55 protein-coding genes, 1 tRNA gene, 1 pseudogene and 3 riboswitches (1 of these 60 running past the window's edge) are annotated in these 56,871 nt (G+C 69.0%); of the genes and pseudogenes, 26 read left to right on the forward strand and 31 right to left on the reverse strand.

Going from position 1 to position 56,871, the window contains the following annotated elements:
• The 9 genes and pseudogenes from HNR40_RS53735 to HNR40_RS26175 all read right to left on the reverse strand — a co-directional run.
• Nucleotides 1–367 (reverse strand): annotated as a pseudogene (locus tag HNR40_RS53735) (hypothetical protein); the annotation flags it as partial.
• On the reverse strand, nt 364–1,119 hold the full coding sequence (locus HNR40_RS26140; protein WP_184965730.1) for a hypothetical protein: 756 nt from the start codon (nt 1,117–1,119) through the stop codon (nt 364–366). The gene HNR40_RS26140 and the pseudogene HNR40_RS53735, both read right to left, overlap by 4 nt.
• A 27-nt stretch (nt 1,120–1,146) precedes the next feature.
• Nucleotides 1,147–1,785, reverse strand: a complete 639-nt coding sequence (locus tag HNR40_RS26145; RefSeq protein WP_184965732.1) for a hypothetical protein — start codon at nt 1,783–1,785, stop codon at nt 1,147–1,149.
• A 298-nt stretch (nt 1,786–2,083) separates the two neighbouring features.
• Nucleotides 2,084–4,162 (reverse strand): right-handed parallel beta-helix repeat-containing protein, encoded by a 2,079-nt coding sequence (locus HNR40_RS26150; protein ID WP_184965734.1) that lies wholly within the window; start codon nt 4,160–4,162, stop codon nt 2,084–2,086.
• Between the two features lie 24 nt (nt 4,163–4,186).
• Nucleotides 4,187–5,170, reverse strand: coding sequence for a hydroxyacid dehydrogenase (locus HNR40_RS26155; protein ID WP_184965736.1), 984 nt, complete (start codon nt 5,168–5,170; stop codon nt 4,187–4,189).
• A gap of 20 nt (nt 5,171–5,190) precedes the next feature.
• Entirely contained in the window at nt 5,191–6,024 is an 834-nt protein-coding gene (locus HNR40_RS26160) for a carbohydrate ABC transporter permease (protein ID WP_184965738.1), read from the reverse strand.
• Nucleotides 6,021–6,893, reverse strand: a complete 873-nt coding sequence (locus HNR40_RS26165; RefSeq protein ID WP_184965739.1) for a carbohydrate ABC transporter permease — start codon at nt 6,891–6,893, stop codon at nt 6,021–6,023. The genes HNR40_RS26160 and HNR40_RS26165 overlap by 4 nt, the downstream gene beginning before the upstream one ends.
• 577 nt (nt 6,894–7,470) lie before the next feature.
• Nucleotides 7,471–8,784: an ABC transporter substrate-binding protein gene (locus HNR40_RS26170; RefSeq protein WP_184965741.1), complete on the reverse strand. Its 1,314-nt coding sequence runs from the start codon at nt 8,782–8,784 to the stop codon at nt 7,471–7,473.
• 886 nt (nt 8,785–9,670) lie between these two features.
• Nucleotides 9,671–10,741, reverse strand: coding sequence for a substrate-binding domain-containing protein (locus tag HNR40_RS26175; protein ID WP_221340832.1), 1,071 nt, complete (start codon nt 10,739–10,741; stop codon nt 9,671–9,673).
• Nucleotides 10,742–10,835: 94 nt separating this feature from the next.
• On the opposite strand from HNR40_RS26175, the gene HNR40_RS26180 reads away from it, so the two are divergent.
• On the forward strand, nt 10,836–12,659 hold the full coding sequence (locus HNR40_RS26180) for a DUF2264 domain-containing protein (protein WP_221340833.1): 1,824 nt from the start codon (nt 10,836–10,838) through the stop codon (nt 12,657–12,659).
• Nucleotides 12,660–12,894: 235 nt separating this feature from the next.
• Here the strand turns inward: HNR40_RS26180 and HNR40_RS26185 are convergent, their stop codons facing one another.
• Nucleotides 12,895–13,758 (reverse strand): bifunctional 5,10-methylenetetrahydrofolate dehydrogenase/5,10-methenyltetrahydrofolate cyclohydrolase, encoded by an 864-nt coding sequence (locus tag HNR40_RS26185; protein WP_184966349.1) that lies wholly within the window; start codon nt 13,756–13,758, stop codon nt 12,895–12,897.
• Nucleotides 13,759–13,772: 14 nt separating this feature from the next.
• A riboswitch (ZMP/ZTP riboswitch) is annotated at nt 13,773–13,856 on the reverse strand.
• Nucleotides 13,857–13,870: 14 nt separating this feature from the next.
• Nucleotides 13,871–14,575: a FadR/GntR family transcriptional regulator gene (locus HNR40_RS26190; protein ID WP_184966351.1), complete on the reverse strand. Its 705-nt coding sequence runs from the start codon at nt 14,573–14,575 to the stop codon at nt 13,871–13,873.
• 127 nt (nt 14,576–14,702) lie between these two features.
• Here HNR40_RS26190 and HNR40_RS26195 point away from each other — a divergent pair, with 127 nt between their 5' ends.
• The 12 genes from HNR40_RS26195 to HNR40_RS26250 all read left to right on the forward strand — a co-directional run bounded on the left by HNR40_RS26195 (nt 14,703) and on the right by HNR40_RS26250 (nt 30,580).
• A complete protein-coding gene (locus tag HNR40_RS26195) occupies nt 14,703–16,061 on the forward strand; it encodes a glutamine synthetase family protein (RefSeq protein ID WP_184965745.1) in 1,359 nt (452 codons plus the stop codon).
• Between the two features lie 9 nt (nt 16,062–16,070).
• On the forward strand, nt 16,071–17,414 hold the full coding sequence (locus HNR40_RS26200) for an aldehyde dehydrogenase family protein (protein ID WP_184965747.1): 1,344 nt from the start codon (nt 16,071–16,073) through the stop codon (nt 17,412–17,414).
• A 2-nt stretch (nt 17,415–17,416) separates the two neighbouring features.
• Nucleotides 17,417–18,181, forward strand: a complete 765-nt coding sequence (locus tag HNR40_RS26205) for a 3-oxoacyl-ACP reductase (RefSeq protein ID WP_184965749.1) — start codon at nt 17,417–17,419, stop codon at nt 18,179–18,181.
• A 510-nt stretch (nt 18,182–18,691) separates the two neighbouring features.
• The gene (locus tag HNR40_RS26210) at nt 18,692–19,393 is read left to right on the forward strand and encodes a gamma-glutamyl-gamma-aminobutyrate hydrolase family protein (protein ID WP_184965751.1); all 702 of its coding nucleotides are present in this window, start codon (nt 18,692–18,694) and stop codon (nt 19,391–19,393) included.
• Between the two features lie 793 nt (nt 19,394–20,186).
• Complete coding sequence (locus HNR40_RS26215) at nt 20,187–21,143, forward strand: LysR family transcriptional regulator (RefSeq protein ID WP_184965753.1); 957 nt, start codon at nt 20,187–20,189, stop codon at nt 21,141–21,143.
• 87 nt (nt 21,144–21,230) lie between these two features.
• On the forward strand, nt 21,231–23,504 hold the full coding sequence (locus tag HNR40_RS26220) for a M4 family metallopeptidase (RefSeq protein ID WP_184965756.1): 2,274 nt from the start codon (nt 21,231–21,233) through the stop codon (nt 23,502–23,504).
• Complete coding sequence (locus tag HNR40_RS26225) at nt 23,501–25,171, forward strand: M28 family peptidase (RefSeq protein ID WP_184966412.1); 1,671 nt, start codon at nt 23,501–23,503, stop codon at nt 25,169–25,171. The genes HNR40_RS26220 and HNR40_RS26225 overlap by 4 nt, the downstream gene beginning before the upstream one ends.
• A 324-nt stretch (nt 25,172–25,495) precedes the next feature.
• A complete protein-coding gene (locus HNR40_RS26230) occupies nt 25,496–26,929 on the forward strand; it encodes a cation:proton antiporter domain-containing protein (protein ID WP_184965758.1) in 1,434 nt (477 codons plus the stop codon).
• 27 nt (nt 26,930–26,956) lie between these two features.
• Nucleotides 26,957–27,055, forward strand: a riboswitch (glycine riboswitch).
• A riboswitch (glycine riboswitch) is annotated at nt 27,056–27,150 on the forward strand.
• A gap of 37 nt (nt 27,151–27,187) precedes the next feature.
• Nucleotides 27,188–28,279: a glycine cleavage system aminomethyltransferase GcvT gene (gene gcvT, locus HNR40_RS26235; RefSeq protein ID WP_184965761.1), complete on the forward strand. Its 1,092-nt coding sequence runs from the start codon at nt 27,188–27,190 to the stop codon at nt 28,277–28,279.
• A gap of 32 nt (nt 28,280–28,311) precedes the next feature.
• Nucleotides 28,312–28,701, forward strand: a complete 390-nt coding sequence (gene gcvH / locus HNR40_RS26240; protein ID WP_184965763.1) for a glycine cleavage system protein GcvH — start codon at nt 28,312–28,314, stop codon at nt 28,699–28,701.
• Nucleotides 28,702–28,766: 65 nt separating this feature from the next.
• Nucleotides 28,767–30,143 carry an L-serine ammonia-lyase gene (locus tag HNR40_RS26245; protein WP_184965765.1) on the forward strand — a complete coding sequence of 459 codons (1,377 nt, stop codon included), beginning with the start codon at nt 28,767–28,769 and terminating at the stop codon, nt 30,141–30,143.
• A gap of 236 nt (nt 30,144–30,379) precedes the next feature.
• Entirely contained in the window at nt 30,380–30,580 is a 201-nt protein-coding gene (locus HNR40_RS26250) for a hypothetical protein (RefSeq protein WP_184965767.1), read from the forward strand.
• 220 nt (nt 30,581–30,800) lie between these two features.
• Here the strand turns inward: HNR40_RS26250 and HNR40_RS26255 are convergent, their stop codons facing one another.
• The 9 genes from HNR40_RS26255 to HNR40_RS26295 form a co-directional block, all read right to left on the reverse strand.
• Nucleotides 30,801–31,010, reverse strand: a complete 210-nt coding sequence (locus HNR40_RS26255) for a hypothetical protein (RefSeq protein WP_184965769.1) — start codon at nt 31,008–31,010, stop codon at nt 30,801–30,803.
• Between the two features lie 120 nt (nt 31,011–31,130).
• On the reverse strand, nt 31,131–31,526 hold the full coding sequence (locus tag HNR40_RS26260) for a hypothetical protein (RefSeq protein WP_184965771.1): 396 nt from the start codon (nt 31,524–31,526) through the stop codon (nt 31,131–31,133).
• Nucleotides 31,527–31,602: 76 nt separating this feature from the next.
• Entirely contained in the window at nt 31,603–31,824 is a 222-nt protein-coding gene (locus HNR40_RS26265; RefSeq protein ID WP_184965773.1) for a DUF397 domain-containing protein, read from the reverse strand.
• Nucleotides 31,825–31,991: 167 nt separating this feature from the next.
• A complete protein-coding gene (locus HNR40_RS26270; protein WP_184965775.1) occupies nt 31,992–32,273 on the reverse strand; it encodes a hypothetical protein in 282 nt (93 codons plus the stop codon).
• Entirely contained in the window at nt 32,270–32,623 is a 354-nt protein-coding gene (locus HNR40_RS26275; protein WP_184965777.1) for a hypothetical protein, read from the reverse strand. Before HNR40_RS26275 ends, HNR40_RS26270 begins: the two co-directional genes overlap by 4 nt.
• A gap of 147 nt (nt 32,624–32,770) precedes the next feature.
• A complete protein-coding gene (locus HNR40_RS26280; protein ID WP_221340834.1) occupies nt 32,771–33,619 on the reverse strand; it encodes a helix-turn-helix domain-containing protein in 849 nt (282 codons plus the stop codon).
• A 10-nt stretch (nt 33,620–33,629) separates the two neighbouring features.
• Nucleotides 33,630–34,145: a DUF6879 family protein gene (locus tag HNR40_RS26285; RefSeq protein WP_184965781.1), complete on the reverse strand. Its 516-nt coding sequence runs from the start codon at nt 34,143–34,145 to the stop codon at nt 33,630–33,632.
• Complete coding sequence (locus HNR40_RS26290; RefSeq protein ID WP_184965783.1) at nt 34,145–34,522, reverse strand: hypothetical protein; 378 nt, start codon at nt 34,520–34,522, stop codon at nt 34,145–34,147. The genes HNR40_RS26285 and HNR40_RS26290 overlap by 1 nt, the downstream gene beginning before the upstream one ends.
• Before the next feature lie 345 nt (nt 34,523–34,867).
• The gene (locus HNR40_RS26295; protein WP_184965785.1) at nt 34,868–35,683 is read right to left on the reverse strand and encodes an SDR family NAD(P)-dependent oxidoreductase; all 816 of its coding nucleotides are present in this window, start codon (nt 35,681–35,683) and stop codon (nt 34,868–34,870) included.
• 189 nt (nt 35,684–35,872) lie between these two features.
• Here HNR40_RS26295 and HNR40_RS26300 point away from each other — a divergent pair, with 189 nt between their 5' ends.
• Nucleotides 35,873–36,169 carry a winged helix-turn-helix transcriptional regulator gene (locus tag HNR40_RS26300; protein ID WP_312896513.1) on the forward strand — a complete coding sequence of 99 codons (297 nt, stop codon included), beginning with the start codon at nt 35,873–35,875 and terminating at the stop codon, nt 36,167–36,169.
• Between the two features lie 60 nt (nt 36,170–36,229).
• A complete protein-coding gene (locus HNR40_RS54970) occupies nt 36,230–38,656 on the forward strand; it encodes a PKD domain-containing protein (protein ID WP_184965789.1) in 2,427 nt (808 codons plus the stop codon).
• Nucleotides 38,657–38,872: 216 nt separating this feature from the next.
• Here the strand turns inward: HNR40_RS54970 and HNR40_RS26310 are convergent, their stop codons facing one another.
• Nucleotides 38,873–39,280 carry a VOC family protein gene (locus HNR40_RS26310; RefSeq protein WP_184965791.1) on the reverse strand — a complete coding sequence of 136 codons (408 nt, stop codon included), beginning with the start codon at nt 39,278–39,280 and terminating at the stop codon, nt 38,873–38,875.
• Between the two features lie 66 nt (nt 39,281–39,346).
• Between HNR40_RS26310 and HNR40_RS26315 the strand changes: the two genes are divergently transcribed.
• The gene (locus HNR40_RS26315) at nt 39,347–39,940 is read left to right on the forward strand and encodes a TetR/AcrR family transcriptional regulator (RefSeq protein ID WP_184965793.1); all 594 of its coding nucleotides are present in this window, start codon (nt 39,347–39,349) and stop codon (nt 39,938–39,940) included.
• 192 nt (nt 39,941–40,132) lie between these two features.
• Here HNR40_RS26315 and HNR40_RS26320 read toward each other — a convergent pair whose 3' ends face one another.
• Together HNR40_RS26320 and HNR40_RS26325 are read right to left on the reverse strand one after the other, a co-directional pair.
• Entirely contained in the window at nt 40,133–40,633 is a 501-nt protein-coding gene (locus HNR40_RS26320; RefSeq protein ID WP_184965795.1) for a hypothetical protein, read from the reverse strand.
• Nucleotides 40,633–41,235, reverse strand: coding sequence for a DUF6286 domain-containing protein (locus tag HNR40_RS26325; protein WP_184965797.1), 603 nt, complete (start codon nt 41,233–41,235; stop codon nt 40,633–40,635). The genes HNR40_RS26320 and HNR40_RS26325 overlap by 1 nt, the downstream gene beginning before the upstream one ends.
• A 123-nt stretch (nt 41,236–41,358) precedes the next feature.
• On the opposite strand from HNR40_RS26325, the gene HNR40_RS26330 reads away from it, so the two are divergent.
• Nucleotides 41,359–42,552, forward strand: coding sequence for an amino acid deaminase/aldolase (locus HNR40_RS26330; RefSeq protein WP_184965799.1), 1,194 nt, complete (start codon nt 41,359–41,361; stop codon nt 42,550–42,552).
• An 83-nt stretch (nt 42,553–42,635) separates the two neighbouring features.
• On the opposite strand, the gene HNR40_RS26335 is transcribed toward HNR40_RS26330, so the two are convergent.
• Entirely contained in the window at nt 42,636–43,859 is a 1,224-nt protein-coding gene (locus HNR40_RS26335; protein ID WP_312896514.1) for a GNAT family N-acetyltransferase, read from the reverse strand.
• A 48-nt stretch (nt 43,860–43,907) separates the two neighbouring features.
• Nucleotides 43,908–44,135 carry a hypothetical protein gene (locus tag HNR40_RS53745; RefSeq protein ID WP_221340835.1) on the reverse strand — a complete coding sequence of 76 codons (228 nt, stop codon included), beginning with the start codon at nt 44,133–44,135 and terminating at the stop codon, nt 43,908–43,910.
• 96 nt (nt 44,136–44,231) lie between these two features.
• Here HNR40_RS53745 and HNR40_RS26340 point away from each other — a divergent pair, with 96 nt between their 5' ends.
• Together HNR40_RS26340 and HNR40_RS26345 are read left to right on the forward strand one after the other, a co-directional pair.
• Complete coding sequence (locus tag HNR40_RS26340; protein WP_184965801.1) at nt 44,232–45,404, forward strand: erythromycin esterase family protein; 1,173 nt, start codon at nt 44,232–44,234, stop codon at nt 45,402–45,404.
• 63 nt (nt 45,405–45,467) lie between these two features.
• Nucleotides 45,468–45,965 carry a pyridoxamine 5'-phosphate oxidase family protein gene (locus HNR40_RS26345; RefSeq protein ID WP_184965803.1) on the forward strand — a complete coding sequence of 166 codons (498 nt, stop codon included), beginning with the start codon at nt 45,468–45,470 and terminating at the stop codon, nt 45,963–45,965.
• Here the strand turns inward: HNR40_RS26345 and HNR40_RS26350 are convergent.
• Nucleotides 45,931–47,157, reverse strand: coding sequence for an MFS transporter (locus HNR40_RS26350; RefSeq protein WP_184965805.1), 1,227 nt, complete (start codon nt 47,155–47,157; stop codon nt 45,931–45,933). The two genes, HNR40_RS26345 and HNR40_RS26350, sit on opposite strands and share 35 nt — an antisense overlap.
• A gap of 132 nt (nt 47,158–47,289) precedes the next feature.
• On the opposite strand from HNR40_RS26350, the gene HNR40_RS26355 reads away from it, so the two are divergent.
• On the forward strand, nt 47,290–48,288 hold the full coding sequence (locus HNR40_RS26355; RefSeq protein ID WP_312896515.1) for a GlxA family transcriptional regulator: 999 nt from the start codon (nt 47,290–47,292) through the stop codon (nt 48,286–48,288).
• 331 nt (nt 48,289–48,619) lie between these two features.
• Here the strand turns inward: HNR40_RS26355 and HNR40_RS26360 are convergent, their stop codons facing one another.
• From HNR40_RS26360 to HNR40_RS26370, 3 genes are all read right to left on the reverse strand, one after another.
• A complete protein-coding gene (locus HNR40_RS26360) occupies nt 48,620–49,396 on the reverse strand; it encodes a MerR family transcriptional regulator (RefSeq protein WP_184965809.1) in 777 nt (258 codons plus the stop codon).
• Nucleotides 49,397–49,507: 111 nt separating this feature from the next.
• Nucleotides 49,508–50,008, reverse strand: coding sequence for a nuclear transport factor 2 family protein (locus HNR40_RS54975; protein WP_184965811.1), 501 nt, complete (start codon nt 50,006–50,008; stop codon nt 49,508–49,510).
• Nucleotides 50,009–50,112: 104 nt separating this feature from the next.
• Nucleotides 50,113–50,439, reverse strand: coding sequence for a DUF3618 domain-containing protein (locus HNR40_RS26370; protein ID WP_184965813.1), 327 nt, complete (start codon nt 50,437–50,439; stop codon nt 50,113–50,115).
• Between the two features lie 79 nt (nt 50,440–50,518).
• Here HNR40_RS26370 and bcp point away from each other — a divergent pair, with 79 nt between their 5' ends.
• From bcp to HNR40_RS26400, 6 genes are all read left to right on the forward strand, one after another.
• Nucleotides 50,519–50,992 carry a thioredoxin-dependent thiol peroxidase gene (gene bcp, locus HNR40_RS26375; RefSeq protein ID WP_184965815.1) on the forward strand — a complete coding sequence of 158 codons (474 nt, stop codon included), beginning with the start codon at nt 50,519–50,521 and terminating at the stop codon, nt 50,990–50,992.
• Between the two features lie 75 nt (nt 50,993–51,067).
• Nucleotides 51,068–51,151, forward strand: a tRNA-Leu gene (locus tag HNR40_RS26380).
• A gap of 244 nt (nt 51,152–51,395) precedes the next feature.
• Nucleotides 51,396–52,574 carry a sensor histidine kinase gene (locus tag HNR40_RS26385; RefSeq protein WP_184965817.1) on the forward strand — a complete coding sequence of 393 codons (1,179 nt, stop codon included), beginning with the start codon at nt 51,396–51,398 and terminating at the stop codon, nt 52,572–52,574.
• Nucleotides 52,575–52,577: 3 nt separating this feature from the next.
• A complete protein-coding gene (locus HNR40_RS26390) occupies nt 52,578–53,228 on the forward strand; it encodes a response regulator transcription factor (protein ID WP_184965819.1) in 651 nt (216 codons plus the stop codon).
• Nucleotides 53,229–53,337: 109 nt separating this feature from the next.
• Nucleotides 53,338–54,090 carry an ABC transporter ATP-binding protein gene (locus HNR40_RS26395; protein WP_312896516.1) on the forward strand — a complete coding sequence of 251 codons (753 nt, stop codon included), beginning with the start codon at nt 53,338–53,340 and terminating at the stop codon, nt 54,088–54,090.
• A 5-nt stretch (nt 54,091–54,095) separates the two neighbouring features.
• A complete protein-coding gene (locus tag HNR40_RS26400; protein WP_184965823.1) occupies nt 54,096–56,570 on the forward strand; it encodes an ABC transporter permease in 2,475 nt (824 codons plus the stop codon).
• Between the two features lies 1 nt (nt 56,571).
• Here the strand turns inward: HNR40_RS26400 and HNR40_RS26405 are convergent, their stop codons facing one another.
• Nucleotides 56,572–56,841 carry an SUKH-4 family immunity protein gene (locus HNR40_RS26405; protein ID WP_184965825.1) on the reverse strand — a complete coding sequence of 90 codons (270 nt, stop codon included), beginning with the start codon at nt 56,839–56,841 and terminating at the stop codon, nt 56,572–56,574.
• A protein-coding gene (locus HNR40_RS26410) for a toxin glutamine deamidase domain-containing protein (RefSeq protein WP_184965827.1) crosses the window boundary here: on the reverse strand, nt 56,838–56,871 show its final stretch. Its footprint extends 731 nt past the window's final position; the window shows 34 of its 765 coding nt (coding positions 732–765); its start codon lies off the right edge, out of view — the gene reads right to left on this strand; it ends in the stop codon at nt 56,838–56,840. The genes HNR40_RS26405 and HNR40_RS26410 overlap by 4 nt, the downstream gene beginning before the upstream one ends.

Genomic DNA, 56,871 nt, shown 5'->3' on the forward strand with positions numbered 1-56,871 from the left:
GCTCGGGCAGGTGCTCTGGCGAAGGCTCGGGCAGATGCCCTGCCGAAGGCTCGGGCAGGTGCTCTGGCGAGGGCTCGGGCAGGTGCTCTGGCGAGGGCTCGGGAAGGTGGCTCACCTCGTCGGTCACCAGCAGGCGGCCCACCCGGAGGCCTGCCTCGGTCACCCGCGCCTCCAGCCCGGCCTCCTCGAAGGCCCGGGCGACGGCGTCGGTCACGTCGTAGAGCGGGACGTCGGCCGCCGTCGCCAGCCGCAGATCTTCTACCGACTGATCGGTAAGTCCATGCGCGACCAACGCGTGCCCACCGACGAGCGCCAGCCCGTACCTCTGACAGACGGGCCGCGCGGCGGCCAGTAGCCGATCCTTCACACCTGTCCTCGCCGCTTCCTGGTGGAGGGAAGGTCATGCCGTCCCGAGACGAACTCCTGGAAGGCGATCTTCGCGCGGATCACCGGTCGGCGCCAGCGGTCCTCCCGGTGGATGGCCCTGGCGAGCTTGCGCGGGTTGCGTCCGGCGAAGAACCAGTGCGCCCAGGGGGAACCGGGACGGGCCAGCCGTACCGCGCTGACGACCAGGACGAGCGGCACGAACAGCCCGACGAGACCCGTCCAGATCTTGCCCTTGAGCAGGGTCACCACGGCGAGCACGAGGTTGCAGACGATCACCAGCGTGGTGTCGGCGAGGCCCCAGAGGTCCACGACCAGCGGCCGCAGTCCGATGAGCAGCAGCCCGGTCACGGCGACCGCGATGAAGACGGCGTCGACGGAGGTTCGTCCCTCTTCCTCCCAGTACACGTCGTGCAGGTGCAGGATCAGCGCGAACTCGTCCAGCACCAGCGCCGAACCCACCCCGAAGATCGAGGCCGCCACCGCGAACCACAGCTGCGACGCCGTCGCCACGACCAGCCCGGTGACGCCGCCGATCAGCATCAGCACGACCCCGAACACCACGTGGTGGATGTGCATCTCACCCACGCTGACGTTGCGGAACCATCCGATCTTGGCTCGGATCAAGCGGACGTTGATGCGCACGAAAACGAAGGCGCCGATGAGCGCGACGAAGAAACAGAACAGCGGTAGCCGCCCCGTCGCAACGATGCTGTGCTCGAACCAATACCCCATAGCCCTGAAACCGATGGTACGAGCAGTTCAGTGCACCTTGCGCGACGGCTGGGTCACCTGGGCGGATTGGAGGCGTTTGACCAGTTCTCTGGTGACCTCGCGGTCGGCGAGCGAGAGCCGTACCCGCTGCTCGGACTCCGCGAACGTCGGCGGCTCGCCCGTGAGGTCCTTCACCAGCTCGTCGTAGTGGGCGCGGACCCGCTCGCGCGGCAGGTCCAGCCGGTCGGCCAGCGCCTTCCTGAGCTCGGCGGCACGCAGCCCGGCGAACGTGTACTCGTCGTAGGACGGCACCCCCGGCAGCGGGCGGCCGGACGCGCGGGCCTGCTCGCGGCGGCGGTTCTCCGCCGCCAGCGCCGCCGCGAACCCCGCCTCGCTGACGTCCGCGAGCAGCCCTTCCTCCCGCGCCCACAACCGCAGCACCTTGTCCTGTACGGCCAGCGCCAGCCCCTCCTTCCTGAGCCGGTCAGGCGGGATGGCTCCTCCGTTGGCCGCGGCGACGCCGGCCCGAGCGGTGTTCATGCCCCGCTCCAGCTCCGCCCGCACCACCGGCTCCCCATCAACCAGCACCACCACCTCGTCCCGCTCCTCCGGGGAAACGCTCCCCGGAGGAGCGGCGTGCGGGGCGAGGGAGCAGGCGGCGACGAGCATCCCGCCGACGACCAGCACCAGAACCCGCCACCAGCCCCGCCCACCACGCGATCCGGGGCCCCCGCCACACCACCCGGACCGCCCGCCACGCGACCTGCGGCGCCCAACACGCCACCCAGCGCGCCCGCCACGCCACCCGGGGCGCTCAACACGCCACCCGGCGCGCCCGCCACGCGATCCGGGGCGCCCGTCACGCCACCCGACCGAATCAGCCCGCCCAGCCTCGACCCGGGCAGGGCGCGGGACCCCGTCAAGACGCGCGGATCTCTCGTTCTGCCCTGGTCGCTCATGGTGCGGGGTGGTGTGTGTCATGGCGTCAGCCGGTGACCTTCATGTCGAAGACGTGCAGACCGGCGTCCGCGAGCGGGCTCCCCGCAGGCAGCGTGACCGAGGCGACCGTCTTGCCCGGGTCCAAGGGGACCGCGTAGCCGAAGACCGAGACGCCCGATTCCCGGGTCTGCCCGGTGGCCGGGTTCTTGTGGCTGGTCTGGGTGATGTTGTGATAGTCCGTACGAGCGACCACAACCCCGCCGGAAGGCGCCGAGGCATCCCAGAAGTCCCCGAACCGCACCGTCTTGGCTTCGGCGCTGCCGTCGGTGTAGGTAACGGTGAATTCACCCTCCCGCACCTTGAACACCCCGGTCCCCAGCAAAACGAGCTTCGCTCCCTTCCCGGACACCCGGATCGTCTGACCGGCCGCCTTCACGTTGTCGGCCCAGCCGTACGGGCGCGGATGCCACACGAACGACGCGCCGAGCACGCTCACCGCCCGCCCGGGAACGAGCCCGGCCCTCTCCAGCCCCTGCCCCGGATAGCTGCGTCCGCTGGTGGACAGCCCGCCGGTGTTCGGGTTGAGGTCGGAGCTGACGCCGACGTTGTTGTAGGCGTCCTCGATCCTCCGGTACGGCTCCGCCGCCACGGGACCGCCGGAGTAGGCGCCCCTGCTCAACGTCGTCAACGGGTTGCCGAAGTAGTCACGGGCACCCAGCCCCTCCACAGCCACCCCGGTGCCCAAGGCAGGCGATCCGGCGAGCAGCTTGTATCCGTCCACGTCACCGGCGCCGGTCGCGGTGCCGGGTTTGGCCAGCCCTGGGTCGCCGGTGATGCCGCGGGCGTCACCGGCGGGCGGGGTGATGCCGCCGTGGTAGACGTTGGCGTCGTAGGTGATGCCGGTGCCGGTCGGGAAGGCGCCGTGGGCGGCGTAGAAGATGTTGTTGACGAGGCGGGTGTCCTGGTTGAGCCGCATGTCCACCTTCTGGCTGGAGCAGAAGAAGGTGTTGTTGTAGACGCGGAAGGGCGCGTTGTCGGTGTTGGCGATGCGGCAGTCGTCCTGGGCGATGTTGAAACGTAGAACGGCGGTCGCCTTGTAGTTGGGAAACTCGGTGCAGCCCTGGCAGCCGAGGAAGAAGCCTCCGGCGTTGTCGTGCGAGTAGTTGTACTGGTAAAGGCAGGTGCCCTTGATGCCGCCGTCGCAGTCCCAGGCGGTGGAGTCGTAGATGGTGGGCCGCTGGCGGGTCACCTCGTTGTACTGAAATATTGGGTCAACCGAGTTGATCGGCCACATGCCCGCGAAATTTCCGTCGATGTACGGGTATTTCCCGGCCCCGCCCTCGTCGAACAGGTTGTGCTCCACCAGCGGCCGCTCCGAGGCGTGCACCACGATGCCGTCGCCGCCGACCGCCCTGATCGTGTTGCGGGCGATGAGCACGTTGCGGTGGTAGTCGTTGCCCTTCCGGCTGATCTTGATCCCGCCACCGCCGGTGTCATGGATGTAGTTGCCGGTGATCGTGATGCCGTCGATCGGGCCAGGCACGCCGTCGGGCAGCGCCTGGATGCTGATGCCCGCGGAGTAGGCGAACCAGGAGGCGTTCGCGCCGGTCTTGTCACCCCATCCGGCGACATCGGAGATTTCCAGGTCGCGCAGCACCAGCCCGGCCTTGGGCGCGGCCGTCGTGGAGTTGTACTGGACGCCGGTCCGCTTGCCCGTCACCGGCGCCGGGTTGGTGATGTGCAGCTTCTCGATGGTGACGTGGCTGTTGTCGACCAGGTGAACGGCCCACTCGCCGCCGTCGCCCTGGATGATCGGCTTGGGGCCGGCGCCGTAGGAGGTGAAGGTGACGGGGCGGCCCGCCGTACCGGATCCGAGTGGTTCGAGGCGGCCGGTGCAGACGGTGCCGGCGCGGAACTTGACCGTGTCCTTCGCGCGGAACACGATCGCGTTGACCTGCGCCAGCGCGGTGAGTGGCCGGGCGGCGTCACGGCCGGAGCCACCGGGGGCGGCCTGGCAGTCGACGAAGAAGTTACGTGCGGCGGCGGCCTGCGCCGGGGCGGCGGTCAGCCCGGCGCAGGCCGCGACGAGCGCGGTCAGGAGCGCCAGACGGGGGGTTAAGCGCATCGATTGCTCTCCAGAAGGTCGGAATCAGGCGGAGCGGGACAGACTCGCGGGCTCCACTCCGTGCGCGAAGGGCAGACCGCGGGCATAACGGACCAGCTCGTCCACGGCGAGATCGGCCATGCGGGCCAGCTCCCCGCCGAGCGAACCGGCGATGTGCGGGGTGACCAGCACGTTCGGCAGGTCATAGAGGACGGAACCGGACGGCAGGATCTCCGGGGCGGTGTGGTCGAGCACGGCGTGCAGGCGGCCCGAGACCAGTTCGGCGGTGAGCGCGTCCTGGTCGACCAGGGCCGCGCGGGCGGTGTTGATCAGCGTGGCGCCGTCGCGCATGGCGGCCAGCCGGGCTCTGTCGATCATGTGCCGGGTCTCGGGCAGATCGGGCGCGTGCAGGCTGACGACGTCGCAGCGGGCCACGAGCTCGTCCAGCCCAACGTGCGCGACGCCAAGGTCCTCGTGCAGGTACGGGTCGCTGACCAGCACCTCCAGGTCGAACGGCCGCAGCAGCTCGATCACCCGCCGCCCGATCCTGGAGGCGCCCACGACACCGACCGTGCGACGGTAGTTGCCGAAGCCGGGGTATCGGGCGTCCCAATCTCTGCCGGTACGGCTCGCGCGGTAGTCACGCGCGATGTCGAACACCCGCTTGTTCGCGAACAGGATCGCGGCCAGCGTGAACTCCGCGACCGGCTCCGCGTTGGCGGCCGCGGCGCTGGAGACCTGGATGCCGCGCTGCCAGCAGGCCTCGCTCACGTGATGCTTGACCGACCCCGCCGCGTGCACGATCGCGCGCAGCCTGGGCGCCCTGGCCAGCACCTCGGCGGTCACCATCGGGCAACCCCACGAGGTGTAGAGCACCTCCACCTCGGCCAGGTCGGCGTCGGCGAAATCGGTCACCACCAGATCCGGATCCACGTCGGCGACCAGCGCGAGACGGCTTCTGACCGGTTCACGCAGCAGCCGCCGCGCGACCTGTGCGCCCATGGCGACCAGCGTCCTGGGCCTCTTCATGAACTCCCCCGAAAGATCAATCACTTGACGCTGCCCGCCGTCATCCCGGCCTTCCAGAACCGCTGCAGCGACATGAACACGATCAGCAGCGGCACCACCGACAGCAGCGAGCCGGTGATCACCAGCGTGTGGAACTCGGGGAACGCGTTGCCCTGCTTCTCCCACGTGAACAGCCCCAGGCTGAGCGGGTAGAGATGCTGGTCGTTGAGCATGACCAGCGGCAGGAAGAAGTTGTTCCAGATCGCCGTGAACTGGAACAGAAAGATCGTCACGAACGCGGGCAACAGCATCGGCAGCGCCACCCGCACGAACGCCCGCACCTCCCCCGCACCGTCAGAGCGCGCCGCTTCAAGCACCTCATTGGGTACGTAACCGGCCGACAGCACGCGGGACAGATAGACACCGAACGGATGCACCAGCGCCGGGACGAACACCGCCCAGAACGTGTTGACCACGCCCACCTTCGAGGCCAGCAGATACAGCGGCAGCGCCGTCGCGGTGGTCGGCACCAGCACGCCGAGCAGCACCAGGCCGAACATCTTCTCCTTGCCGAACCAGGCGTACTTGTCGAAGGCAAAGCCGCACATCACCGAGATCAGCGCGCTCACCGCCGCTCCGGCCCCCGCGTACAGGACGCTGTTGAGGTACCAGCGGAAGAAGATGCCGCCGTTCTCGCTGCTCACCGCCCGGATGTTGTCGATCAGGCTGAAGTCGGCGAAGGCGAAGCCCGGCGTGCCGTACAGGTCGTCAAGGGTCTTCGTCGAGGCGAACAGCAGCCACGTCAGCGGCAGCAGCGTGTAAAGAGCGGCGATCACCAGGAAGAGGTTGACCGTCGCCCGGGACATCCACTTCATCGGCGGTTGCTCCACTTGGTGACGACGTACGACATCACGGCGGCCAGCAGCGCCAGCAGGATCGAGGCGGCGCCCGCCTGGCCGTAGTCGTTGTTGCCGAACGCCTCGTTGTAGGCGTACATGTTCGGGGTCCAGGTGCTGACCACGCCGTCACTGGAGTTGTCGAACACCATGGGCTCGGTGAACAACTGCAGCGAGCCGATGATCGTGAACAGCAGCGTCGTGATGACCGCGCCGCGAATGAGCGGCAGCTTCACGCTGAAGGCGGTCCGCAACCGGCCCGCGCCGTCCATCCGCGCCGCCTCCAGCACCTCGGCCGGGATGGCCTGCAGCGCCGCGAAGTAGATGATCATGTTGTAGCCGATCCACTCCCAGAGCGCGACGTTGACGATGGACCCCAGCACCGCCCCGCCGCCGAGAAAGTCGACCCCGCCCAGAAGATCCACGATCGGGCTGATCCCCGGCAGATAGAGATAGAGCCAGATCAGCCCCGCGATCACGCCCGGCACCACGTGCGGCATGAACAACGCCAGCTGAAAGAACCTCCGCAGCCGCGCCAGCCCAGAATCGAGCAGCAACGCCAGCCCCAGCGCTCCGCCGATCATCAGCGGGATGTAGAGCAGGCAGTACCCGACGATCACCAGAAACCCGTCAGTGAACGCCCGGTCCTTCAGGGTGTCCAGATAGTTCCCAAGCCCCACGAAAACCGTCTCGGTCCCACCGAACCCGAGGCCCGAGGACTTCTCACTGAACAGGCTCAGATAGACCGCGTAGCCCAGCGGCGCCACGATCACCGCGGCGAAGAGCACGAAGAACGGCCCCACGAAGAGCGCAACCGCCCCCCGCCGCCGCACCGCCTCACTACGCATACTGCTCCTTCGTCATCATTTCCGGCACACCACGGACCTCTCCCCACACGGCGAGACCCTCTTCAGTACGGCTTCCGGCCCAGCGGGCCCCTTCCAGCACAGCGCGGACATCTCCCGAGACCGCCAGCCCTTCCGGTGTCGCCGGGACCCTTCCGGCACAGCGCGGACCTCTCCTGGCACAGCGCGGACCTCTCCCGGCACAGCACGGACCTCTCCCGGCACAGCACGGGCCTGTCCCGGCACAGCGCGGACCTCTCCCGGCACCGCCGGCCTCTTCCGGTGTCGCCGGGCCCTTCCGGCACGCCGGGATCCTCCCGGCGCAGCCCGGATCCCTCCCCGCACGGCCGGACCCTCCGGGTCCGCCGGGATCCTTCCGGCGCAGCACGGACCCTTCCGCGCACGGCCGGACCCTCCCGGTATGGGCCGGGCCCTTCCGGCGCATAGGGACCCCTTCTTGCACGCCGGACCCTTCCGGCGCAGCGGGTCCTTTCCGATACAGCGGGACCCTTCCAATACGACGGGTCATTTTCCGATACGGCGGGTCATTTCCGGCACGGAGAGATGTGCCCTTCCGGTGTCACTGCTGGGCGGCGACGTTCAGCCCGCGGGCCTTGATCTCGTTGACCGTCGCGGTCTGCACGGTGTCCAGGACCGACGGGATCGTGGTCTCACCGGTGCCCACCTTGCCAAGCGAGTCCTTGAAGGCGGTGAGGGTCTGCACCATGCTCGGCCCCCACGTCCACCCCGGCTGAACGGTCTTGTACGACTCCGCGAACAGCGAGTAGATGTCCTGACCGCCATAGAACGAGGCGTCGAAGCTCTTGGCCGCAACCGGCACCAGCTCGGCGATGGCAGGGAAGCCACTGGAGGTGCCGGAGGCCAGGCGGGCCGTCCAAGCCTGCTCAGACCCGGTCAGCCACTTGATGACCTCGATCGCTTGCTTACTGTTCTTACTGTTTTTGGAGACACCGAAAGTGGTGCCGCCGAGCATGCCGCTGGCCGGAGTCCCCCAGTGAGGCACCGGCGCGATCGCCCACTTGCCGGACTGCCCCGCATGGCCGCTCTTCATGACGCCCGCACCCCAGTTGGCGCCGACATAGCCCCAGAGGCTGTCGTCCTCGAAGGCCGCGTTCCAAGGCTGCGAGAACGAGGCCTGCACATGCACGAGGTCGTCCTTGACCAGGCCCTGCCAGTAGTCGGCGACCTTCTTGGTGGCCTCATCCGCGATGGACACCTTCCAGGCATCTCCCTCGGTCCCGAACCACTTGCCCCCCGCCTGCCAGGCGAGCGCCGCCAGCACACTGGGATCATCAGGAAAGAACGTGGCGATCCGCGCCTTGCCGTCCGCCTTCTTCACCTTCGAAGCGGCGACCTTGAAGTCGTCCCAGGTCTCGGGCACGTCGATCTTGTGCTTCTCGAACAGATCCTTGCGATAGAAGAACACCTGCGGCGCCGCGTCCATAGGCACCCCCCAGGTCTTCCCGCCCAGCTCGACCAGGCTGAAGACGGAGCCCGGATACTTCCCCTTGACGTCAGCGGTGTCAGCGGTGATGTCCTGCAAGGCGCCCTGATTAACAAAGTCAGGCAGCTGGGGATACTCGATCGACATGACATCAGGCGCGTTCCCGGCCTTGACGGCGTTGGCGAACTTCGCATAGCCGCCCGCGTTGCCCGAGGGGATCTCCTCGAACTTGATCTGGACGTCCTTGTGCGACTTGTTGAAGGCGTCCACGACCTGCTGCGTGCCCTTGGCCCAGCCCCAGAACGTGACGCTAACCGGCTCCCCACCACCCCCGGCCCCCGCCTCTGACCCACCACCACCGCAAGCCGCAAGCATGGTGATCCCGGCCATCAGCCCGGCAAGACCGGCGGCAGCGCGCTTACGCTCCATCGATGCTCCTTCTCGCAATCGATCGAAATCCGATCGTTCTGGAGCATCATTCGCTCACAACCGAACACATGTCTACCATTCGATCATTACAACTCCATCTCGAAACCCCACTCTCACAACCGCCCAACCCCTCCGGCCACGGTGGCCGGGCAAAAGCGGAACGGTGGCCGGGCAAGAGCGGAACGGTGGCCGGGCAAGAGCGGAACGGTGGCCGGGCAAGAGCGGAGTTGTTACGGCGAGCAACCCCGTTAGCCCTCACGACCAGCGCTCGACAGGCGGCAACCCACGACGGCGGGGCGGGCGGGGCGGCTTGCCGTAACGGGGAGGGCGCAGCACAAGCGGGACGCGAGCGGCGCACAAGCGGCGCACAACGGGGGCGCAACACGGGCGGCGCAACACAACGGGGGCGCAGCACGAAGGCGCGCGCAACACGGGCACGAGTCGCACCCCAAAGGGAGCGCCGCGCAGAGGCGGGCACCAACACAAACCGAACACCCGCACAACCAGACTGCCGAACAGCAAGGAGCTGGCGCACTGCAAGGGAGCAGCGCGCAGAGCCCGCAGAGCCCGCAGAGCTGGACGGCCGGACAGCCGGACAGCCGGACAGCCGAACAGCCGAACAGCCGGACAGCCGGACAGCACGAAGGCTGGCGGAACGCGAAGGTGCGCCGCAACGCGTCACGGGGCAGCGCAAGTGGCACGCCACAACGGGGGCGGCGCAACGGGCGCAGCGCAACGGGCGTGGTGCTGCGAGCGTGGTGCTGCGGGGAGGGAAGCTGAAGGAGCAGAAAAGAACAGAAGCGAAAGAAGGCGGAGGCGACTAAGGCGGCGAAAAGAGGGGGCGATAGAGAAGGCGGCAGAAACGAAGGCGGGCGGCGCGGGCGGGTTAGCGGGGGCGGGTGGAGGCTCGGGGGCGGAGTTCGGGGAGGAGGGCGATGTGTTGGCGGGGGGTTTGGGGGCCGATGGTTAGGCGGCGGATCAGGAGGTCTACGGCGTGGGCGCCTACTGCGCTTTTTGGTGGGGCTACGGCGGTCAGTGGCGGGTCGCTCAGGGCGGCTACTTCGTCGTCGTAGGCGACGATGGAGACCTCGTCGGGGATGGTGACGCCTGCTGAGCGCAGGTGCTGGACCAGGAGCAGCGCGTCCTCGTCGTTGTGGACGAGCAGCGCCGTCACCCCCTCGGCGCGGACGGCGCGCACGACGTCGCCCACCTGGTTGTGGGACGGGCCCTCCTGGTCGATGCCGAGGTCGGCGTAGCCGGACAGGTCGAGGTCGCGCAGTGCCGCTTCGAAGCCCTGGCGTACGCGCGGGGCAGTGGGGCTTTCGCGGGTGACCATGGCTATCCGTTTGTGGCCCAGGGCGGCGAGGTGGCGGACGCCGAGGAAGGCGCCGTGGGCGTGGTGGGAGGCCACGGCGTCCAGGAGGGAGGCGGGGCCGCCCAGGCCTGCTCGGCGTTCTACCAGGACTGTTGGCACCTTCAGGCCGGCTAGCCAGTCTCCGTGGGACTCGTCGGGCTGGCGAGTGGTGGTGAGCAGCAGGCCTTCTACTCCGCCTCCGGCTACCAGTTGGGCTACCTGGAGGCGTTCTTCGGCCTCGTCGTAGCGGGAGACGCCGAGCACCAGCCTTGCCCCGAGTTTGGCGGCCTGTTCGCGGGCGCCTTTGATGACGGCCGGGTAGTAGTAGGTGGCCGAGGGGACGAGCATGCCGATGGTCAGGGTCGTGTCGCCGGTGGCGGGTGTCGTGGGGGTGTCGGCGGCGGGTGAGCCCGGCAGGTCGGTGCGGACCCTGGTCACGCCGCCGTGCACGCGCTTGAGCAACCCCTGCGCGGCCAGGTGCTCCACGTCTCTGCGCAGGGTCACCATGGAGACGCCTACGCGCTCGACCAGGTCGGTCAGTCGCACGGATCCGCGCTCGCTCACCTCGCGCAGGATGAGTTCATGGCGTTGCTCGACGAACACGGTGGCCCCTTCGACTCGGTCGTGCTGATCCTAGCGTGCGAATGTGAACGTATGCTTTCGTTCGATCACAGTCGGAGATCCCATGGAGTGGTGCATGTTCCCCCTTCCGCCAGAGGACCGTTCGCTCAGCCCGCTCACGGGGTGGACCCGTGCCCACTGGGAGGCGGTGGCCGACGGCCTGCTGGGCGCGGTGGAACCGTATCGCTCCGCGGACGGCGCCGTGATCACCTTGCCCGGTCGGGAGAGCTCTTCGCGATGCGACGGACTGGAGGGGTATGCGAGGACGTTCCTGCTCGCATCCTTCAGGGTGGCCGGTGGGGGGCCGGTCGAGTTGCTCGAACCCTATGGGCGCGGGCTGCTTGCGGGGCCTGAGGTCTGGGAGCCGGTCGGGGAGCGTACTCAGCCCATGGTCGAGGCGGCGTCGATCGCCATCGGGCTGTGGCTCACCCGCGAGCAGCTCTGGGACCGCCTGCCCGGTGACGTCCAGCACCGCGTGGCCGGTTACCTGGCCGGTGCGCTCCGGCATGAGCCGGTGGACAACAACTGGTGGCTGTTCCCCGTCATGGTCGGCGGTTTCCTCGCGGCCGCCGGGTTCCACGTCGAGGAGGCCGAGGCGGCCGTGCGGCGCGGCCTGGAGCGCATCGAACCCTGGTACGTCGGCGACGGCTGGTACTCCGATGGCGCCAACCGCTCCTTCGACCACTACAACGGCTGGGCGATGCACCTGTATCCGGTCCTGCTCGCGCTGCTGTCCCAATCCCCCGTCGAGAGGTACGGCGAGCGGCTCCGAGAGTTCCTGACCGGTTATGCGCTGATGTTCGACAGTGAAGGCGGCATGCTCTATCACGGTCGATCGCTCACCTACCGCTTCGCTTCGACCGCCTCGCTCTTCGCCGGTGCGCTGGCCGAGTCCACCCCGCTGACACCCGGCCAGACCAGAGGCATCGCCTCGGCGACGCTCCGCCGCTTCCTGGAGCACGACGCCCTGTCACCGGAGGGCATCCTCACGCTCGGCTGGCACGGGCCACACGAACCGTCGCTGCAGGGGTACTCGGGGTCCGCCTCGCCGTACTGGGCCGCGAAGGCTTTCCTCGGCCTTCTCCTGCCCGCCGACCACCCCGTCTGGACGGCCACCGAGGAGCCGGGGCCGCAGGGGGTGCGGGCGCTGGCCGGTCCCGGCCTCATCGTCCAGAACACCGGCGGCCTCGCCCGAGTCGTCAACCACGGCAGCCAGCACCACCCCGGCGACCCGCTCTACGACCGCTACGCCTACTCCACCCGCACCGGCCCCACCACCGCCACCGACATCCCGGACAACCACGCGGGCACCGGTTCCCGCGGGCGCATCGTTCCCCGGGGCGCTGGTTCGCTGGGTGACGGTGCTTGGGCTGCTTCGTTCGGTAAGGGGACCGGGGTGGCCAGTGTGAGCGTGGTGCGCGGGGAGGTGGAGGTGCGGCTGCACTATGGCGAGGTGGGCCGCGAGACGGGCTGGGCACTGGCCCAGGCCGCTCCAGACGACCGCGTGGTGGGGACCACGGACGAAAGCGGCGCAACGGCCCCGGGCGGCTCCGCCATACAGGCTGTGGACAACACGGGTGGATGCGCCGGGAGGACAGTGGGCGGGGCTGTTGTGTGGGGTGGGGACGGGCTGGGGTCGTGGTTGATTCCGTTGGCTGGGGCGGTGACGCCGTCGGTGCTGGAGGCGCCCGAGGGCACGGCGTTCGGCAGGCCCGCCCTGGTCCCCGCCCTCACCGGCACCGGTGCCACCGGCTGGTGGGTGAGCGCCGCGGTCCTGGCCCACGACCTGCCCGAACTCCCGTCAGCCGAGGTGAACGGGCCGGAGGTCACGCTCACCTGGCCGGACGGGGTGGTCCACGTCATCACTCCGGAAGGGCCCATCACACCGGAAGGTCGATGACCCTCCGGTGTCCCTGGAAGGACCACGGCATGCCGGAGGGTGATCACCCTGGAAGGACCACGGAGCGTGGTCAGGTCGGAAGGGCCACGGAGCGTGGTCAGGTCGGAAGAGCCACAGAGCCGTGGTCAAGCCGGGAGAGCCACAGAGCCGTGGTCAAGCCGGGAGAGCCACAGAGCCGTGGTCAAGCCGGGAGCGCCACGGAGCGTGGTCAGGCCCGAAGAGCCACGGAGCGTGGTCAAGCCGGCATGCCTACGGCTCTTTCCGCGGCCATGATCGCGTTGCGGAACAACATTGCCACCGTCGTCGGCCCCACGCCGCCCACCCGAGGCGTGATCGCCCCCGCCACCGCCTCAACCGACTCGTCCACGTCAGGCAGCAGCCGCCGCCCCTCATACCGAACCCCACCGCCGACGACGACAGCCCCAGGCTTCACGTGCTCGGGCTGGATGATCCCCGGCACCCCGGCGGCGGCGATGAGGATGTCGGCCCGCTGCGTGTAGCGGGCCCAGTCGGGCACGCCGGTGTGGACCACGGTCACCGCCGCGTTGGCCGTGGGCCGCTTCTGGCTGAGGAGCGTGGCCAGCGGCCGGCCGAGGGTGGCGCCGCGGCCGAGGATCACGACCTCCCGCCCCGCCACCGGAATCTCGTAGAAGGCGAGTAGCGCCTCGATCCCGGCGGGCGTGCAGGGCAGCGGGCCGGGCATGCCGAGCGCCAGCCGTCCCATGTTGAGGGGGTGCATGCCGTCCACGTCCTTGTCGGGGTCCATGGACTGCAGCGCCGCGTCGTAGTCGAGGTGACGGGGCACCGGGTACTGCACCAGCAGCCCGTGCACGGCCGGGTCGTCGTTGTAGGCGGCGATGGCGGCGTGGAGGTCGGCCTGGGTTGCGTCGGACGGCAGGTGGGTGTGCGGTGAGTCGAAGCCCAGCTCCGCCGCCTGCCGCTGCTTGATCCTGATATATCCGGCGCTGGCGTCGTCGTCGCCGACCAGGATCGTGGCCAGCGACGGCGTGACACCCTTCGCAGTCAGTACGGCGGCGCGCGCGGCGACGTCCTCCAGGACACTCTGCGCCACCGGGCCGCCGGGAAGCATGCGGGTCATGGCTCTCCTCGCGACGTGGTCGCCCAGGCGGTCGGCTTCCACGACGAGCTCCCCGATGGTCGATTCCATCCTCTGTGCCGCCAGTCGCGCTCCTTCTAGGATGCCAGAAGGCTCAGGACAGGAAACCGCGCAGAAGCGCCGCGGTGCCTTCCAGATGCTCTGCCACGGCACGCCGCGCCGCCTCCGGATCTCCGGACAGGATCGCCGCCACAATGGCCTCGTGCTGGGTGGCCGCGTGATCGATGTTGACCTGGAGCATCGGGATGGCGTTGAGCAGGTCGCTGACCCGCAGCCGGGCGTCGGCGCAGGTGGCGGCGAGCAGCGGGGAGCCGGTCAGCTCGGCGATCGCCAGGTGGAAGGCGGTGTCGAGGCGGCGGTACTCAGCGGGTGTGGCGGCGTTGAGGTCGTCCAGGCGGCGGCGCAGGATCCGGCGGCGGTCCTCGTCGAGCGGGGTGGTGGCCAGCACCTGCGCGGCGCCGCACTCCACGGCCATGCGGAAGGTGAGGGCGTCGGACAGGTCGTCGTCGCCCATGTCGGTGACGACCTTGCGCAGGGCTCCGGTGCCGGGTTGCGGCGGGACATAGGTGACGAAGGCGCCGCCGTAACGGCCGCGCCGTACATCGAGAAAGCCGGAGTCCTGCAGGGCGCGGATGGCCTCGCGCAGCGTCACGCGGCTGATGCCGAGCTGGACGGCGAGCTCGCGTTCGGGCGGGAGCTTCTCGCCGGGCGCGACGACGCCCAGCTTGATGGCCTGGAGCAAGCGCTCCACGGTCTCCTCGAACGCATTGCCCGCGCGCACGGGGCGCAGCACCGTCAACGGGTTCACGCTTGGCTCCCCCCACCCCGCCACAGGGCCTTGACAATCGATCCCGCCATGGACCTCAATGGTCTAACACTAGCCCAATCAACGGGAAACCGCCGTGGCCAGATCGGAGCATCCTCACGTGAGCACCGGATTGTTGTCCGTTTCCGACCTGCGGGACGAAGTTGCTGCTGGGCGCATAGACACCGTATTGCTCGCCGTCGCCGACATGCAGGGCAGATTGCAGGGAAAGCGCCTCTCGGCCCGGTTCTTCCTGGAGGAGGTGCTGCGGCACGGCTCCGAGGGCTGCAACTACCTGCTCGCGGTGGACGTGGATATGAACACCGTCGAGGGCTACGCGATGTCGTCGTGGGAACGCGGATACGGCGACTTCGTCATGAAACCGGATCTCTCCACCCTCAGGCGGATCCCCTGGCAGGAGGGCACCGCCCTGCTCATGGCCGATCTGACCTGGGAGGACGACACCGACGTGACCGCCTCGCCGCGGCAGATCCTGCGCAGGCAGCTCGCCCGCCTGGACGAGCGGGGACTGCGCGCGTTCGTCGGCACGGAGCTGGAGTTCTGCGTCTATGAGGACTCCTATGAGCAGGCGTGGAAGCGCGGATATCGCGACATGTCCCCCGCGAACCTCTACAACGTCGACTACTCCCTGCTCGGCACCGCGCGCGTCGAGCCGCTCCTGCGCCGGATCCGGCGCGAGATGGAGGGCGCGGGGCTGTATGTGGAGTCGGCCAAGGGCGAGTGCAACCTCGGCCAGCACGAGATCGCCTTCCGCTACGACGAGGCGCTGAAAACCTGCGACAACCATTCGATCTACAAGACCGGCGCCAAGGAGATCGCCGCCCAGGAGGGCCGCTCGATCACCTTCATGGCCAAGCCGAACCAGCGCGAGGGCAACTCCTGCCACATCCACATCAGCCTGCGCGGCAGCGCCGACGAGCCGGTGATGGCCGGCGACGGACCCCACGGCATGTCCGAGCTCGGCGCCCGCTTCATCGCCGGCCAGCTCGCCTTCATGCGCGAGCTCACGCTCTTCTACGCGCCGAACATCAACTCCTACAAACGGTACGTGCCGGGCAGCTTCGCCCCGACCGCCGTCAAGTGGGGCGTGGACAACCGCACCTGCTCGTTGCGCCTGGTCGGACACGGCCACTCACTGCGGGTGGAGAACCGGGTGCCCGGCGGCGACGTCAACCCCTACCTGGCCGTCTCCGCGCTGATCGCGGCCGGCCTGCACGGCATCGACCACGAGCTCGACCTTGAGGACGCCTTCACCGGCAACGCCTACGCCTCCGGCGCCGAGACCGTGCCGCACACGCTGCGCGACGCGCTCGCCCTGTTCGAGGGCTCGAAGCTGGCCAGGGAGTCCTTCGGCGAGGACGTCATCGCCCACTACGCCAACAACGCGCGCGTCGAGCTGGCCGCCTTCGACGCGGCGGTCACCGACTGGGAAATGTTCCGCGGCTTCGAACGTCTGTAAGGGAACAGCATGAAGATCATCAATCCGGCCACCGAAGCCGTGGTGGCCGAGGTCGACCTCGCCGACGCGGCCGAGACCGACCGGGCCGTGGAGCGTGCCAAGCGGGCGTACGCGAGCTGGCGCGCGGTGGCGCCGGGCGACCGGGCCAGGCTGCTGCGCCGGTTCGCCGACCTGGTGGACCGCCACGGCGAGGAATTGGCCCAGCTGGAGGTCGCCAACGCCGGCCACACGATCGGCAACGCCCGCTGGGAGGCCGGCAACGTCCGCGACGTGCTGCACTTCTACGCCGGCGCCCCGGAACGCAACCACGGCCTGCAGATCCCGGTGCCCGGCGGCGTGGACGTCACCTTCCAGGAGCCGCTGGGCGTCGTGGGCGTGATCGTGCCGTGGAACTTCCCCATGGTCGTCATGACCTGGGGCGTCGCGCCCGCGCTCGCGGCCGGGAACACCGTGATCGTGAAGCCGGCCGAGTGGACGCCGATGACCGCGCTGCGGCTGGCCGAGCTGGCCCTGGAGGCGGGCCTGCCGGAGGGCGTGCTGCAGGTGCTGCCCGGGGCGGGCGAGGTCGCCGGCGCCCGGCTGGTCGAACATCCGGACGTTGCCAAAATCGTTTTTACCGGCTCGACCGAGGTGGGCAAGGAGATCGCCGCCAAGGCGGCGGCCCAGGTGAAGCGGCTGACGCTGGAGCTGGGCGGCAAGTCCGCAAATATCGTCTTTCAGGACTCCGATCTCGAAAAAGCGGCCAAAACCGCGCCTTATGCCGTCTTCGATAACTCCGGCCAGGACTGCTGCGCCCGATCGCGCATCCTGGTCGAGCACACCGTGTACGAGGAGTTCCTGGAGAGGCTGGGCGCCGCCGTACTCGATGTGAAGGTCGGCGACCCCCTCGACGAGAGCACCGAGATGGGCCCGCTGATCAGCGCCGAACACCTGGAGCGGGTACGCGGGTTCGTCGCCGAGCCGCACCTGCAGGGCGCCTGCCCGGACGGGCCCGGCTACTGGTTCCCGCCCACCGTGCTCACCTCGCGGGTGACCGACCGCGCGTTCACCGAGGAGATCTTCGGGCCCGTGGTGTCGGTGGTGGCATTCCAGGACGAGGCGGACGCCGTACGTATCGCCAATGACACCCCCTACGGCCTGAGCGGGTCCATCTGGACCCGCGACGTCGGCCGCGCGCTGCGGGTGGCGCGCGCGGTCGAGGCGGGCAACCTGTCGGTCAACTCGCACTCGTCGGTGCGTTACTGGACGCCGTTCGGCGGATTCAAGCAGTCGGGCCTGGGCCGGGAGCTCGGCCCCGACGCCCTCAGCGCCTTCACCGAGACCAAAAACGTTTTCATCTCCTGGGAGTCGTAGACATGCAGCGTTTGCAAGACCGTGTCGCCGTGATCACCGGCGCGGGCAGCGGGATCGGGCTGGCCACGGCGCGCAGGTTCGCCGAGGAGGGCGCCCGGGTGGTCTGCGTCGACATCGACGAGGACGCCGGCAAGAAGGCCGCCGAGGAGGTCGGCGGGATCTTCGTCAAGGCCGACGTGACCAGCGACGAGGACGTCGCCCGCATGTACAGGACCGCCTTCGACACCTACGGCAGCGTCGACATCGCCTTCAACAACGCCGGCATCTCGCCGCCGGACGACGACTCCATCCTGGAGACCGGCATCGACGCGTGGCGGCGCGTGCAGGAAGTCAACCTCACCAGCGTGTACCTGTGTTGCAAGCACGTCATCCCCTACATGCAGCGGCAGGGCAAGGGCTCCATCATCAACACCGCCTCGTTCGTGGCCGTGATGGGCTCGGCGACCTCGCAGATCTCCTACACCGCGTCCAAGGGCGGAGTGCTCGCCATGTCACGCGAGCTCGGAGTGCAGTTCGCCCGCGAGGGCATCCGCGTCAACGCCCTGTGCCCCGGCCCGGTCAACACCCCATTGCTGCGCGAACTGTTCGCCAAGGACCCCGAGCGCGCCCAGCGCCGCCTGGTCCACATCCCGGTCGGCCGCTTCGCCGAAGCCACCGAGATCGCCGCCGCGGTCGCCTTCCTGGCCAGCGACGACGCCAGCTTCATCACGGGCTCGGAGTTCCTCGTCGACGGCGGCATCTCCGGCGCCTATGTCACCCCCTTCTGATCTCTTTTGCGGGGTCTGATGTCTTCTTGCAGGCCTTTCATCCGTTACGGGCCTCTCGGTCTGTTACGGATCTTTCATCCGTTGCGGGCCTTTGATCTGCCGTTGCGGGGCCTCTCGGTCTGTTGCGGGCCTCTCGGTCTGTGCGGGCCTTTGATCTGCCGTTGCGGGGCCTCTCGGTCTGTGCGGGCCTTTGATCTGCCGTTGCGGGCCTCTCGGTCTGTTGCGGGCCTCTCGGTCTGTGCGGGCCTTTGATCTGCGGTTGCGGGCCTCTCGCTCCTTACGGGGCCTTTGAGCTGTTACGGCAAGCCGCCGCCCCCGCCACCCGCCGCGCAGGGCGGGCGGCACTCCAGGGCCACGGCAGGCGGCCGCGCGGGGTGGGCCGCCGCGACGACCCACGCTGACCCACTCCCGCGGCCGACCGCCAACACGCTCGGCTCGCCCTGCCCGCCCCGGGCCGGGGTGGGGTGGGGTGGGGTGGGCAGGCGGATGTATGAGGATGGAGGGATGAGCATGCGGCCCGTTATCGGGATCACCTGTTACGTGGAGCCCGCGCGGTTCACCGTGTGGGAGATGGACACGGCGCTCCTGCCGTACATGTACGTGGAGCAGGTGGCGGCGGCCGGTGGGCAGCCGGTCATCCTGCCGCCGGCCGGGGAGCCGGCCGAGCTCGTCACCCGGCTGGACGGTCTCATCGTGGCCGGAGGCGGTGACATCGACCCCGGCCGGTACGACGAGCCTGCCCACGACCGTGTCGGCTACATCCGGAAATTTCGTGATGAAGCGGAGTTCGCCCTGATGTCCGCTGCCCTGGAGACCGGGCTGCCCTTCCTGGGCATCTGCCGTGGGCTCCAGGTGCTCAACGTCACCCTTGGCGGTTCCCTTCACCAGCACCTGCCCGACGTGACCGGCCATGAGGGGCACTCCCCCGCGCCGGGTACGTTCGGGCACCTGCCCGTACGCGCCGAGCCCGGCACCCGCCTGGCCAAGGTCCTCGGTCAGGACCCGCTCGACGTCCCCCACTACCACCACCAGGCCGTCAACCGCCTGGGCACCGGCCTGACCGTGAGCGCCCGCGCGGAGGACGGCACCATCGAGGCGATCGAACTGGACACCCACCCCTTCGCCCTGGCCGTCCAATGGCACCCCGAGGCCGGCACCGACCCCGCCCTCTTCCACGCCCTAACCACCGCCGCCACCCACCCAACCCCCTGACCCACCACCCACCCAACGCCCGACGCATCACCCACCCAACCCCCCGGGCCCACCACCCACCCAACCCCCGGGCCCACCACCCACCCAACCCCTCGGCCCAGCACCCACACACCAACCCGATCACCAGGCCTCACGAGCACCCGCAGCCCCGGCAATCCCGGCGACGCCACCTCTCCAGCGCGACTGGTCACGGAAACCCTCGGGCCACGCCACCACGACACGGCCTCCGGCACGCCCCTCGCGAACGTCGCCCGTCCTGGAAGGCCCTTCGATGCGCGCGGCCACAACCCGGTGCGCGACACCGCCCCTAGCCATCAACACCTGGCCCGCGGGAGGCGATCCCGCTCGCCACGAGCGGCCCGCAGTCCGAGCGGCCCGCAGTCCGAGCGCCCCGTAGTCCGAGCGGCCCGTCAGATCGGCCGCTCCGACCGGGCCTCGCCATCACGACCGGGGCTCCGGCACCGCCTCTCGCCACCACCACACGGCCTCCGGCACCGCCCGTGTGAGCGCCGCCGGTCCCGGGAAGCGCTCTGGCGGGCGCGGCCACGGCCCCGCCTCCGGCCACCCGGGCGCGTACCGCCGGACGTCTTCACCGGGTCCTGTCCGGTCAGATGGGGGTGGCTGTCAAGTCGGTGGTCACGATCCCCCGCAAAAGCCGCGAACCACCTCATTCCGATAGACCACGAGGTAGGACGCCCCATAGCGGGGTCATGTCGGGCCAGTGAACGCCAGGTCAGCAGCGAATTCTGAATTGGGTCTTACTGGAAAGCTTCTTTACTTTTACTCTCAGAGTGTGGAGCTCGAGGTCCGGCATCTCAGAGTCGTATGTGCGATCGCGGACACCGGGAGCATCTCCAAGGCGGCGACGTCGCTCGGGATGTCCCAGCCAGCGCTCGCAGCGCAGCTGCGCCGCATCGAGCGGCAGTTCGGCGGCCCGCTGTTCGAGCGGGGCCGCGAAGGGACGACGCCCACTCCCTTAGGCCGCTGGCTGCTGTTGAGGTCGCGTTCCGTCTTACCCGCCTTCGATGACCTAGCGCGTGACGCCCGGCGCCACGCGCGGGACGAGCGCGACACCATCCGCGTCGGCTGCGCCCTCACCCGGCTGGCCATCTACGCGGCCAAGGCGTTGCGCCGCCTGTTGCCGGAGGCCGAGATCAGCCTCCGTACCGAGGAGACGACCGAGGTGTTGCCCGGTCTGCTGGAGTCGGAGCGCATCGAACTGGCCACGCTCGACGACTATCCCGGTCACGAACTGCAACCACCCCAGGGCGCCGTCTACGCCGAGATCGCGATCGAGCCGGTCTTCGTGGGGTTGACGGCCAGTCACCCTCTGGCAGCACACGACGAGATCGATCTGGCGGATCTCGCCAAGGAGCAGTGGGCGCAGCACGCGCTGCTGGAGTCGGGGCCGCGTGAGCATTTCTGGACCGCGTGCGCCGATCACGGGTTCTCGCCGCTGGTCGGGTTCAAGGTGGACCTCAGCGTCGCGCTCGACCTGATCGCTGAGGGCCGCTGCGTCGGATTGTTCCAGGCCACGAGCCCTGCGCGGGACGGCATCGTGATCCGGCCGCTGGTCGGGTCGCCGATGAAGATGCGTCACCTGATCGGCTGGACCGAGCACGGAGCGCTGGCTCCGCACGCCAAGGACCTCGTCCAGGCGGTCACCAAAACCTATTGGTCGGAGGCCATGCGCAACCCCACGTACAACGCGTGGCTGCGGCGACATGGCGCCCATAGTGTGACGTTATGACAAATTGTGGGGTTACGGTCCGTGAGCCCCCGATGTCAGCTTGGGGTTGACTCCAGCCAGATTCACACCCCCCAAGGAGCCACGAGAGTGAACCCCAAGCTCAAACTGTCGGCCGCCGCGTTAGTCGCGCTGGCGCTGGCCCTGGTACCCCAGGCGGCGCAGGCCGTACAAGATCCCCCAACTCCAAGTGAGGCCAAGAGCGCCGTCACCTCGGCGCAGGGCGCGCTTGCTGCTTACGCTCCCTCCCTGCGTACCGCGCAGGACGACGCATACCACCTCCAGGCCAACACCCCCGGCGCGAACGGTCTGCAGTTCCTGACCTACTCGCGCACCCACAAGGGCCTGCCCGTCTACGGCGGCGAGGTCGTCGTCACCACGGACGCGTCGGGCCAGTCGGTCAGCGACATCACCACCGGCCAGCAAGCCGTCATCAACGTCGGCACGAAGGCCAAGGTGAGCGCGGCCACCGCCGCCGCCACGTCACAGGCACGGATCAAGAAGGTGGACAGCGTCAGCGCGCCGTCGCTGGTCATCCACGCCGCGGGCAAGACCCCGCGGCTGGCGTACGCGACCACCGTCACCGGCCCGTCCAACAACCGGACCGTCTACGTCGACGCGCTGACCGGCGCGGTCATCGACGAGGTCGAGCTGGTCAAGGCCGCCGAAGGCCGGTCCCACTACGTCGGGACCGTCACCATCGACACCCAGGCCACCTCGATGGTCGACCCCAACCGCCGCGGCATCCAGTGCGGCGGCCAGAACGGCTCCGCTTTCACCGGCTCCAGCCCCTGGGGCAACGGCGGCGCCACCGACCTGCCGACCGCCTGCGTCGACGTCCTCTACGGAGTCCAGAAGGAATGGGACATGCTCCGGGAGTGGGTCGGCCGCAACGGCATCAACGGCTCCGGCGGCGGCTTCCCGGCACGTGTCGGCCTGGCCCAGGCCAACGCCTTCTGGAACGGCTCGTACACCAACTTCGGCCACAACGGCGCCAGCGCCCGCAAGAACCTGGTCTCGATGGACGTCGTCGGCCACGAGTACGGCCACGCCATCTTCCAGACCACGCCCGGCGGCGCGGGTTCCGGCAACGAGGCCGGCGGTCTGAACGAGTCCACCGGTGACATCTTCGGCGCCGTGACCGAGCACTACGCCAACAACCCGAACGACCCGCCGGACTACCTGGTCGGTGAGGAGCCCGCGCTCGGCGGCGGCCCGATCCGCAACATGTACAACCCGTCGGCTCTCGGCCACCCGAACTGCTACACCCCGGGGTCCTTCCCCGAGGTGCACGCCGGAGCGGGCCCGCAGAACCACTGGTTCTACCTGATGGCCGAAGGCACCAACCCGCAGGGCAAGCCCGCCAGCACCCGCTGCGACAACGGCCCCGCGATCGTCGGCATCGGCGTCCGCAAGGCCGCCCAGGTCTTCATGACCACGCTGAACAAGAAGACGTCCCCGTGGACGCACACCAAGGTCCGCGTGGCCGCGCTGCAGGCCGCCAAGGAGCTGTGGCCGGGTAGCTGCGCCGAGTTCAACGTGGTCAAGGCCGCCTTCGACGGCATCCGCCTGCCGGCCCAGTCCGGCGAGCCGACCTGCACCGCCCCGACCGACGACTTCTCGCTCACCCTCGACCCGGCCGCCGGCCAGGCCGACCCGGGCAGCAGCGTGACCACGACGGTCAGGACCACGGTGACCAGCGGCAACGCCCAGCAGATCACGCTGCGCGCCGGCACTCTGCCCAGTGGTGTGACGGCCCAGTTCAACCCGGCCACGATCACCGCCGGCCAGACCTCGACGCTGACCCTGTCGACCTCCGCGGGCAGCCCCGTGGGCGGCCACGCCGTACAGGTGACGGCGGACGGCACCGCGGTCGACAAGAACGCCACCTACAACCTCACGATCGGGCAGGTCCAGGACGACTTCTCGTTCGCGGTCAGCCCGGCGTCCGGCTCGACGCAGCCGGGCGGCTCCGCCCAGACCACCGTCAACACCACGGTGACCAGCGGCTCCGCTCAGCAGGTCGCGCTCTCGGCCACCGGTCAGCCCTCGGGCGTGACGGTGACCTTCAGCCCGGCCACCGTCACCGCCGGCCAGAGCTCTCAGGTGACCGTCGCCACGACCTCCAGCGTCGCGGCGGGGTCCTACCCGATCACGCTCACCGGCACCGGCACCAGTGGCAGCAAGACGGCGACCTACACGCTGACCGTGGGTAGCACCGGCACCGAATGGGCGCCGTACACCTCCTACACGATCAACCAGGTCGTCACCTACCAGGGCGCCAGCTACCGCTGCCGCCAGAGCCACACCAGCCTGCCCGGCTGGGAGCCCCCGAACGTGCTCGCACTCTGGCAGCCGCTGTGAAGAAACTCCTAGTGTCAGGGCTGGCCACCATCGTGGTGGCCGCCCTGGCCCCCCTCGCGGGCGCCACGAGCGCTCAGGCTGTCGCGCCGCCCAACATCCCGGTCGCGAACGTGACGGCCCACCTCAGTCAGCTCCAGTCGATCGCGTCGGCCAACGGCGGCAACCGGGCATCAGGACGGCCCGGATACAACGCCTCGGTCAACTACATCAAGGGCAAGCTGGACGCGGCCGGCTACACCACCCGGATCCAGACCTTCAGCGGCGGTAGCAACCTGATCGCCGACTGGCCGGGCGGCCCGACCAACCAGACCATCATGCTCGGCGCCCACCTGGACAGCGTCGCCGCCGGTCCGGGGATCAACGACAACGGCTCGGGCTCCTCGGCCCTGCTGGAGATCGCCCTGACCCTGGCCGCCCAGCGGCCGACGGTGACCAAGCACGTCAGGTTCGGCTGGTGGGGCGCCGAGGAGCAGGGCCTGATCGGGTCCCGCTACTACGTGCAGAACGGGGGTTCGGCGGGCGTCGAGGCGTACCTCAACTTCGACATGACCGGCTCGCCCAACCCCGGCTACTTCGTCTATGACGACGACGTGGCCCTGCAGCGGCTGTTCAACGACTACTACACCTCGATCGGCGTGCAGACCGAGCCGGAGCGCATCGGCGACGGACGCAGCGACCACGCCTCGTTCAAGAACGCCGGCGTACGCGTCGGCGGCGTCTTCACCGGGGCGAGCGAACGCAAGACGGCCGCCCAGGCCGCCAAGTGGGGCGGTCAGGCCAACCAGTCGTTCGACCGCTGCTACCACTCGGCCTGCGACACCTATCCGTCCAACATCAACACGACCGCGCTCGACCGTAACGCCGACGCGGCCGCCCACGCGCTGTGGACCCTGGCCGTCGGCCAGTCACAGCAGAACGATTACTCCATCGCGGTGAGCCCGGCCTCGGCGACCCTCCAGCCCGGCCAGTCGGCGACGACAACGCTCACCACGGCGGTCACCTCCGGCCAGGCGCAGCAGGTCAGCCTCTCCGCCGGCAACGTCCCGGCCGGGGTGACCGTCTCCTTCAGCCCGCAGACGATCACGGCGGGCCAGACCTCGACGGTCACCGTCGCGGCGTCAGCGGCGGCGGCGAACGGTAGCTACCAGATCGCCCTCAACGGTGACGGCGCCGACAGCGACCGTTCGACCGCCTTCAACCTGACGATCGGGCAGGTCCAGAACGACTACTCGTTCTCGGTCAGTCCGGCGTCGGCCTCTGTCCAGCCCGGTGGCAGCGCGAGCACCACCGTCAACACCCAGGTCACCTCCGGCCAGACCCAGCTGATCGCGCTGACGGCCTCCGGAGCTCCCCAGGGCGTGACGGTGAGCTTCAACCCGGCCACCATCTCGGCGGGCCAGACCTCCGCGGTGTCGATCGCGACGGCCTCCTCGGTCGCCGCCGGCACCTATACGATCACGCTCAACGGCGACGGCACCAGCACGGACCGCTCGGCCACGTTCACCCTGACCGTGGGCAGCACCGGCACCGAATGGGCGCCGTACACCTCCTACACGGCCGGCACGACCGTGAGCTACCAGGGCGCCAACTACCGGTGCCTGCAGAGCCACACGAGCCTGCCCGGCTGGGAGCCGCCCGGCACACCGGCGCTCTGGCAGCGCCTCTAGAGGAGCATGTACGGCCGGCGTCCCGCCAGGCGCCGGTCGTACAGACGTGGCCGGGAACCGCTGGGGTGTGCCAGGTTCCCGGCCACACCCCGTGGCCGGCCGTTCATCCGGGGGGACGGCCGGCCGCGCTATGCGTTGGGTCACACGCCCCGCAAAGTCCCGATATATCCGGTTAAACACCCGGCAAGCAACACGCGGGACCCCTGAACCTCTCGGCAAACACTGATCACCTCACGCACCAAGCTCGGCCCGATCCGGACATATCACCCATAGGCTCGCCACCGTTGTCCGGATCCGATCCCCCTCAGGAGGGAGCCCGAGCTTTTGTCCAGCGACCTGGTGATCATCGCCGCGCTCGTCGCCGTCTCGATCGTGCTGACCCGTTTTCTCAGCACGAGGTGGAGGCTGCCGCCCCTGCCGTTCCTGGTCCTGCTCGGCATGCTCGTGGGAGTCCTGCCCTGGGTGCCGGTCGTGTCGATGGACCCGTACGTCGTGCTGACCGTGCTCATCCCGCCCCTGCTCTACCACCACGCCACCACCCGCAGCGCGCCCCGCGAGTCGCGCGCCGCCTGGCGGCCGATCATGCTCCTCGGCGTCGGTCTCACCCTCGCCACCGCGGGCGCCGTCACCCTCGTGGCCCATCTGCTGCTCCCCGGCCTGCCGTGGGGCGCCGCGCTGACCGTCGGCGCCGCCTTCGCGCCCACCCAGGCACTCGTCCTCGACCGGCTCGGCGCGCCGGAGCGGGTGCTCACCGTGCTGCGCGGCGAGAGCCTGATCAACGAGGGCGTCGCGGTCGTGCTGCTCGCCATCGGGCTTGAGCAGCTCAAACGCCCCGAGACCGTCTCCGTGGCCGCGCTGCAACTGGCCGGGGCCATCGCCGGCGGCGCACTGGCGGGCCTCGCGCTCGGCTGGCTCGTCGTGCAGCTGCGCCGCCGCCTCGCCGACTCCGGGACGCTGATCGTGCTCTCGCTGGCCACGCCGTTCGTCGCCGAGATCAGCGCGAGCAAGCTCGGCCTGTCCGGCCCGCTCGCCGTCACCGCCGCCGGCTTCTACGTCGGGGCGCGCGGCCGCCTCTTCCACACCCCGGCGCGGGCCACCGAGCGGATCACCTGGCAGGTGCTGACGTTCCTGCTCGGCGGGACGCTCGCGGTCCTGCTGGGGCTCCAGCTGCGCGATCTGGGCGGCTCGCACTCGGGCCTTCCGATCGCGAAGGTCCTGCTGGTCACCGCGGCACTGCTGGGCGCGACTTTGCTGGTACGGCTGGCGTTCGCGCTGGCCGTCGACCGGCACAACGTCCGGGCCCTCACGCTGGGCGGCACCCGAGGGGCCTCGACGCTGGCCATCGCACTGGCCATCCCGGCGCTGCCCGCCCAGGACGCGTTGATCTTCGCCGCCGCCTCGGTGGTGCTGGTCAGCGGGTTCGCCCTGCTCACGTGCCGCGCCGCCGTACCGGAGACTGCGGGTGTGCAAGCACCCGAGGAGGAGGCGCGGGCGCGGCAGGCGGCGGCCGCGGCGGCGATGCGCAGGCTCGACCAGATCTCCCACCGGCTCGACACCGGCACGCTGTGGGCGCAGCGGCAGTTGCTCACGGTCGAGGCGAACGCCGGCGCCCCGCACGAACTGCGCGACGAGCTCGCCAGGGCGCAGCGCGAGACGCTCGGCCAGATGTACACCGATGGCCGCATCGGCGCCACAACCCTGCACAAGCTGACGGAAGAGATCGATCTGCGCGATCCACACGCGACAACACCCCCGTGACGGCACTAGGCTGGTTGGAGACACCGGTGAACCCGTGCGGGAGAGCGTTCTGACAATCCGGTCAGAGCCCCTGAAGGAGCAAGCCCTCCCCGCGAACCTCTCAAGGCAAAGGACCGCTCGGGCGAGGTGCCTCTGGAAAGCAGGCCTCCGGGCCTCGCCGAAGGTGAAAGTCCGGCAAAACCCGGGCGAAGCTCTCAGGCATCGATGACAGAGGGGGAGGATGCTGGCATCCGACCCTGCCCTGAGGTGCGAAGACCAATGTCACGACCGACACCGCTGCGAGACGTTCATGAGAGTCTCGGCGCGACGCTGACCGACTTCGCCGGCTGGCTGATGCCGCTGCGCTACGGCAGCGAGTCCGCCGAGCACAACGCCGTGCGCACCGCCGCCGGACTGTTCGACCTCTCGCACATGGGCGAGATCTTCCTGACCGGTCCCCAGGCGGGCCAGGCCCTCGACTACGCGCTCGTCGGCCACCTGTCGGCGCTGGCGCCCGGACGGGCCCGCTACACGATGATCGTCGGGGAGGACGGCGGAGTCCTGGACGACCTGATCGTCTACCGGCTCGCCGACGAACGTTTCATGGTCGTGGCCAACGCCTCCAACTACCTCCTCGTGGCCCGCGAGCTGGCCGCGCGCGCCGCCGGGTTCGACGCCGTCGTGGACGACCAGTCCGAGCAGTGGGCGCTCATCGCCGTACAGGGCCCGCGCGCCCAGGAGATCCTCTCCTCGCTCACCGACGCCGACCTGCCCGGACTCAAGTACTACGCCGGGCTGCCCGGCGTCGTCGCCGGGGCCCAGGCGCTCATCGCCCGCACCGGCTACACCGGCGAGGACGGCTTCGAGCTGTTCATCGCCAACGAGGACGCGGCGCCGTTGTGGCAGGAGCTGGTCAAGGCGGGCGAGCCGTACGGGCTGATTCCGGCGGGACTGTCCTCGCGCGACACGCTGCGCCTCGAAGCCGGCATGCCGCTCTACGGCAACGAACTGTCCACCGCGCTCACGCCGTTCGACGCGGGCCTGGGCCGGGTGGTGAAATTCGACAAGCCCGGCGACTTCGTCGGCAGGGCGGCGCTGGAAGCGGTCAAGGACGACCCGCCCCGGCGGCGCCTCGTCGGACTGGTCGCGCACGGGCGCCGGGTCCCCCGCCACGGGTACCCGGTGACCAAGGACGGCGCCGTGGTCGGCGAGGTCACCAGCGGGGCCCCATCCCAGACCCTGGGTAAGCCCATCGCGATGGCCTACGTGGACACTGGTGTCACCGAAGGCGTGGCCGTGGACATCCGGGGCAGCCAGGAGGGCATGGACCTCGTCGCATTGCCCTTCTACAAGCGCAGCGCCCATTCGTGAATACAAGCGCAGTAACTAGCAGGAGGACGTAAGTGAGCAGCATCCCTGACGAGCTGAGCTACACCAAGGAGCACGAATGGGTGGCCGGTCTCGACGACGGCCGGACCGTGACCGTCGGCATCACGGCCTTCGCGGCCGAGGCCCTGGGTGACGTCGTCTTCGTGCAGCTTCCCGAGGCGGGCTCGACCGTCGAGGCGGGCGACTCCATCGGCGAGGTCGAGTCGACCAAGTCGGTGAGCGAGATCTACGCCCCGGTCGGCGGCGAGGTCACCGAGGTGAACCAGGCCGTCGTGGACGACCCGTCGCTGGTCAACAACGACCCTTACGGCGAGGGCTGGATGTTCCGGGTGCGCCTCGAAGGCGACCCGGAGGACCTCCTCACCGCCGAGGAGTACGGAGCACTCACCTCCGGCGACTCCTGACCAACCGCCGGGGCCCGGCATGGGCCCCGGCACCGCCCTCCCCCCTGTTGCGGAAGGACGCATCAATGGCGATCAGCGTCTTCGACCTTTTCAAGATCGGAATCGGCCCGTCGAGCTCGCACACCGGCGGCCCGATGGCAGCCGCGCACAAGTTCGCCCGCGGCCTTCACGAAGACGGCCTCGTGGAGCGCACCGCGCGGGTCGAAGCCATCCTCTACGGCTCCCTCGGCCTGACCGGCAAGGGCCACGGCAGTGACAAGGCCGTGCTCCTCGGCCTGTCCGGCGAGAAGCCCGAACTCGTCGACGTCGACACCGTCGACGAACGCCTCGCCGCCATGCGCGCCGCCGGAACCGTCCGGCTGTATGGCGAGCGCGAGATCCCGTTCGTCGTCGGCGAGGACCTGATCTTCGAACGCAAGATCAGCCTGCCCGAGCACCCCAACGGCATGCGCTTCACCGCCTTCGCCGCCGACGGGGAGAAACTCCGCGAAAAGGTGTACTTCTCGGTGGGCGGCGGCTTCGTCGTCGACGAGAACGCCACCGGAGCCGACCGCATCAAGCCCGACGATACCGTCGTTCCGTACCCGTTCGCCTCGGGCGAAGAGCTCCTGAAGCACTGCCACAACACGGGCCTGTCCATCTCCGGGCTCATCCTGGAGAACGAGAAGGCCTTCGGCCGTACCGAACAGGAGATCCGCGACGGCATCCTGAACCTGTGGCGGGTTATGGCCGAGTGCGTGAGCCGGGGAATCAGCAAGGAAGGCATGCTGCCCGGCGGCCTGAAGGTCCGCCGCCGCGCCCACCAGCTCCACCGCCAGCTGTGCAGCGAATCGCCCGAGAAGGACCCGCTCCAGACGATGGACTGGGTCTCGTTGTTCGCCCTTGCCGTCAACGAGGAGAACGCCGCCGGAGGCCGCATCGTGACCGCCCCGACGAACGGCGCTGCCGGCATCATCCCGGCGGTTCTGACGTACTACACGCGCTTCGTCCCCCAGGCGAACGACGAGGGCGTGGTCCGCTTCATGCTGACAGCGGCCGCGATCGGCGTCCTGTTCAAGGAGAACGCGTCGATCTCTGGCGCTGAGGTGGGCTGTCAGGGTGAAGTGGGCTCGGCCTGCTCGATGGCCGCCGCAGGTCTGACCGAGGTCCTGGGCGGGACCCCCGAACAGGTGGAGAACGCGGCCGAAATCGGCATCGAGCACAACCTGGGGTTGACGTGTGACCCGATCGGCGGCCTGGTCCAGATCCCGTGCATCGAACGGAACGCGGTGGCCAGCATCAAGGCCATCACCGCCGCCCGCATCGCCCTGCGCGGCGACGGCCGCCACTTCGTCAGCCTGGACAAGGCGATCAAGACGATGCGGGACACGGGCCGGGACATGCTGGACAAGTACAAGGAGACGTCACGCGGCGGCCTGGCCGTCAACGTCATCGAATGCTAAGGGCAAGGTCTTCACTGGTGGGCGCTTCGCGCCATGGGGTTCAGGCTGTGACAGTGGGGCTCTGCCCCACACCCCGGGCGGGGGAGAACCCTCGCGCTCCCCGCATGGCTGGCGTCCCTTTGTTGCGCCAGGGTGAGGGGTCACGAAGGCTGGGGCACCTCGACGCCGGAGACGCCTGTTGCTCATGGGTCTTGATTTCGCTCAGGAATGTCAGACAGAGCAGGTAGCGTTCGGAAATGACGGCGCATCGCCGTGACGAGGGCATCACCATCCCTCGGCACGAATATGAGGCCCGAAAGGCTGAGGTCCGCCGACTACGCCGGGAAGTAGGCCGCCAGCAGGCCATGCGCACCATCCTGGACAACGCCGCCTACCCAGGCCAGGTGCGGACGTTCACTCGCGATGAACTGGCCGCCGAGTGGGGCATCCGTGACTGACCGGCGCATCGCCTTTCCCTAGCGTGCGTAGGAGCGGATCGAAGCCCCTCCTGAGGGCCTGCGCAGACCTGTCCAGCTCGCCATCTTCACCCTCTTGTGCGAACCGCGACCGGCGCTCGCCGACCCATGGATGGCGTTCCAAACGCCTATGAGCTGAACCTTGTCAGCGACGACGTCACCATCTGGTACACAATCACCGTGCACGAGGGCGTCGAGGTGATCAGCGCTGGCGTCGCATGGTCCAGAACAGCCAGTTGTTCTGAGCCGCGCATGCGGCGACGTCCCAGCCCCGGCTGCCGAGTTCGGAGAGCACCGCGACCACCTCGTCGTAGCTGCCGGTGAACACGCGCTCGTTGCCCTCGGGCAGGTTGACCCGGATGGCGTTCGTGTCCCATAGCCACTCGACAACACCGAACTCGTACGTGAACATCGTTGCCCCACATCTGTCGGTCGCCGCAGGAAGATAGCACGATCTTGTGGCCCTAGATCGCCACAACCACTGGTCTCGGGGGATGCCCTACTCGAGGTATTGGCTGGCGACTACCCGGTGTCACCGTGAATGTGGGCATGGATGGTTCACATGCCGGTTCGGGCAGCAGATCATGCCGACCTTGACGAAGCGGCCACCGGGCAGCCATATGGACCACTCCACATCGACCCCGCGCGGCAGCAGGTCGTATGCCTGGTCCATACGCAGAGACAGCGGGATCTGGTCGTGTTGGGAGGCCGGCGCGTACTCCGACCGCATCCACTCAAGGGCCTTGTCGATGTCGTCGAATGTCTCGGCGATGCGAGATGTGGGTTTGGCCAGCCATTCACCGGTTCGCATTGGAGGCAAGGCAGAACTGAAGAAGTCCGGCGACGTCGGGCGGCGCTCTGCCTCACGTTGGAGGTCTTGGCCGTTGCCGTTCCAGGTGTAGGCGTGCCAGTGCAGCAGCAGTGCCAAGGACTCCCCCGTACAGTCGGATGATGGGATGGCCCCTGCCTGATTCAGGCGGGCAGGGGCCGTCTCAGACGGCGTTCTAGATGGTCGTCAGTCCGGCGGCGCGAAGCTCGGAACCGGTGAAGCGGAGCGTCCCAGCATCCGGGTTCTTGGAGTCACGCAGAGCGAACGCGTCGTCTACGCCCGCAAGCGCGGCGATCATGACGCAGGACTCGCCTTCGCCATCCTCGTTGTTGTTGCCGCCGCACATGCGGCGGAAGTCAAGCGGACCGAGTTCGTTCGCGTACAAGTTCACAGACATGCTGAACAGACCTCCTAGCGATGTGGTGAAGGGATTCGGTGGTTCCCCCATTCGCAGGCAGGACCACCTTCACGGCTGTCCCCGACACGATGGTTGGGTGTCCTACGGCAGGCAGGACCAGCCGTGAGCTATGAGCGCCAGCTACCCCGATGCCAGCAGAACGGCTCTCACGACGCCTCCTTGCCGGCGCCAACGGCGGTGGGCTCGGCTTGCCGCGTGTCGGCCAGGAACGCCTTCAGGAACCCTTCTAGCAGCACGTCAGCGCGGACCTTCGCTGCGTCGACTTCCCGGAACTCCTCCGATGGCAGGGTGACGCCCTTGGCGTCGGGCAGTCTCGGGTCGAGCGTGAATGAGGAACCGTGGCAGACAACGGAAAACGCCTTGATCTCCCCGACCATCCCGTACTCGGTATCGGAAAAGTACGGCTTCCATCGGATCTTGAGTCTCATCGGGTCGCCTCCCGCCCCAGCGCATCATGAGCCGCGACGCGCTGGCCCGGCAGCAAATTTCGGGAGCGCGACCCGAAGAGATCGACAGTGTTAAGGCTGTCGGGGGCTGACATGGTCAGCACGTCGGTGACTTCCGAGATGTTGGGACGCTTCTCCAACAGGCCATGCTCTTCCAGAAGCGTCAGGTAAGCCTGAACCCCGAGCCTGACCATGCTGGGCGCGGAGTGCCGGTCGGTGATGCCACGCAGCAGCAGCCGGTCTTCGTACTCCTCCCGCGTCCAACTCGACGGCGGGTCGGCGGCGGGGTCCGGCCCGATCTCCTCAAGCTCCTCCGGCGCAAGATCCCCCACGAAGGCCCTGCGCCTGCTCCAGACGTCGGAGGCGACCTCGCAGGTGAACGGGGCCGCGTGTCTGCTGGATGGTCTCCGTGTTGGGGTCATGCTTCGACGGTAGGAGCGGCTACGGGCCGGGCTCAAGCATGTTGCAAGGAGTTGCAACTATTGCTCGTGCCCCGCCAGAGCCTGCAATGCCCGACTGATCAGCCTCCGAGCGCTCCTGCCATAGACCGCTGAGCTAGCCAGCCGCTCGAATGCCTTCTCGTACACTGCGATCTCTTGTGGCTGGGTTAGCTTTACTTCTGCCGAGTAGGTTTCAATCAACACTTCACGGCTGTCGAGTATCCAAAACCCATGAAGCGGGAAATATTCATGGCTGGCGCGAGTCGGGATGATTCCCATATGCACCCGAGGCAATTCAGTCATTGCTAGCAGGCGGTCGAGTTGCCCTATCAGAACCTCCTGGTCCACCACTCCGAGAGTGAGCACTGATTCGGAGATGACCAGATGGAATCGACGATCTCCGTGATAGAGGATCTGCTGGCGCTCCATTCGCGCCGCAACGCCAGCCTCTACATCATCCGGGGTGCCATGAAAATTAGTCCACTGACGCAGCACTTGTTCAGCGTATGCGGCTGTTTGCAGAAGTCCCGGAATCAGGCAGGCTTCAAAACTGCGGAAAACTCTAGTTTCAGCTTCAAAGCGAACGCTTTCCTTCTGACGGTTCTTGGTTCCTGATCTTAGCTGCTTGCGCCACTCCACAAACATTGTTTCGATGGAACGCGTGGCAGCGACGAGGTCCGCGACTTTGTCCTCCGCCTCACAGAGACGACACCATGTACGGATGTCTTCTTCTCGCGCCTTGAGAACAGCGTTTTCGACCTTGGATACTTTGGTGTAGTGCCAGCCAGCCAGGCCGGCCAGTCCCCGGCCCGACAGGCCAGCACCTTCTCGGATCTCTCGCAGGCGTGCACCAAGCGCTTGGCGAGCCTGGCGGGCAGGGGTTGACACAGGGAGAAGCCTATTGGACGGCGTAACTGGCATGCGAAATACCCTGTGACCAGGTGCTATCCCGTACAGACTGGTACTGGGCGATCAGGGATTGGTCATCCTCTACGGCGAAGCCCGCTGAACGACCATCTGGCTTGAACAGACTGAGAACCAACGTGTCGTCGTCGAACAGCCAGCAATCTTCCGGCGGAAAACGCATGTCTACTACTTCACTTCGTGGCAGGTAGCGAATCTGTTCTCCAGCCTCGATGTTTCTATGGCTGAATGACATCTCCCAGCGAACGTAGTCGGTGTGCGGCTCGGTAACGATACGCAGGCGCTCCACCGAAACGCCATCGCCCGTAACCGCTCGCATATGATCTAGCCAGTCTTGAAGCCACTCGAAGCTATCATGCTCCCCATTGAGCCACTTCTCAAAGGGGATGTCCTCGCTCTCAACCCGATAGACATCCCTGAGTTCCAGATGCCACGCCCTTCGGCGAGAACGAAATAGCGCCTTGAACTGTTCGTAGGTAATTGGCTTCATCAGTCTGCTTGGACCAGTGCGATGATGCGTGCCTTGATCAGCTCCACGCACGTCTCATGGTCGGGGATGTCCATCTGCGCGAGCGTGTCGGCATCGTCGACGCGCTTTCCTTGGACGACGTAGTTGCCGTTCTCTTTGACGTAGACGATTGGCGGCGCGATGTTTGTCACCTCTCCGATTATCCCGTCTTTTTCGAGATGGGCCATAAGGACGGCGGGGATCTCGATGCACGTTTCTTCGTCTGCCATGTGAAGCCGTGAAAGGATGCTGCTGTCTGTGACGATCCAGCCCTGCACGATGTAGCTGCCTTGGTCCGTTGAGTAGAGGGTGGGACTCTGCCCACCACCCGAGCTCTTGCCGAGGAACGTCAACCGCATGGTTCGGCCTCCAGTGCTCGTGTAGCAAGGAAGTGCACTTGCACATCGATCCTCAATCGGGGGCGCGGCAACGTCAACCCTTGCTGGGGAGTGGGCACCTCACCGTGACGTCATCACGGGTCCGCACAATGCCGACGAATGACCGTGAACTACGACACACAGCAGGAAGCCCCAGACTCACGACGTGGACCGTGAGCTGGGGCGATATCTCTTGTCTGACCTGGTCCGGACCTCCATGCTGTCGACGAGTTGGAGTGCCACGGTGGCGGTGAACGTTTCACCCGCGCTGCCCATCCGGAAGAAGCTACGGTCTGCCGACTCTGTTCGACCTTTGACGCAGGGTCATCAAGTGCTCTGGAGCAGGTTCTCGGTGTAGGCGGCCAGGCGGGCCGCGTCCGCCGGGTTGAGCGTCTTCAGTGACAGGGCGACCTCTCGTCCTCTGTCGATGGCGGAGAGGGGCGCTGAGGGAGGCTGGTCGATCCAGCCCACGATCGGCCGGACGGCGTCGGGGACGGGGCGGGCGAAGAGGCGGGCCAGGAGTTTGAGTGTGGCTCTGACCAGCGGATTCTGGTGGCTGGTGCCGCTGCGGGTGAAGCCGGGGTGGTAGAGCACGTAGCGGGCCTTGCTGCCGGCGCTGTTGGCGAAGGCGACGCCCAGCAGGTCGTTGGCGCGGCCGGCCTGGAGCTGGGCGCGGATCTGGCCGTAGCGGCGGGTGAGCTGCGGGTCTTCCCAGACGATGCCGCCCGCCGTGTTGCCCACTCCGGCCACGTTGATGATCACGGGAGTGGGGGCGGCGTCGAGCAGCGGGATCAGGCGGTGGCTGAGCAGGTAGCGGCTCAGGTAGTACAGGGAGAAGGTGAACTCCAGCCCCTCCGCGCTCTCCCGTCGCTTCGGGCTGACCCGGTTGGCGAACAGGGCGAGCGCGTCCACGGAGTCGTGGGTGTCGTGCAGGTGCTTGACGGCGCGTTCCACCTCGGCGATCGAGGAGAGGTCGGCCTGGAGAAAGCGCAGGTCGGGGCTGGCGGCTTGGGCGAGCAGTGCCTTGCCCTTCGCCGGGTCGCTGCCTATCACGGTGACGCGGTCGCCGCGCGCGAGCCGTTCCAGCGCGGTCGCGCGGCCCATGCCGTCGGTGCCGCCACTGATGATCACGGTCTTGGGCACGGCGTTTCTCCTTCGTAGGGTGGTGTGAGGCGAGAAACCATCGTGCGGTGCGCGCGCCGTAGGCCGGAAGAAGGCAGTTTGATGTCAGGTACGAACACGCGTGTCCCCTCCATCCAGGCTCACGACCTGCCTCGGCCGGTGCCCCTGGCGGAGCTTGAGGGGTGCCCGGTCGGTGACGTGTTCCGGCGCATGGGTGATCGGTGGAGCCTGTTGCTGGTGGCGGTGCTCGGGCAGCGCCCGTATCGATACAACGAGTTGCACCGCTCGATCGAGGGCATCAGCCAGCGCATGCTGACCCGCACGCTGCGCGGGCTGGAGGTGGACGGGCTGGTGCGCCGGGAGGTGTTTCCCACGGTGCCGCCCAGTGTCGAGTACAGCCTGACACCGCTGGGCAGGACGCTGCTCGAACCGGTGTCCGCCCTGGCCGACTGGGCGGTGCGCCACGAGGCGGAGATCAACGCGTCGCGATCCCGATATGAGCGTTGAGCTGGAATCATTCCATGATGCGGGGTTTCTGATGATCTTCGCCGGGTGATCTTCCCTGGCGTGAAAACGACCATGGTGCTGCTCCTGACGGCGGGGCTCCTCGCGGTGGATCCCGGCCGGAGCGGGGCGGCGCTCGCCGCGCCGGAGGCCGGCTGCGCGTTCAGCGCGCGGCACCTGACCCTGGCGCCCGGTGAAACGTTCGCACTCGACTTCAGCTTCCGCAATCCGACGGCGGGCGATCCCGAGACCACGTTCACCGCGGTGATGCTGGAGAACGATTTCTACGGCGCCCGCCACACCTTCCTCACCAGGAACGCGGGCGGCGGCACCGGGGTCAACGTGAACACGCACCTCACGACCGGCGCGGCGCCCATCGCGACCGACGACATCACGATCGAGATCACCTCGTCGCACACCGGCGCGACCATCCTGGCCACGTGCACGACGAGGCTCACCGTCAGCGGCGACACCGACCTCGACGGGATCCTCGACGAATGGGAGACCTCGGGCATCGACGGGAACGGCGACGGCGTCGCCGACCTCACGCTGACCGGCGCCAACCGCCGCCGCAAGGACATCTACCTGGAGCTCGACCACATGCGGCAGCACGACCTGCTGCCCGCGGCCGGCCAGGACGTCGTGGCCGCGTTCGCCGCCGCCCCGGTGGTCAACCCGGACGGCAGCACCGGTATCACCCTGCACATCGACCAGGACGAGGAGCTCGCCCACGAGGACGACGTGACCACGTGGACGGAGTACGACACGATCAAGGCCGCAGCGTTCGGCACGGCCGCCGAGCGGACCCGGCCGGAGGTCATCGAGGCCAAGCGCAGGGTCTACCACTACGTGCTGTTCGGGCACGAGCGCGACGGCGGCACCTCGTCGGGGCGGGCCGAGATCCACGGCAACGACGTTCTGGTGACGCTCGGCGGCGCGCCGTGGGGCGTGGACGCCACGGGCCACCACGTCGGCACCGTCCGGGAGCAGGCGGGCACGCTCATGCACGAGTTCGGCCACAACCTGGGCCTGCGCCACGGCGGCGCCGACGACACCAACTGCAAGCCGAACTACCTCAGCGTCATGGGCTACGCCTTCCAGACCACGCTGATCCCGCAGGTGGCGGGGCCGAACCGGCTCGACTACTCCCGGCAGGCGCTGCTAGAGCTGAGGGAGACCTCGCTGCTGGAGTCCGACGGCGTCGGCGCCGGCGGGACCGACTTCACGTTCTGGAGCGCGGACGGCGGCGCCGGCGGCTGGAGCAGCGCGCAGGCCAACGGCTGGCTCGACTGGAACGAGAGCAACAGCGAGGACACCACGCGGATCCCCGTCGACATCAACAACCTCGGCTTCAACGACTGCTTCGCCAGCCCAGGACAGACGCTGACCGGGCACGACGACTGGGCCAACCTCGACTTCAACTTCCGCGACGACGCCGACTACGCCGACGGCGCCCATTCGCCGACGCCGCCGGAGATCACCGGTGAGGTCGCGGTGGAGATCCGGGAACGCGTCGAGCGGGCACTGGCTCCGAAGGCCGAGGCCGGGGGACCGTACACCGGAGTGGAGAACGCGGCGGTCACCTTCGCCGGCGGTGCGACGGGGACGGGCACGCTCACCTATGCCTGGGACTTCGGCGACGGCACCACGGGCACGGGCGAGCGGGCCACGCACGTCTACGGCGACGACGGCACGTTCACGGTCACGCTGACCGTCACCGACCAGGGCGGCCGCACGGGCAGGGACACGGCCGTCGTCACCGTCGCGAACCTCGCGCCGAGCGCGGTCATCGAGGGGCCTGACACGCGCGTCGCCAGCGCCGGGGTCGCGGCGGAATGGGCCGTGCGCGGCGCCGACCCCGGCAGCGACGACCTGACCGTCACCTGGACCTGGGGCGATGGGCAGAGCACGAGCACGGCGTACCTGATCGATCCGCCGGGCGCCGACCCCGACCCCAGCCCCGACGTGCGGCCGCGCGACGTGCGCGACGTCGCCCGCCACACGTGGATCAGGCCTTGCGTGTACGGCGTGCGCGTGACGGTGGCCGACGACGACGGCGGTCAGGCGGCGGACGAGGCGACGCTGGTCGTCACCGGCGACGGCGGCGGGCCGAGGCTGCTGGCCTTCTGGGCGCTGCGCATGGGTCCCGGTGGACCGCCCGCGGGCTGCCTGCTGCGCACGGTGGAGCACATGAGCAGGGTGTTCTCCGAGGTCGTGGACGTCTCGACCAGGGATCGGGCGTTCACCGCGCTGACTCCGAGGGGTGTCGGCCCGCGTCGTCAGCTCGACGCCCAGTTGCTGACGGCCTGGCTGAACTTCGCCGACGGCGCCCACACGCTGGACGAACTCGTGGACGGCGACGGCGACCAGGTCGCGGACGTCTCGTTCGGCACGGCCATGGCCAGGGCGGAGGCGGTGCGCCTGGATCCCGCGGCCACGCCCGCGGCGATCGCGTTCCAGGTGAGCCTGCTCAACGGCATCAACGTGTAGCTGTTGCCCCCGCCCTTCAGCGCGGGGCGGGGGCATCGCGGGCGGCTACTCGACGCGCACGATCTGCCAGCGCGGCGGAGTGCCGGTGGACAGGATGTCTGAGCAGTCGCAGTTGCCGCAACCAGGGGTCATCGCGTTCTCCTCGCCATGTCGGGGAAGGGATGACGTACCCGTCATGACCGGCCCCTACGCTGACGCCCCCGCCAGACTTGCCAGTCATCCGGCGGTGTAGCCGCCGGCGTACTCCTCCGCCGGCGGGATGTTGGTGATCACGTCGACCAGGACGCCGTTGGGGTCGGCGACGATGAAGTGGCGCTGGCCGAAGTCCTCGGTCCTGATCTCCAGCTCGGGCTTGAGCCCTTCGGTGAGCACGAGGCGCTCCCACTCGGCGTCCACGTCGTCCACCTCGACGTTGAGCAGGACACCCTGGGCCGGCTTACGGTACGCGGCGGGCACCGTGGGGTGGTCGTAGTTCAGCAGGGCCAGCTCATGGGCGCCCCGGCGCAGGCTGACATACCAGTCGGCCTCGAAGGTGATCTCGAACCCGAACAGGCGCACGTAGAAGTCACGCGACTCGGCGAGCCGGGAGCTGCCGATGACCGGGTAGAAGCTGCTGACGTTCATGATGAATTCCTTTCGCATACCATCGGTATGTGAAGTAAACTAGCTCGCATACCGTCGGCATGTCAAATGGAGGTCGATGTGAGCACCCGGGCCGAGCAACGTGAGCGAACGCGCACGACGCTACTGCGCGAGAGCAGGAGGCTGTTCGCCGGCCAGGGGTACGCGGCGGTCGGGCTGGCCGAGATCGTCGCCGCCGCCGGGGTGACCAAGGGCGCCCTCTACCACCACTTCGCCGGCAAGGCCGAGCTGTTCCGCGCCGTGCTCGACCAGGTGCAGCAGGAGGTGGCCGAGCGGGTCGTCGCGGCGGCCGACGCCGAGAAGGAGCCCTGGGACCAGTTGGTCGCCGGCTGTCAGGCTTTCCTGACGGCCAGCACCGATCCCCTTCTGCAGCGCATCATGCTGGTGGACGGGCCCGCCGTACTCGGATGGACGCAGTGGCGGCAGCTCGACACCGACAACTCGGCGCGCCACCTGCGCGAGGCGCTCACCGGGCTGGTCGAGCTGGGCGTCATCACGCGTCAGCCGGTCGAGCCGCTGACCCACCTGCTGTCCGGCGCGATGAACGAGGCGGCGCTCTGGCTGGCCGCGGCGGGCGGGCCGCGCGACCTGGCCGACACCCAGGCCGCCCTGGCCCGGCTGCTGGACTCCCTACGCGCATAGGCCCGGCCCGGCATAGGCCCAGCCCGACACAGGCCCAGCCCGGCCCAGCCCGACACAGACCCGGCCCGACACAGGCCCAGCCCGACACAGGCCCAGCCCGACATACGCCCGGCGCGGCATAGGCCTGCGTGCCCAGGCGGGGTGTGCCTAGGTGGGATGTGCCTAGGTGGGATGTGCCTAGGCGGGGTGTGCCTAGCGGCGGACGTGCAGGCGGACCACGGTGCCGCGGTCGTCCTCGCAGACCTCGCGGCGGATGCGGCCGACGATCTCGCGGTCCAGCTTGTTCACGATCGTGCCGACGTCGGCCGATGAGGGGCAGGCCAGGTGGACGTTGAGCCGCTCGGCGTCGCCCACCACGCGGACGGCGGCGCCGGTCAGGCCCTCGACGTCCTTCAGGCCCACGCACAACATCGCGGTGCCCGTCCCGCTGCGCGCGCCCCTGCGGCCCCAGCCCAGGCTGAGCAGGAACCACCGCAGCGAGACCAAGGCCAGCACGAGCAGGGTCAGCGCCAGCAGCCAGAGCATCCACGGCTGCGCGGCGATGGACTCGGCGGCGGCGTCGGGCAGCACCTTCGCGCGCGGTGCCAGGCCGGGCAGCAGGTTCTGGCCGCGCAGGTAGGCGTAGGCGCCGGCGATGAGCAGGATCGTGCCGACGATGGCCAGGCCGATCCGGTTGCCGGAGTACTGGCGCATCACAGCCCCCTGGTGCGCAGCCGTACCACGACCTCGCCCGCGCAGATCGCGCCGAGGCCGGACAGCCGATCGCCCACCGCGGTGCCGACCTGCCTGAGCATCGCGCCCGAGCTCTCAGATCCCGTGGTCACGGTCACCTCGATCGCGCGTTTGCGCAGCCGGACGCGGGCGCGGGCGACGCCGTCGACGTCCTGGGCGACCGCGCGCAGCGTGCGGCGCAGCCCGGAGCGGGTGATGCCGATGACGATCAGCGGGTCGGCGGTCTCGACCGGAACCAATCGTGAACGTCCCGGAACGATCGCCAGCGCCAGCAACCCCACACCACCGATCACCGGCACGAGCGCGGCGAAGGAGATCTCCCACCACGAGGTACGGCCGGCCACCGCGAGCACCCGGTCCAGCGGAATCCACCCCAGCGGCGTCCCCATCAGCGCCCCGACCAGCTCGGCCGCGGTCAGGCCGAGTCCGGCCGCGAGCGCCAGCGCGAGCGTCACACCGACGGGGGTGCGGGCGGGCTTGAGCGCCCGGGTGAACCTTTTGCGCGGAGTCTCCGGTTGGGCGAGGGAAGCTGCGCCCGGCAGCCGCTGCTGGAGCGTGGTCATCACATCGACCATGGGTACACGGCTCTCATAGCCGCCCGTCGCCCTCCCCGCCGCCGGTTTGCCGGATCATTACGGGACTTCCGAGGAATGCGAATCATGCTCATGTCCGGTTACGCTGCAGCCATGGACGACCGTCAGCGCTACGACCGCGCCACCGCCGCGCTCGAACCACCGTTCGCGATCCTCGATCTGGCCGCCCTGCGCGCCAACGCCGCGGACCTGGTACGGCGGGCCGCCGGCAAGCCCATCAGGGTGGCCAGCAAGTCGGTGCGATCGCGACCGGTGCTCGAACGCATCCTGGCGATGGACGGCTTCCAGGGCATCATGGCCTTCACCCTGCCCGAGGCGTTGTGGCTGGTGAGCAAGGGTTTCACGGACATCCTCGTGGCCTACCCGACCGCCCACAGGCAGGCGCTGGCCCGCCTGGCGGCGGACGCGGCGGCCGCCCGCGAGATCGTGCTGACCGTGGACTCCGTCGGCCACCTGGACCTCGTCGAGGACGCGGTGGCCGAGGTGCCGTCCCGGCAGGAGATCCGGCTTTGTATCGACATCGACGCCGCGTTCATCGCCCTGAACGGGAAGTTCCGGGCCGGAGCGCTGCGCTCCACGATCCGCGAGCCCGAGCAGGCCGCCGAACTCGCCGCCGCCATCACCAAGCGCCCCGGCCTCAGACTGTGCGGCCTCATGGCCTATGAGGCCCAGATCGCCGGGGTGGGCGACGACCCGCCGGGCAGCGCCGCCTACACCCGTCTGGTCCGTCTCATGCAGAGCCGTTCGGCCCGCGAGCTGATCATCCGGCGGGGCCGTATCGTCAACGCGGTCCGTCAGCTCGCCGACCTCGACTTCGTCAACGGCGGCGGCACCGGCAGCGTGGAAAGAACCGTGCGCGAGAAGGCCGTCACCGAGGTGGCGGCCGGGTCCGGGTTCTTCCATCCGAGGCTGTTCGACTTCTACCGCGGCGTCACCGGCCGTCCCGCCGCGCTGTTCGCGCTGCCGGTGGTGCGCCGTCCGGCCCCCGACATCGTGACCGTCCTCGGCGGCGGCTATCCCGCGTCGGGAGCTGCGGGGCCCAGCCGCCTGCCGCAGCCGTTCTTGCCGGCGGGGCTGCGTTACGCGGCCGACGAGGGCGCGGGCGAGGTCCAGACCCCGTTGCTCGGCCAGGCCGCCCAGGATCTGCGGATCGGCGACCGTGTCTGGTTCCGTCACGCCAAGGCGGGCGAGCTGTGCGAACGTTTCGACACCCTGCACCTGATCGACGGCGACGAGCTCGTCGACCGGGCCCCCACCTACCGAGGCGAAGGCCGCACCTTCCTGTAACAGGGCAGGTAGAAGCGTCCGGTAGGGCGCGTAGAAGCCTTAGCAGGGCAGGTAGAAGCCTCTGGCAGGGCGCGTAGAAGCCTCTAGTAAGGCAGGTAGAAGCTGAGCACGTCCGCCGTGAGCGGCGGGAACAGTGCCCGGAACAGCTCTTCCTCACCGGCGTAGACGTCGGGCCTGACGCGGGTCAGCCCGTCCATCCCGTGCGGGCCGAACACCAGCGCGGGCAGGTAGTCCGGCGCCACTCCCGCGCCGCCGACCGCGCCCGGTCCCTGCATCGGGCCACCGGCCGTGACCTCGCCGAGGCCGTCGGCCCCGACCGGAATCCGGTAGTGCGCCCCGAACGTCGAGAGCACCACGTCACGCCCCGCATGATCCACCCCGGCCTCGGTGAGGCGCTGCCAGAGCAGCGGCCGCAGCCGGTCGAGCAGCGCCGCGACGTCCGGGATCCGGACGTAGTATTGCTCCGCCTGCTCGCGTGGCTCGTCCTTCACGAACTCCTGCCAGGCGGCCGCGGTGACCGTACCGGCTCGATGGACGACCCGCGGCTCAGTGCCGGGCGCGAGCGCGGCGACCCCGCGCAGCAGATCCCGGGCGGCCGCCTCGTCGCGCGCGGCGGCCTCGGCGAGGAGGATCTCGTCATCCGGCGGCGAGGTACGCCCCGAGGCGACGACCGCGCCGTCCCGCTCCAGCACCCAGGTGCCGGAGCCGTCGTGGGCCAGCAGCCACCGCGCGCACGCCGCGGAGTGCGGCATCGCGACGTCGAACCGGCTCTGCGTCGCGTCCTGGAGCTCCTGGAGGGCGGGGAGGTCGGACGGCTCGGCCCGGCGGAGCGCGGGCGCGCCCTCGCCCTGCGGCAGGCCGCGCACGCTCAGCGCCGGGGGAATGTCGATGGCGTACTCGTAGCCGAACAGCCGGTAGAAGTACGGGATCCCGATCATCGTCTGGATGACGTGCCCGCGCGCGGCGGAACGTTCGTGCGCCCACTTCATGAGGGCGCGCACCAGCCCGCGCCCCTCGTACGCGCGGTCGGTGGCGACCAGCTCGACCTGCCCGGCGGGCAGCCGCACACCGCCGATGCGAACGTTTTCATCGAGCAGCGTGGCGGTCGAGACGATCCGGTCCCCGTCGGCGACCACGGCGCAGGCTTCCCACCCGGCCTCCGGATCCTCCACCACCAGCCGGTGGTCCACGGCGTCGACCGGTTCGCCGCGTTCGGCGAGCAGGGCGCTGATCTGGTCGAGGTCCGCGGGCCGCGCCTGACGTAGCTCCAGGCCACCGGGCAGCGGGACGGGGTTGATCGTGCTCACGGCCGCGACTATGACATCGCCCGGCGCCGTCCGTCCATCGAGTTTCCGCTACTCCGAGCGAGCGCACACCGGGCAGGCGGCCTGCACCAGAGCGCGGCGTTCCTCGTCCACCGCGACCACTTCCCCACTTCCCAGACAACACCGGCACAGGCGGAGCAACGCCGTCTCCAGGTCGTCCCATCCTCGGCTGTCGCAGCGATGACAGGCCAGCGGGATGCCGCCGACCCACTCCACCCGGCTCCCCCGGCACTGGGGGCACGTGGGCTTGCCGTTCATCCGGCCCCTCCCTCGTGGATTGAAGGTCTCGTGCGGTTAACGCCGTCGTTTCCACGGCAAAGTTTCAAGCGAAAGTTCAACGATACCGTTGAAGTCATGGACATCAAGGACATAGCGCGTCCCCTCGACGGCGCGGCCATCTCCACCTTCCTCCGGTCTCTCCCTACCCGGCCCCTGCTTCTCGGCCTGGGTGAGGCCACCCATCGGGTGGACGCGCTGCCAGCAGTGCGCAACGAGATCTTCCGGCACCTGGTCGAACATGAGGGTTACCGATCGATCGCGCTCGAAAGCGACTGTCTCATGGGTCTGATCGTGGACGACTACGTGACGAAGGGAACCGGAACCCTCGACGAGGTCATGGAGCGGGGCTTCAGCCACGGCTTCGGCACCTTCCCGGGAAACCGCGAACTCGTGCGGTGGATGCGGGCGTACAACGAGGAGCATGAGCAAAAGATCCGGTTCTTCGGCTTCGACGGCCCGCTGGAGTATTGGGCGGCGAGCCCGCGGCAGGCACTCACCGCACTCTACGACCTCCTCGACGACCCGCTCCCCTGCACCAGGGAAACCCTCGACACGCTGCTCGGCTCGGACGAGCGGTGGTCGAACGAGGACGCGGCCATGGATCCGGCCCAGTCGATCGGCCGGTCCGCCGAGGCGCAGCGGCTGCGGCTGATCGCCGACGACCTGGTCGCGCTGCTCGACACGCAGGCGCCCGGGATGAGCGTGGCGGACAGGGAGATGGCGGGACTGTACGGGCGCACCGCCACCGGCCTGCTGCGCTACCACTTCTGGATGGCCGACGCGTCCCCGGCGCGGTGGACCCGGCTGTCGAGCCTGCGGGACGCGATGATGGCGGACAACCTGCGCGCCATCGCCGATCTCGGCCCGGCCCTGATCTTCGGCCACAACCTCCACCTGCAGCGCAACAAAGCCACGATGAGCTTCGGCGACCAGACGCTGGAGTGGTACGGCGCGGGCGCGATCGCCGAGACACACCTGGGCGACGGCTACACCTTCCTGGCCACGGCCCTCGGCACCATCGACACCGACGTGCCGCCCCCGGACTCCGTGGAGGGCGTCCTGTCCGCGCTCCCCTGGGACCGCATCCTCGTCGACGCCCGCCACCTGGCCGAGGCCCTCACCCGGCCGAGCACGCGCAGTTCGCACGACTTCGCCTACTTCCCGCTGGACCCGGCCCACCTCGGCCTGATCGACGGCATCGTCTTCCTCAGCGACGTCGCCCACCGCGCCGATGTCGAGAAATCCTGATCGGCTCCGCTCCGCTGGTGAAGGGCCGCGACAGAAGCGGCCCCGCGACACCGGGAGACCACCATGCAGCAGGACAAGATCAACGAGATCCTGAACCGTCCGATGAGCCAGGAGCTCCTGGCCCGGGACGTGACCCGCCTGGCCTACACCGCCGAGGACGGCACGCCGCGCAATGTCCCGATCTCGTTCACCTGGAACGGCTCCGAGGTCGTCATGTGCACCACGACGAACGCCCCGAAGCTCAGGCACCTGCGCCTCAACCCGATGGTCGCCCTGACGATCGACACCGAGGTGCACCCGCCCAAGATCCTGCTCATCCGCGGCCGGGCCGAACTGGACCTCGTCGAGGGCATCCCGGACGAGTTCCTCCAGACGAACGGCACCTACCAGATGACGCCCGAGCAGAGGGTCGAGTGGGAGGCGGAGGTCCGCTCGCTCTACGAGCGCATGTACCGCGTCGTCGTCACCCCCACGTGGGCGAAGCTGATCGACTTCGAGACGACCCTGCCGACCCCGGTCGAGGAACTCATCCGCCGTCGCGAAGAACTCCGCCAGGGCTGACCAGGCTGTCCGGGACCGGGCTCGGCCGGCTTCCAACCGGCCGACGGCCCAGCTCCCGTACCGGCCTGATCAGCAGCAACGCGGCCACGACGCCGACGGTCACCATCGCCGAACCCATCAGGAAGGTACGCGGCTCGACCACCAACGCCGCCGGCCCGGCCAGCGCCTGGCCGACAGCCATACCCGCGACCGACCCGGCCACCTGATAGGCCGAGACCCGGTTGAGCACGTCCGGCGCCACCTGCGTCTGCACGCTGGTCGTCCACATCACCGACCAGAACGCCAGCGCGATCCCGCCAAGCACGTGCCCGGCCATCAGCACCGGCAACGGCGGCCCGAGCGACACGGTCAACGGAACCGCCACATACCCCGACAACGCCACCGCGCCCGCCGCCAGCGGCCTGCTCGGCCGCAGCCGGATCGCGACCAGCCCTCCGGCCACCGTGCCCAGGCCGAGCGCCGCCATCACCCAGCCGTAGTCGGCCCCGATGACCTGCGACGACAGCGGCACGGACGGCCCGACCACCAGAACCCCCCAGAACACCCAGACCAGGATGACCGACCACATCCAGCTCCTGGCCTTGAACTCCTGCCACCCTCTGCGCAGATCGCTCAGCACGTCCGAGGGCTCCGGCTTGGGTACGGCCACGCGTACCAGCAGCAGGAGCACCGCGCTGACCAGGAACGTCCCCGAGTCCAGGGCGTAGACGAAGACCGGTCCGGCCGCCAGCACCAGGATCCCGGCCAGCGCCGGACCGGCCAGATGGGTGATGGCTTCGGCGATCTTCAAGGTGGCGTTGGCCCGCTGCGGATCCCGGGCGACGAGCGGCACCATGCCGTTCACCGAAGGCTCGAACATCCCCGCCCCGATACCCGACAAGAACGCCATGGCCAGCAACAGGGCGAACGGCGGAGCCCCGTCCAGGAAGGCGACCGCCACCGCGCCCTGGCTGAAGATACGCAACACGTCCGCGCCGATCATGATGGTCCTGGCGCCGAAACGGTCGGCGAAGACGCCGCCGAAGAGCATGACAAGGACGGCGGAGGCGGTCCAGACGGCCAGCACATAGCCGACTCCGGCGATGCCGTACACCTGACCGACCGCGAGGGCGGCGGCGACGGGCATCATGGCGTCACCGAGCAGCGAGATCGTCCGGGCGCCGAAGTAGAGGGTGAAACTCTTCGTCCACATAAGCAACAAGTCTGGATATTTCCAGATCAGAGCACTGGTGTCGCAGATGACATCATTAGGTACATTTGCGTCATGCCCTCAGCGCCGCCCGCCGCGCCCCCACTCCCAGCGCCCCCGCTCTCGGCGCCACCCGTGACGACATCAACAACGCGCCCCCCGATCACACTCCCGGTATGCCCTCCAGCGCCGCCCCCGCCCAACCCGCACCGCGTCGTCGCGCTGGTAGGCGAGAACCAGGAGCTCTACCCGGTCACCTCCGCGTCGGCGGTCTTCGGCTACCAGGGCCAGGAGATCCCCCAGCACTACAGCTTCCGCCTCTGCGCCGAACGCCCCGGCCCGCTCACCACCACCCTCGGCAGCCCCATCCACGTCGAACACGGCCTCGACGCCCTCGACACCGCCGACACCGTCATCATCGCGAGTTGGACGGTCTCGCCCACGCCCGCCGTACTCGACGCCGTAGCCGGAGTCCACGCCCGAGGCGGCCGAATCGTCGCGGTCTGCGCGGGAATCTACATCCCCGCCGCCCTCGGCCTGCTCGACGGCCGCCGCGCCTCGGTCCACTGGGAACTCAGCGCCGACCTGGCAGCACGCCACCCCCGCATCGTCCCCGACGACACCGTCATCTACGTCGACCACGGCGACGTCGCCACGGCCGGAGCCTCGGCCGCCACCCTGGACCTCTGCCTCCACCAGGTACTCCAGCAACACGGCGCATCCCACGCCATGCGCATAGGCCGCCAGCTCGCCGCCGGACCCCGCCGCGAAGGCTGCCAACGCCAATACCCGCCACTCCCCACAACCGGCCCCATGCCCGACTCCCTGGCAGGCCTGCTGGAATGGCTGCTCGCCAACCTGGCCAACCCCATCACCGTCGAGGACATGGCCGCCTTCTCCGGCGTCTCCCCCCGCACCCTCACCCGCCAGTTCGCCGACCAACTCGGCGTCCCACCCGCCCGCTGGCTCCTCGAACGCCGCCTCGCCACCACCCGCGCACTCCTCGAAGACACCGACCTCCCCGTCGAAACCATCGCCACCCGCGTCGGCCTCTCCTCAGCGGTCAACCTCCGCCGCCGCTTCCACACCGCCCTCAACACCACCCCCGCCGCCTACCGCCGCTCGTTCCGCTGACGTCAACTCCTAGGTCGCAGGTACGGCTCCCGCAACAACCCCGCCAGCAGTCCGCGCCCGTCCCCTTGGCCGCACCGACGACCCGCTCCTCGCCTGGCAGCACCCACGGCTCCGCTCCTCATGGGGGCACACACGGCCCGGCCACTATCGGCAGCCCGCACGACCCGTTCCTCTTTGGCGGCAGGCGGCAGTGTCGTCGGGACCCACCCGACTCGCCCCGCACAAGGCCATGTTCCTGCCCTCCGGCACCGACGCCCTGCTTGATCCGCGACAGCGCCCCGGCCCGAGGACCGCTAGGGGCAGGTCGTCCCGATGCCGGGCCGAGCGGCTACTACTGGCGTGGAATCTCGACGCCGGCCGCACGCAGGTTCGCCTCGACCAGCGCGTTGAGCCGGGCAAGAGCCGGCTCCTGGTCTTCCCGATGGTGGTTGACCAGCCCGTATCGGGACGCGGCGTCAGGCTGGTGGCGAAACCCGTCCGGCATGGCCAGCGAGGCCCGATCGGCCAGCAGCTTCTCGGCCAGCGTGGAAGCCAGCTCCTCGATCCGCGGATCGTCGGGATCCCAAGTCCTGGCCTCCAGGCCACGCTTGGTCACCTCGACGAACTCAGGATCGTCGAACCGTCGTTCGAGCTGCCGCAGGAAGCCGTCGAAGACCTCCGGCATCAGCGCACGGGTCAGCACCAGAGCCTCCCGTTGCGCGGCCACATAGTCGGGACCGAAGCCGAGCTCAACAAGCCGCTCCAAGAGCACGCAAGCCCGATCAGGCAGCAGGACCCGATCACCATGGGCAAGACGGTGCAGCGTGTCACGCCGCGCGATCAGGTCCTCGATACGGTCGGTCAGCCGCCGACGCACATCATCCAGAGCAGTGGCGAACCGCTCGGAGTCAGCGTCAAGCAGGTCACCAATCTCAGCCAGCGGCACACCAGCCTCGGCCAGCGTCCGAACCTGAACCAGCCGCAGCAGATCACCCGACCGATAACGCCGATAACCAGAACTGTCCCGCACTGGCTCCGTGACCAGGCCGAGCCGGTGATAGTGCCGCACAGTCTTGATCGTGACCCCGACGAACGCCGCCGCCTGACCGATCGTCAGCCCATCCACCATCGCCTCAGCGCACCCCCCGGATCACGGACGGCCACAGTCTCCCAAACCCAAGACCGCGACGGCACGCCCACCCTCACACGGCACCGACCGCGCTCACCGGCCACCTTCGCGTCAAGGGCGCCAGAAATCGTCGTGAACGCGCTGGTCAGCCACATACTCCCAGCGTTCCACGACCAGCCCACGCTCGAAGCCGTAGACGATGAAATTGTCCATCTCGACGCGCTCCCCACGGCGCTCGGCCGTCCAGCGGTGCAGAGTGACGGCGTAGGAGTCGTTGGCCTGCACAGAGAGCAGTTCGGTCTTGAAGGTGCCGCCCGTCTCTTCGCCCACGAGCGTGCCGAGCCTGACGATGGCGTCCTTGCCGCGATGCTCGCCCGCCACGATGCTGTCGCCGCCGATGTGGAAGATGACGTCGTCGGAGATCATGTCGAGATAGCCGGTGAGATCGCGATTGCCGATCAGATCGTACAAGCGCCGGGTCAGCGCGGCGTTGGGGTGTGTGTCAGGTCCCATGTGGTCACCATGCCGCAGCGGTGTGGCGAGACGGCATAGATCCGAGCCCACTCCCGTCAGAAACCGCCCACCCCGGCGCAACAGCAGGACGTCAGCCACGTGGGGAGCGCGAGGGTTCTCCCTCGCCCGGGGTGTGGGGCAGAGCCCACTGTCACAGCCCGGAGCCCCCGGCGCGAAGCGCCCCCCGCGTAGGCCCACGCCCTTCAGCGGCGCCGCCGGCGCCACAGCATGATGGCCGCCCCCACCACCAGCACAGCCCCCACCCCGATCAACACCGGCGCCAAGCTCGGCGGCTCGTCGTCCCACAGGTGGTCAGGGTCGTCTTCGATGCGTACCGGCCGGGCCGTGAAGCCGAGGGCGTCGCCGACGGACGTGGCGATGTGCCCGGCTCGGCTCCGGACGTCGGCCACGGTGCGTTCGGCGACGCGCTTGGGGCTTACCCGGTCGGCGATGGCGTCGACCGTACGCGCGAGCTCCGTGCGCGTTTGCGCGATCCGCCGCTCCATCTCGTCCGGGTCGGTGTCAGCCATGGCTCTCCTCTCGCAGGCGATCAGTCTGTCAGGTCAGGTCACCGTACGGCACGCCGGGCAGGCCGGTAGGTTCTGGGTCATGACCGAAACCAAGCTGGCAGCTGGTGACGCCGCGCCGGAGTTCGCCCTTCCCGCCGCCGACGGCAGCACCGTCTCGCTCGACTCGCTGCGCGGCAAGCGGGTGATCCTTTATTTCTACCCTGCCGCGATGACTCCGGGCTGCACGAAGCAGGCCTGCGATTTCCGCGACAATCTGGGGCAGCTGACCGCGGAGGGCTTCGTGGTGCTCGGCGTGTCCAAGGACAAGACCGACAAACTGGTCAAGTTCACGGAGCGGGACGCGCTGACGTTCCCGCTGTTGTCGGATCCTGAGCTGGCGGTGCACAAGGCCTACGGCGCGTATGGCGCCAAGAAGCTTTACGGCAAGGAGGTCGTGGGCGTGATCCGCTCCACCTTCGTGATCGACGCCGACGGCAAGATCGAGCAGGCCCTCTACAACGTGAAGGCCACCGGCCACGTGGCGAGCCTGAAGAAGAAGCTGGGCCTGGACTGAGGGCGGCGGAAAACCCGTGCTCCCGGCTGCCTCCGGGCAGTTAGACTACGGGGGTTCCGCTGCTGCAGCGGGGACGCGGGCGTGGCGAAATCGGCATACGCGGCAGGTTTAGGTCCTGTTGGTGGAGACACTGTGGGGGTTCGAGTCCCCCCGCCCGCACACCCCACCACGGACAAAGATCGGGCCGGGTGGCGCTTCCTCTTCGCCACCCGGCCCGACGTCGTGATCATGATCGACCATCACGATCTCCCTTTACCCGCCTCTGAAAGGCGCTCCCAAGAAGAATCTTGCCGGAAGGCCGGTAAGGCGGGTGTTAAGAGCCGTTCATGTCAGACCTGGGTCGTACGGCGTGTTCCACCTCCAGGCGGACAGAGAGCGCGCGGGTGGTACGTATCGTGAGGATGTGTTCGGCAGGTTTCGCGCGTGGTCGCAGCGCCACGACAAGCTGGTCGATGCCCTGTGGGTGTCGCCTCTCATCGGCCTGTGCGTGTTGGTGGCGGTGCCGTACAGCAACATCAGGCCTGAGGACCCGGGCGCCTATCTCTCGATGGGCGGATATGTGGGGCTGTCGGCGATCCTGCTGGCGCCGCTGCTGTGGCGCAGTTCGCGGCCGGTTCCGGCGTTCGCGGTGATCGCGTCGATCAGCTTCGTGCAGTGGCTGCTGAAGCTGGATCCGATCCCGGCCAACATCGCGGTGCTGGTGGCGTTGTTCTCGGTCGCCTACCGGGCGCGGTTTCTCTGGGCGGCGCTGGCCGGGCTGGTGGCCGAGCTGGGGATATTCCTGGCCCTGGTGCACTGGGACAGCCCGTCGCTGGGGATGTTCACCACCGGGACGATCTTCGTGGCGACGATCTGGCTCACCGGCATCTACGCCAACACCCGGCGGCGCTACCTCGTCAGCCTGGAGGAGCGGGCCGAGCGGGCCGAGCGGGAGCGTGACCAGCAGGCCAGGATCGCGGCGGCGGCCGAGCGCACCCGGATCGCACGGGAGCTGCACGACGTCGTGGCGCACAACGTGAGCGTCATGGTGGTTCAGGCGGACGGCGCCGGGTTCGCGATCGACGCCGATCCTGAGCAGGCGCGGCTGGCCGTACAGAACATCTCCAAGACCGGGCGTGAGGCGCTCGCGGAGATGCGCAGGCTGGTGGGGGTGCTGCGGCAGGACGACGCGCCCGGCACCGACTACCTGCCCCAGCCCGGTCTCAACCAGCTTGAGGAGCTGGTCAGGGGCGCGGGCGTACCTGCTGAGCTGCAGGTGTCCGGCGCGCCCGGCGAGCTGCCCGAGGGGCAGCAACTCGCCGTCTACCGGATCATCCAGGAGGCGCTCACGAACGCGCTCAAGCACGGCGGCCCGGCCGCGAAGGCGCTGGTCGAGCTGAGGTACGGCAGAGCCGAACTCGTCGTCAAGGTCACCGACGACGGCCGGGGCGCGGCGGCGCCGGCGAGCGCGGGCGGCCACGGCCTGGTCGGCATGCGCGAACGCGTCACCATGTACGGCGGCGCCGTCACGGCCGCACCCAGGCCGGGCGGCGGTTTCGAGGTCCTCGCCCGGCTCCCGATCCAGACCCAGAGGGCGGCCTGAAGCATGATCCGGGTGATGCTGGTGGACGACCAGCAACTGCTGCGCACGGGCTTCAAGATGGTGCTGTCGGCCCAGCCCGACATCGAGGTCGTGGCCGAGGCGGCGAACGGCGCGCAGGCGCTGGAGGTCCTGGAGCACACCGAGGTGGACGTGGTGCTCATGGACGTGCGCATGCCGACCATGGACGGCGTCGAGGCGACGGCCAGGATCAACGGCCCGAAGGTGCTGATGCTGACCACGTTCGACCTGGACGAGTACGCGTTCGCGGCGCTGAAGGCGGGCGCGGCGGGGTTCCTGCTGAAGGACGTGCCCCCGGCCGACCTGGTGACGGCGATCCGGCAGGTGCACGCGGGCGACGCGGCGATGGCGCCGAGCACGTTGCGGCGGGTGCTGGACAGGTTCGCCGCGCATCTGCCGTCGGGCGAGGCGGCGGCGGTGAAGGAGCTGACGCCGCGCGAGCACGAGGTGCTGCTGATGGTGGGGCGCGGCCTGTCGAACCTGGAGATCGCCGCCAGCCTGGACGTGGCGGAGGCCACGGTGAAGACGCATCTCGGGCGCATCCTGGCGAAACTGGGGCTACGGGATCGTGCGCAGGTGGTGGTATATGCGTACGAGGCCGGGCTGATCGTGCCGTCGAATCGGCCGAAAGGCTGACCGCCGTCATCTCAAGGGGCACACGAAGTCCCTCCTCAGGGGTCATGGATCTCGAAATTTCCGCCCATAGCGTGGGTCGAGTTCGAAGAACCACGACCCAGGAGTGAACGTGACCCTCACGGAGACACGGCGCCAGGCCCCGCCCGCGGTGGTGGCCAGAGCCCTGACCAAGGTGTACGGCCAGGGCGACGCCCAGGTGCACGCCCTGAGCGGCGTCGACGTGTCGTTCGCGACCGGCGCGTTCACCGCGATCATGGGCCCGTCCGGCTCGGGCAAGTCGACGCTGATGCACTGCCTGGCCGGGCTGGACAGCGCGACCAGCGGCACCGTGCACATCGGCGACGTGGAGCTGACCGGCCTCAGCGACAAGCAGCTGACGTTGCTGCGCCGTGAGCGCATCGGCTTCATCTTCCAGGCGTTCAACCTGCTCCCGACGCTGACCGCAGAGCAGAACATCCGGCTGCCGCTGGAGATCGCCGGCCGGCTGGCGGACCAGCAGCTGTTCGACCGGGTGATCGCGACGGTCGGGCTTAAGGACCGGCTGAAGCACAAGCCGAGCGAGCTGTCCGGCGGCCAGCAGCAGCGTGTGGCGGTGGCCCGCGCGCTCATCAGCAAGCCTCAGGTGATCTTCGCCGACGAGCCGACGGGCAACCTCGACTCGCGCAGCGGCGCCGAGGTGCTGTCGTTCCTGCGGACGAGCGTGCGCGAGCTGGGCCAGACGATCGTCATGGTCACCCACGACCCGGTGGCCGCCTCCTACGCCGACCGCGTGGTGTTCCTGCGGGACGGCGCGCTGATCTCGGAGCTGGCGCAGCCGTCCCCGCAGACGGTGCTCGACACCCTCATGAAGCTGGAAGGGTGAGCGGGGTGATCAAGACGGCTCTGGCCGGCCTGCGCGCGCACAAGCTGAGACTGCTCCTGACCTCGCTGGCGATCACGCTCGGCGTGGGCTTCATCGCGGGCACGTTCGTCCTCACCGACACCATCGACGCGGGCTTCTCGCAGAAGGTCACCGCGGAGGCCGACAGGGTCGCGGTCGCGGTGGTGTCCAAGGACGCGGAGAAGCCGCTGCCCACGGCACTGCTGGGCAAGATTAGGGAGGCTCCCGGCGTCCGGGACGCGCAGGGTCTCATCCGCGGCCCCGCTCCCCTGCTCGGCAAGGACGGCAAGGCCATCGGCGACCTGCCGACCACCGCCGTCTCGATCCCGACCGGCGAGCTGGCCCGCGCCACGATCGTCAGCGGCACCGGCCCCGGCAACGACGACCACGCGGCCGTCGTGGACAAGAACACCGCCAAGGCCCAGGGCATCAAGCCCGGCGACACCGTCACCGTGCTCGACCACCGCCAGTCCCGCCACGACTTCAAGGTCGTCGGCCTCCTGGACCCCGGCCTGGACCAGGAGCTGGGCTTCACCGGCGCGATCGGTTTCACCACGGCGACGGCGGAGCGGCTGACCGGCGCGAAGGGCTTCACCGAGATCGACGTGGCCGGCGCCGACCCCGCCGCGCTCAAGAAGGCGGTCGCCGCGGTGGCCGGCGGCGGCGCCCTGGTCATGACCGGGCAGGAGCTGGCCGACCAGATGGCGAAGGCGGCGGGCGTCTCGACCGACATGATCACCGTGGGCCTGCTGCTGTTCGGCCTGATCGCCATGCTGGTGGCGGCGCTGGTCATCTACAACACGTTCAACATCCTCATCGCCCAGCGCACCCGCGAGATGGCGCTGCTGCGCTGCATCGGCGCCACCCGGCAGCAGGTCTTCGGCTCGGTGCTGTTCGAGTCGGCGATCGTCGGCGTGGTGTCCTCGGTGCTCGGCCTGCTGGCCGGCTACGGGCTCGGCGCGCTGGCGATGACGCTGCTGGCGGCCTTCGACGCGCCGCTGCCGACCGGCGCGGGCGTGGCGCTGGCGCCGAAGACGATCGCGATCGGCCTGGCGGTCGGCATCGTGGTCACCGTGGGCGCGGCGCTGCTGCCGGCCCGCGGGGCGACCAAGGTGGCCCCGATCGCCGCGCTGGGCTCGCAGGTGGAGGAGCAGACGTTCCGCACCGGCGCGCTGCGCATGGTCTTCGCCGGGCTGTTCCTGCTGGCGGGAGCCGGTACGACCGCGGCCGGGGTGATGATGAAGCCCGGCGAGATGGTCTCGCTGTTCGTCGTCATGGGCGGCGGCGCCCTGACGTTCCTGGCGGTCCTGATCCTCGGGCCGGTCCTGGTCAAGCCGCTGAGCGCGCTGGTCGGCTGGGTGCCGGCCAAGTTGTTCGGGGTGCCGGGCAGGCTCGCCGTGGACAACTCGGGCCGCAACCCCAAGCGCGCGGCCACGACCACGGTCGCGCTGACGATCGGGGTGACGCTGATGACGCTCATCTCGGTGATCACCGCGTCCACCCGGGTGACGATGGACGCCAAGCTCGACAACCAGTTCCCCGTCGACTACATGATCATGAGTCAGTCGCGCGAGCCCGACGTACCCCGGGAGGTCGCCGAGAAGCTGCGTGGCCTGCCCGAGCTGAGCGCGGTGGTCTCGATCCGCGAGAGCACGGCCAAGGTCGGCGGCAAGAAGTTCGACGTCGGGACCTGGTCGGGCCCGCTCAAGCCGGTCGTCAAGAGCGGCACCCTGGCCGGTTTCGGGCCTGGCCAGGTGGCCCTGACCGACTATCTGGCCACGGACCTCGGGGTGAAGACCGGCGGCACGATCATGCTGAAGGGCGAGCGGCTCACGGTGGTGGCACTCCTCGACGGCGAGGAGACCCCGCTGCCGAGCGTCACGCTGCCCGAGAGCTCCTTCGACAAGCAGTTCGCCCGCGCGCTCGACTCCCGCGTGATGGTCAACATCAAGGACGGCGTCGCGCCCGAGCAGGCCCGCAAGCTCGTCCAGGCGGCCACCGCCGCCTACCCGACGGTCCAGGTGCAGAGCTCCACCGACGTGCGCGGGCAGTTCGACGACGCGCTCGACATGGTGTTGATGATCATCACGGCGCTGCTGGGGCTGGCCATCCTCATCTCGCTGCTCGGCATCGCCAACACGCTCTCGCTGTCGGTGCACGAGCGCACCCGCGAGTCGGCCCTGCTGCGGGCGCTCGGCCTGACCCGGCCGCAGCTGCGCCGGATGCTCTCGGTCGAGGCGCTGGTGCTCGGGCTCATCGGGGCGCTGGTCGGGGTGCTGCTCGGCGCCGTCTTCGGCTGGGCCGCGGTCAAGGCCATGATCGACGGTGCCGTCTACCAGTTGCCGATCGGGCAGGTGCTGCTTTTCGTGGCGCTGTCGGGGGTGGCGGGCGTGCTCGCCGCGGTCCTGCCCGCGCGCCGCGCCGCCCGCGCCTCGATCGTCGGCTCGCTGGCCGCCGGCTAGCTCATCGGGGGGTACGGCCCGGCCACTGCTCGGCGACCGTTTCCGGGTCGAGCAGTGGCCGGATCGTCACCTCTCCGGTGGTCCCGTCGATGACGACGCAGCCGCCGCCGACGCTCTCGGGCAGCTGGGCGGGGTCGGCCGGTTCGAGCTCTCGGACCCAGGCCACATACCCGTCCCGGAAGGCGTGGAGCCCCACCGAGACCGCCTTGTCGGCCGACCGGACGCCGTTGAAGTACTCCTCCGCGACCGCGCGGGCCTGGTCGAGGTTCACCGCGGCAGCCCCTGCCGATCCACGACCACG

Source organism: Nonomuraea endophytica (assembly GCF_014203235.1).
GTDB lineage: Bacteria > Actinomycetota > Actinomycetes > Streptosporangiales > Streptosporangiaceae > Nonomuraea > Nonomuraea endophytica.

Coding starts and splice junctions, on each gene's coding strand:
- HNR40_RS26140 (WP_184965730.1), bottom strand. CDS start 1,119: ATGGGGTATTGGTTCGAGCACAGCATCGTTGCGACGGGGCGGCTACCG.
- HNR40_RS26150 (WP_184965734.1), bottom strand. CDS start 4,162: ATGCGCTTAACCCCCCGTCTGGCGCTCCTGACCGCGCTCGTCGCGGCC.
- HNR40_RS26155 (WP_184965736.1), bottom strand. CDS start 5,170: ATGAAGAGGCCCAGGACGCTGGTCGCCATGGGCGCACAGGTCGCGCGG.
- HNR40_RS26160 (WP_184965738.1), bottom strand. CDS start 6,024: ATGAAGTGGATGTCCCGGGCGACGGTCAACCTCTTCCTGGTGATCGCC.
- HNR40_RS26165 (WP_184965739.1), bottom strand. CDS start 6,893: ATGCGTAGTGAGGCGGTGCGGCGGCGGGGGGCGGTTGCGCTCTTCGTG.
- HNR40_RS26170 (WP_184965741.1), bottom strand. CDS start 8,784: ATGGAGCGTAAGCGCGCTGCCGCCGGTCTTGCCGGGCTGATGGCCGGG.
- HNR40_RS26180 (WP_221340833.1), top strand. CDS start 10,836: ATGTTCCCCCTTCCGCCAGAGGACCGTTCGCTCAGCCCGCTCACGGGG.
- HNR40_RS26185 (WP_184966349.1), bottom strand. CDS start 13,758: ATGACCCGCATGCTTCCCGGCGGCCCGGTGGCGCAGAGTGTCCTGGAG.
- HNR40_RS26200 (WP_184965747.1), top strand. CDS start 16,071: ATGAAGATCATCAATCCGGCCACCGAAGCCGTGGTGGCCGAGGTCGAC.
- HNR40_RS26205 (WP_184965749.1), top strand. CDS start 17,417: ATGCAGCGTTTGCAAGACCGTGTCGCCGTGATCACCGGCGCGGGCAGC.
- HNR40_RS26210 (WP_184965751.1), top strand. CDS start 18,692: ATGCGGCCCGTTATCGGGATCACCTGTTACGTGGAGCCCGCGCGGTTC.
- gcvT (WP_184965761.1), top strand. CDS start 27,188: ATGTCACGACCGACACCGCTGCGAGACGTTCATGAGAGTCTCGGCGCG.
- HNR40_RS26245 (WP_184965765.1), top strand. CDS start 28,767: ATGGCGATCAGCGTCTTCGACCTTTTCAAGATCGGAATCGGCCCGTCG.
- HNR40_RS26250 (WP_184965767.1), top strand. CDS start 30,380: ATGACGGCGCATCGCCGTGACGAGGGCATCACCATCCCTCGGCACGAA.
- HNR40_RS26255 (WP_184965769.1), bottom strand. CDS start 31,010: ATGTTCACGTACGAGTTCGGTGTTGTCGAGTGGCTATGGGACACGAAC.
- HNR40_RS26265 (WP_184965773.1), bottom strand. CDS start 31,824: ATGTCTGTGAACTTGTACGCGAACGAACTCGGTCCGCTTGACTTCCGC.
- HNR40_RS26270 (WP_184965775.1), bottom strand. CDS start 32,273: ATGAGACTCAAGATCCGATGGAAGCCGTACTTTTCCGATACCGAGTAC.
- HNR40_RS26285 (WP_184965781.1), bottom strand. CDS start 34,145: ATGAAGCCAATTACCTACGAACAGTTCAAGGCGCTATTTCGTTCTCGC.
- HNR40_RS26290 (WP_184965783.1), bottom strand. CDS start 34,522: ATGCGGTTGACGTTCCTCGGCAAGAGCTCGGGTGGTGGGCAGAGTCCC.
- HNR40_RS26300 (WP_312896513.1), top strand. CDS start 35,873: ATGGGTGATCGGTGGAGCCTGTTGCTGGTGGCGGTGCTCGGGCAGCGC.
- HNR40_RS26310 (WP_184965791.1), bottom strand. CDS start 39,280: ATGAACGTCAGCAGCTTCTACCCGGTCATCGGCAGCTCCCGGCTCGCC.
- HNR40_RS26315 (WP_184965793.1), top strand. CDS start 39,347: ATGGAGGTCGATGTGAGCACCCGGGCCGAGCAACGTGAGCGAACGCGC.
- HNR40_RS26320 (WP_184965795.1), bottom strand. CDS start 40,633: ATGCGCCAGTACTCCGGCAACCGGATCGGCCTGGCCATCGTCGGCACG.
- HNR40_RS26325 (WP_184965797.1), bottom strand. CDS start 41,235: ATGACCACGCTCCAGCAGCGGCTGCCGGGCGCAGCTTCCCTCGCCCAA.
- HNR40_RS26330 (WP_184965799.1), top strand. CDS start 41,359: ATGGACGACCGTCAGCGCTACGACCGCGCCACCGCCGCGCTCGAACCA.
- HNR40_RS53745 (WP_221340835.1), bottom strand. CDS start 44,135: ATGAACGGCAAGCCCACGTGCCCCCAGTGCCGGGGGAGCCGGGTGGAG.
- HNR40_RS26340 (WP_184965801.1), top strand. CDS start 44,232: ATGGACATCAAGGACATAGCGCGTCCCCTCGACGGCGCGGCCATCTCC.
- HNR40_RS26345 (WP_184965803.1), top strand. CDS start 45,468: ATGCAGCAGGACAAGATCAACGAGATCCTGAACCGTCCGATGAGCCAG.
- HNR40_RS26350 (WP_184965805.1), bottom strand. CDS start 47,157: ATGTGGACGAAGAGTTTCACCCTCTACTTCGGCGCCCGGACGATCTCG.
- HNR40_RS26360 (WP_184965809.1), bottom strand. CDS start 49,396: ATGGTGGATGGGCTGACGATCGGTCAGGCGGCGGCGTTCGTCGGGGTC.
- HNR40_RS26370 (WP_184965813.1), bottom strand. CDS start 50,439: ATGGCTGACACCGACCCGGACGAGATGGAGCGGCGGATCGCGCAAACG.
- bcp (WP_184965815.1), top strand. CDS start 50,519: ATGACCGAAACCAAGCTGGCAGCTGGTGACGCCGCGCCGGAGTTCGCC.
- HNR40_RS26390 (WP_184965819.1), top strand. CDS start 52,578: ATGATCCGGGTGATGCTGGTGGACGACCAGCAACTGCTGCGCACGGGC.